Here is a 55,851-nt window from a genome sequence, read left to right as displayed (position 1 = left end):
GAAACGGTCGACGACGGTGCTCCCCGGGCGGACGGGCGCCCCGGCTCCGGTTTTGGCCTGCGGGGCATCCGGGAGCGGGCGGCGCTGCACGGCGGCACGGCGGAGATCGGGCCAAGAGCGGACGGCGGCTGGCGGGTGCGGGTCCGCTTCGCACAGCGCTGACCGGGCGGGATGGCAGGGTGTGCCCCGCTAAGCTTGACGCGGGGGCGGCATCAGGCTGCCGAGACACGCTGCGCCGGAACGGCGGAGCGGAGCTGAGCTGAAGGACATCATGGAACCGATTCGCGTACTGCTCGCAGATGACCAGGCCCTGGTCCGCGCAGGCTTTGCCATGATGCTCTCCGTCGAGGAGGAGCTCGAAGTGGTTGGCCAGGTGGCCAACGGAGCCGAAGCGGTGGAATTTGCCGCAAGCCAGCCGGTGGATGTCATCCTGATGGACGTGCAGATGCCGGTGCTGGACGGGATCCGGGCCACGGAGCAGGTGGTGCGCGCCGGAACCGCCAAGGTCATTATCCTGACCACCTTTGAGCGCGAAGATTATCTTTTTGACGCCATCCGGGCCGGCGCGAGCGGATTCCTTCTGAAGAATGCCGATCCCGATGACCTGGTGGCGGCCGTCCACGCCGTCGCCGGAGGTCATGCCCTGCTGGCCCCCGAGGTCACGCTGCGCGTCATTGAACGCTTCGCCCGCCAGCTCCACGCCGAGTCCGCTGAAACAGCAGCCGGCGGAATCCCGGCTCCGGCGTCCGCGGCTCAGCAGAAGCTCCTGGACTCCCTGACCTCCCGCGAGCGCGAGGTCCTGATCCAGGTTGCCGGCGGACGGAGCAACGCGGAGATAGCCGGCGAGATGTTCCTGGCGGAAGCAACGGTCAAGACTCACATCTCCAACCTGCTTGCCAAGATCCAGGTGCGGGACCGGGTGCAGGCCGTGGTCTTCGCCTATGAAAGCGGCCTCATCCTTCCGGGGGAGAACGCCGCGGACTCCCCGTCCCATACGTCCTCCTGACAGATCCTCCCGGCACCGCCGGTTCACCCGCACGGCCGATCCGCTTGTTCCCCGTCGCTTCTAAGGTTGAAGAAGACGATCCACTTCGCGACGCCCGGCCCTGCCGGGAAAGGAGCAGCCCCCATGCTGCAGGTTCTTAACCTCACCCGAAAGTTCGGGGATAAAAAGGCGGTGGACAACGTCAGCTTTGACGTCCCGGCCGGAGCGATGACCGGGTTTGTAGGCGGCAACGGCGCCGGCAAGACCACCACCATGCGCATGATCATGGGTGTCCTGACGGCCACCGAAGGAGAAGTTCTCCTCAACGGCTCGCCCGTGAGCGCCGCCGACCGGTCCCGCTTCGGCTACATGCCGGAAGAACGCGGTCTTTACCCCAAGCAGCCCATCCTGGATCAGCTGATCTATCTGGGCCAGCTACACCGCATGAGTCAGGGTGACGCCCGCCGCGAAGCCATGGACCTGCTGGAACGCTTCACCTTGGCGGACCGGTCCAAGGACAAACTGGAATCCCTCTCCCTGGGCAACCAGCAGCGCGTGCAGATTGCCGCTTCGCTGCTGCACCGGCCCAACGTACTGATCCTGGACGAACCGTTCTCCGGACTGGATCCGGCAGCCGTGGACTCCATGGTGGATCTCCTGCGCGAGCGCACCCGTGCCGGCGTACCGGTCCTGTTCTCCAGCCACCAGCTGGATCTGGTGGACCGCCTCTGCGACAACCTGGTGGTGTTGAAAACCGGTCGGCTCATGGCCGCCGGCTCCAGCGACCAGCTCCGCGCCAAGGCTCCCCGCCGGCACCGCATCACCGTTTCGCCGGACGCCGGCTGGCTTCGGGACGAAGCCGGGCTGAGGGTCATCGACGTTGCCGGCCCCACCGCGCTGCTGGAGTTCGACGGCGATGCCTCCGCCCAGCGCATCCTCACCGCGGCCCTGGCCCGCGGCACCGTGGAAGAGTTCACTCCGCTGCGGCCCACCTTGAGCGAAATTTACCGGGAGGTATCAGCATGAGCACCACCAACACCCGCCGCCCCGCCTCCGAAACGCCTCAACCTCCCGGCACCAAGGACAGCACCACCCCGGCCTGGGCCATCGTCACCCTTCGCGAAGTCATGGTGAAGGCCCGGGACCGCGGCTACCTCATCTCAACGGTGGTAACGCTTCTCCTCATCGTCGGAGCCGTGGTGTTCAACGCTTATATGAATAGCCGCACCACCGAGTACACGGTGTTGGTGACCAGCGACTCGGCCCAATCCGTCGTGGAACGGGCGGGGGACGTCGCCTCGGGTGATGACCCCGCCGCAGCCGATGAATCCACCACCTTCACGGCAGTCTCCACCGGTTCCGCCACAGCTGCCCGGGATCTGGTCCGCAGCGGAGACGCCGATGCGGCCCTGCTGCAGGCTGCAGACGGCAGCTGGTCCCTGGTGGGCGCAGAGGACATTGACGGCGACCTCCGCCAGCCGATCGCCGAAGCCCTGCGGCTCACCGTGATTGACGCGAATGCCGCCGCCGCAGGTACCACCGGAGAGCAGCTGCTGGCCGGAAGCGAGATGACCGAAGAGCTCCTTGAGGGCAACGCCGAAAACGCCCTGCTGGCCACCGTTGTCGGTTTTGTTTTCAGCTTCCTGTTCTACATGTCCTCCATTGTCTTCGGCATGGCAATCGCCAACTCCGTCCTGGAAGAGAAGCAGAACCGGGTGGTGGAGATCCTGGCCACGGCCATCCCCATCCGGCAGCTGCTCTATGGCAAGGTGGCGGGCAACACCCTGCTCGCCATGATCCAGCTGGCCCTGTACGGAGGGGCGGCACTGCTGGCCCTGAACATCACCGGCACCGCCGATCTGGTGGGGAGCATCATTCCCGCCTCCGGCTGGTTCCTGGTGTACTTCCTGGCCGGATTCCTGATTCTCGCTTCGGCCTGGGCCATGCTCGGATCCATGGCCAGCCGCAGCGAGGACCTGACCAACAGCTCCACCCCGGTGATGACGGTGATCATCGCCGCCCTGTTTGCCGGCATGTTCGCCAAGGGACAGCTCCTGGTCATTGCTTCCTACGTCCCCGTCATCTCTTCGGTGGCCATGCCCATCCGGATGCTCGGCTCCGAGGTCCCGCTGTGGGAGACGTTCCTGTCCCTGGCAATTGCTCTGGCCGCGGCCTACGCACTGCTGCGCTTCGGCGAGCGGATCTACCGCCGCGCCGTCATGCAGAGCGGGGGTGCCCTGACCCTGCGCAAGGCGATGAAGCTGGAGTCCTAGTCCGCAGAGGCAGGCAGCAGAAAGAAGCAGCAGGACTCAGATCGAGTCCTTCATCAGGTCAGCCAGCGCGTTGAAACGCTGGTTGGAGGGCAGGTCATCCAGCAGGATGGCCTGCCCGTCCGGGCCGCACAGCGGAATGCGCCAGTTTGGATACTCGTCTGCGGTGCCCGGCTGGTTCTGGGTGCGCCGCTCCCCCACTGCGTCAGCCAGCGCCACGCCCAGGAGCACTGACGGAGTCTGCAGGATGTAGGCGTGCAGTGCTTCCACCGTCCGCTGAACCTCTTCCGGACCTCCGCTTCCGGTGCCGGTGCCGGTTCCGGCGGAAGGCAGCAGGCCACGGCTGCGCACCAGTGCCAGGACAGCTTCCCGGGCGGCTTCGTCGATCGCACGTTCTTCCTCCACCGGGCGGTTCAGCAGGCCAAGTGAATCGCGCAGATCCACATGCTCACCGGCAAGGTAGCCGGCAGTAGGCGGCAGGTCATGCGTGTTGACGGTCGTCAAGGCTCCCTGCCGGTAGTCCTCCGGCGGACGGGGCCCCCCGTCCTCGGAATGCTCAAACCACAGGATGGAGGTGCCCAGCACACCGCGCTCGGCAAGGTATTCCTGCACCCAGGGCTCAAACACGCCCAGGTCTTCACCGATCACCACGGCGCCGGCCCGCTGGGCTTCAAGAACCAGGATCCCAATCAGCGCTTCGTGGTCATAGTAGACGTAGGCCCCATCGCCGGGCGCCGCGCCCTGCGGAATCCACCACAGCCGGAACAACCCCAGGATGTGATCCACCCGGATCCCTCCGGCGTGACGCAGGACTGTGCGCAGCATGTCCCGGTAGGGCAGGTAGCCGGCGTCGGCCAGCCGCTGGGGATGCCAGGGCGGCTGGCTCCAGTCCTGGCCCTGCTGGTTGAACATATCCGGAGGCGCACCCACTGACACTCCGGGCGCCAGCACCCCGCGCAACATCCAGGCATCGGCGCCGGCCGGATGGACGCCCACGGCCAGGTCGTGCACAACACCGATTTCCATGCCGGCGCTGCGGGCAGCCGCTTGCGCGGTTTCCAGCTGCTGGTCGCAAATCCACTGCAGCCACTGGAAGAACCGAACACGTTCGGTGAACTCCGAGCGGTGTTCACTGATCCAGGCGCTGTCCGGGCCGGTGATCTGCTGCCATTGGGGAGCATCCGCCGGCAGCTGCTCGGACAGGGCGCACCAGAGGGCAAAGTCTTCCAGGCCCTGGCCCTCCACCGCGCAGAATCGGTCAAACTGCTGCTGCCGCGCAATGCCCCGCGGCACGGAATAGATCGATTCCAGCGCAGCGAGCTTTGCAGCGTAGGCGGTGTCACGGTCCAGCTGTTCAGCGGAGGTGTTGGCCGCTGCCAGGGACCGTGCAGCGGCCTCAATCCGGGACCGGTCCTCTCCTGGGAGATAGCCGTACTCCGGAATATCCTCCACCCGAATGTAGAGCGGATGGAAGAACCGGCGGGTCGTGGGCAAATACGGGGACGGCTCAACGGGCGGCACAGGTTCGGCCGCGTGCAGCGGGTTGATCAGGAGAAATCCTGCACCGTGCTCTGCACCGGAGAGAGCCGCCAAATCCGCCAAATCTGCCAGGTCCCCAATTCCCCAGGAACGGGAGGAGCGCAAGGAGTAGAGCTGCGTCATCAGCCCCCAGGCTCGGCGGCGGGTCAGAGCTGCCGTCGTCGTCAGCCGTTCAGGGGTCACCACAAGGACGCTTGCTGCCTGCCGGTGGCCCGCGCGGACTTCAAGGCGGTGCCATCCCAGCGGCAGGTCTTCGGGGAGGACAACCAGGGTGGCACCGGTCCGAACCCCGTCAACCTCCCGTTCCTCGCCCGAGACCGACGGCCATTCCAGTTCCCGGTGGCTGCCGTCTTCCAGGACGATCCGCACATCTGCCTGCTCACCGGCGGGCAAGTGGACGGTGACCGTCCGGTTTTGCTGCTCACGCAAAACGACGGCGCCGGGCAGGATCCGCCGCCACGACGCCATTCGCGTTTCCGTCAGGGATCGTTCAATCTCTTCGTCGGTGGCCGTGGCGGCACCCAACGCTCCGAGGATTCTGCCCAGGGTTGCGTCGGAGACTTCGCGCCGAGTGCCGTCCCAGCCATCGAAGGTGGTGGCGACATGATGATGGTCGGCGAGCTCATGCAGGATTGCAGTGGTTTCAGCCGGGCCAGCGGCATGTGCTTCAGTCATGACAGCTAATCTAGCTGCGCTTTTCAGTCAGCCGCCACACGTCCTGATACTCCGGATGGTCCTGGTAGGCGGCGGCCATGGAGGCCAGCGCCAGCGTGGTCCATTCCAACTCATCAGCGAACTGTTTCCCCTGCCCCTCCGGATCCAGCAGCATCCGCGCCAAGGCGTTGCGCCGGGCTCCGCCGATGATCTCGATCAGCATCAGCTTGGTCTCACATTCGCGCAGCAGCCGTTCCTCATACCACCGGTCGGAAGGGGTAACACCCCGCGCCGTCAAGAGCTTTCGGGACTCCGCGGCGTCGTCCCGGAAGCGCGTCAGCAGGAAGTCCACGATATCCATGTCCATGATCGTACGCCGCACCACAGGGGGCGTCAGGGCCACAGCCGGAAACCCCCCATGCCGGGCAGGGAATATTCCGGGGAACCGCTTGGTTGACATAACTAGTCAAGAGAAAGAGAGCCCGTGCCAGCAGTCACCACGCCACAACGATCCTCAGCCACCCGCTCCAAGCGGGTCCGAAACATCCGCTCCATCCGCCGCGGCGACCACATTGAAGTCCGCAGCGGTGAACAGGTCTACTACCGCGGCGAAGTCCGTGACACCGCTCCCGGACTGGGCACCATCTGGATCCGCGGTGATGATGAAGGAACCCGCACCGCGGTCAGCGTTGAGGACTTCACCATCTGGAAAATCCCGGCATAACCGGGCACTTGTGCTTGCGCTGTCCCACAGAAGCTAGCGGTCCATCAGCGCGCCGGCACTGATATTCAAAGTAGCTGCCGTCATGCTGCCGGCTTTGTCCGAGGCGGCGAAAGCGGCTGCGTTTCCAACATCCTGCAGAGTTGCGGCACGTCGAAGCAGCGTCGCATCGACAATGCTGCTGGTGATCTCCGCCCGCCCGTCCATCTCCGGCGGCAGCGACTCGGGAATGCCGCCGCTGCGCAGCGTGACAACCCTGATGCCATGGGACCCCAGCTCCACCGCGAGTTGCCGCCGCATAGCTTCCATGGCTTCAAAAGCGGTGATGAGCCCGCCCAGATAGAGGCCGGGCGCAGGCTCACCGGAGCCTCCGAAGACCAGAATCACCCCGGACCGCTGCCGCATCATGTGACGGGCAGCCGCGCGGGAGGTCAGGAACATGGTCTGCACCGCGGTGGAAACCGGCCGCAGATAATCCTCCACGTACATATCCACCATGGGTGCACCCTGCACATCCCCGTGCTGAATCACGTTCATGGAGATATCCAGACTTCCCGCTGTGGACGCAACATGGTTGGCATGCTCATCCACGGCCTGCCCGTTGGTGGCATCCAGCAGGGCGGTTTCCACCAACCCACCGTTCGCGCGGATGTCCCGCGCAACACGCTCCAAGGAGTCAGAGTGCCGGCCGGCCAGAAAGACGCGCGCCCCTTCCCGGGCGAAGGCCCGGGCCGCCGCTCCCCCAATTGCGCCGCCTCCTCCGTAGATCACGGCGTTCTTCTCGTTAAGCAGCATAGGAACCTCTTGGGTTGGCATCGACGGGGCGTCTTGCTGGGACTGTGGACGTGGCTGTGGCTGTCCATCATGGCACTGCGCCGCGGACATGGACAGGGGGCCGGGTTGCTGCCCGGCCCCCTGTTGCTACCAGCGGACCTTTTTCTCCCTTCGGCCCTGCTTGCCGTTGATGTGAGTGGGCTTGTGGTCCTTGCCCAGGCTTTGCCACCCGGGAAGGCCGTTCTCAGCTGCCGCGCCGGTGGCGGACTTGTCCCCGGCTTCAGCGCCGAGCTTGGCTGCAGCGGCAGGAGCAATGTTCACCGTTGCAGCTACCGGCACGTCGGGTACGACGAACGAGCCGGGGATCACGAGCCCCGGCAGGGGCATGGAGCGGTTCTTTTTGGATGATGCCATGGTTGATCTCCGGACTTTTCAAGTACCGGCCGGGAACTGCACTGGACATGACAACCCGGGCGATACGGGCGAATGGTGTCAGCGATAGGAGTGGATGCGCGGGGCCGGTGGTCCGGCCCGGGAGGACCCTACTCGTAAATCAGTTCCATGCGGACACCTTAACAAAAAGAGGCGGCACCGGGATAGACCCGGTGCCGCCTTTTTGGTGTTGCAGGTTCTGCTAGATCAGTGCATCCGAGAGGTGATTCGGTGTTCCAAAACGGTGGGCGGTAATGCTGACGGCCTGCTCGTGCAGGAACGGCAGCAGTTCCACGCGTCCGGCCTCGGTGACCGGGTTGGCGTACACGGCTACATCGGGGCGGCCGCCAAGGGCGGTTGCCAGAGCCGCGGCACCCGAGCCGATCAGCCGGATCCGGGACCCGTGCACCGCGGGATCAAACGCTGCGGCGGAAGCCAGCCATTCGGCGTCGTTCTGCTCCGTCACGGTAATGCCCTGTTCGGTCAGCAGAGCGCGCACTGCCAGCGGAAGCTCGACGCCGGTGGAGACCCGGAGGGCCGATCCGGCCAGGAGGCCTGCTGCAGCGACGCGCACCAGAGCATCGAGCGGTTCGTTTTCGGACAGCCGGACGGTGACCGGCAGCGGACGGTAGCGGAACACGTTGCGTTCTGCGCTGAGTGCCGACACGTCCTTGGCGGTGCCGAATTCCTCGGCCCACGCGGCCGCGTCGCTGCTCAGTGCACGCTGCAGGAAGTCAGTGTCAGCAGTGAAACTTCCGGAGACGGCCGCAGCCAGCAGCTTCGCCGCTCCCTGATGCCGGACCGGAGCGCCGGTTCCGGTGGACACCGCAGGCTCCCACTGCCCCAGACCCATGAGGTAGTTGGGGCCGCCGGCCTTGGTTCCTGCGCCCACTGCCGATTTCTTCCAGCCGCCGAAGGGCTGTCGCTGCACAATGGCGCCGGTGATGCCGCGGTTGATGTAGAGGTTGCCTGCGGAAACGTTCTCCAGCCACACCTCCATTTCGGCCGGATCCAGCGAATGCAGACCCGATGTCAGGCCGTACTCGATCTGGTTCTGGAGTGCGATGGCCTCCTGAAGGGTGTCCGCGGTCATGACGCCGAGGATGGGACCGAAGTATTCGGTGAGGTGGTACTCGGAACCGGGACGGACCCCGGTGCGCACGCCCGGACTCCAGAGCCGGCCGGAGTCATCGAGCTGCTTCGGCTCGATGAGCCAGGACTCGCCTTCGCCGAGCACGGTCAGGCCGCGCAGCAGCTTGCCGGCGGCCGGTTCAATGATCGGGCCCATCTGCGTGACGGCGTCCACCGGGTACCCGACCTTCAGCGACTGGACAGCGTCCACCAGCTGGTTGCGGAAACGCGGGGACTTGGCCACCGAACCCACCAGAATCACCAGGGAGGCCGCCGAGCACTTCTGGCCGGCGTGGCCGAAGGCGGAGGCGACGACGTCGCGCGCGGCCAGGTCAAAGTCGGCGCTTGGCGTGACGATGATTGCGTTCTTGCCCGAGGTTTCGGCCAGCAGCGGCAAATCGGAGCGGAAGGAGCGGAACAGCTCGGCGGTTTCATATCCGCCGGTGAGGATGACCCGGTCAACGGACGGATGCGAGATGAGCTGGCGGCCTAGCTCCCGCTCGCCCAGCTGCACCAGCTGCAGGACGTCGCGCGGAACGCCGGCCTCCCAGAGTGCCTCCACCATGACGGCACCGCTGCGGGCGGACTGGCGGGCGGGCTTGATGATGACGGCCGAACCGGCAGCCAGCGCCGCCAGTGTGGAGCCGGCCGGGATCGCCACCGGGAAGTTCCACGGCGGGGTGACCACGGTCAGCCGCGCCGGAATAAAGCGGGCACCGTCGACATTTTCCAGGTCCTTGGCGCGCTCGGCGTAGTAGTGCGCAAAGTCGATGGCCTCGGAAACCTCGGGGTCGGACTGGTCCAGGGTCTTGCCGGTTTCAGTGGCCATGACCTCCATGAGGTCCGCCCGGTGATCTTCCAGGACCGCTCCCGCACGGTGCAGGATCTCGGCCCGCTCGGCGCCGCTGAGGGCGGCCCAGCCCTTGCTGGCCCCCACTGCGGTTGCTACTACGGCGGAGAGTGCCGTTTCATCGGCCACCTGCGCATCGGCAACGGCCGCCTTGCCCAGGGGCGAGTCCTTGACGCGGGTCAGGATGGAACGGCCCCAGGCCTGGTTGGCGGGCAGCGACGGATCGGTGTCCGGAGTATTGATGAAACCCTGGTTTGCCGCATCGGCGCCGGTGGATACTGCCGGCCGCGGCTGGCTGCGGTCCTGGGTGCGGTTGGGGGTGGGAACCGTATCATCCAGCTCTTCCAGGGAGGTGAGGAAGCGCAGCTTCTCCCGCTCGAAGAGGGCCTCGTTTTCGCTGAGTTCAAAAACGGCTGACATGAAGTTCTCGGAGCTGGCGCCCTCTTCGAGGCGTCGGATCAGGTAGGCGATGGCGACGTCGAACTCCGCCGGGTGCACCACCGGGGTGTAGAGCAGAAGCGAACCGACGTCGCGCTTGACCACTTCGGCCTGGCCGGTGGCCATGCCCAGCAGCATCTCGAACTCGATACCCCCGGTCACGCCGCGCTGCTGAGCCAACAGCCAGGCGAACGCGATGTCGAAGAGGTTGTGACCGGCCACGCCGATGCGCACGTTCTCGACGCGCTCAGGCTGCAGGGCGTAGTTGATGACGCGCTTGTAGTTGGTGTCCGTTTCCGCCTTGGTGCCGCAGGTGGCCAGCGGCCAGTCATGCAGGGACGACTCCACCTGTTCCATGGGCAGGTTGGCACCCTTGACCACGCGGACCTTGATGGCGGCACCGCCGTCGGCCCGGCGTGCAGCGGCGAATTCCTGCAGGCGCATCATTGCCGAGAGGGCATCGGGGAGGTAGGCCTGGAGGACAATGCCGGCTTCCAGGTCCTTGAACTCGGGCATGGAAAGGAGCTTGGTGAAGACCGCCATGGTCATCTCCAGGTCCTTGTATTCCTCCATGTCCAGGTTGATGAACTTCTTCTGCGCGGAGGATGCGGCCCGGCGGTAGAGCGGGGTGAGGCTTTCCACCACGTGCTCAACGGCTTCATCGAAGGCCCAGTGCGAGTGCGGCGAAACGGTGGAGGAGACCTTGATCGAGACGTAATCGACGTCGTCGCGGGCCAGGAGTTCATGGGTGCCCTGCAGACGACGGGCGGCTTCGCGTTCACCAAGCACTGCCTCGCCGAGGAGATTCATGTTCAGGCGGACGTCATCCTTGCGGATACCGGCAATGGCCTTGCCCAGGCGGGCGTCGGTGGCGTCCACGATCAGGTGGCCCACCATGCGGCGCAGCACCTTGCGGGCCACAGGGATGACAACCTGGGGCAGAACCGGAGCCATGACGCCGCCCAAGCGGACAGCGGAGCGCATGTACCAGGGCAGGAAGCCGGGAACCCGCGGCGCCAGGGCGGCGAGGTTCCGGCCGGCTACCCGAAGGTCCTCGGGGCGGATCACGCCGTCGACGAAGCCCACGGTGAAGTCCAGTCCGGAGGGATCTTTCAGCACTCCGGCCAGCTGGGCAGCCGAGGCGTCCACGGGGACGCTTGCGGCTTCGGCGAGCCAGCGGCGGACCAGCACCACGGCGTCGGCGGCTAGGTCCTGGGGGGTGTCCGATCCCGCGGTGGTTTCGGTGGCGGTGTTGCTCATGCGGGCAGCTCATTTCAAACGTGCAACTGATAGGTATTCATCTAAGTATCCGCACTATTTACCGTTAGGCAAAGGTACGTTTTCTTACCGGTATAGGTTAGATTTATTAATCAATTCAGATTAAGGAAGTTGCTGTGCTGGACGTGCGCCGAATGACCCTTCTCCGGGAGGTAAAAGTCCGCGGGACCCTGGCCGCCGTAGCCGAGGCGCAGGGGCTCAGCCCATCTGCGGTGTCGCAGCAGCTGGGCCTCCTGGAGAAGGCAGTGGGGGTGGAACTGCTGCGGAAGACAGGGCGCGGAGTGCAGCTGACGCCGCAGGCTGAAATCCTGGTAAGCCACACTTCCGACATTCTCGAGTCACTGGAACGGGCAGAGGCGGATCTGGCTTCGTCGCTGACCTCCGTCACCGGCGCTCTCCGGGTGGCAGTCTTCCAGTCGGCGGCCCTGGCACTGTTGCCCGGCGCCCTGCGGACACTGCGGAACGAGCACCCCGAACTGCGGGTGGAAATGGTGCAGCGCGAACCCGAGACGGCACTCTACGAAACGTGGGCACGGGACTTTGATCTGGTGATCGCTGAGCAGTATCCGGGCCATGCAGCGGTTCGGCATGCCGAGTTGGACCGCGTGCATCTGACCTCGGATGCGATCCGCCTGGCCGTTCCGCACGAAGGGCTTCCGCCGGTGCGGTCGCTGGCGGACACCGCACAACTGCCGTGGGTGATGGAGCCCCGGGGTGCCGCATCCCGACACTGGGCGGAGCAGGCCTGCCGGCGTGCGGGATTCGAACCCGACGTCCGGTTTGAAACGGCTGACCTGCAGGCCCAGATCCGGCTCATTGAGTCCGGAAACGCCGTTGCCCTCATGCCGGATCTGGTCTGGACCGGGCGGGTCCCAAGCGTGGCTCTGCTGGAACTGGACGGCAAGCCGCGGCGGAGCATTTTTACTTCGGTTCGACGTGCCGGGGCGCGGCGGCCGGCCATCCTGGCCTGCCGCGAGGTGCTCGAGCGGACTGCGCGGCTGGTGGCGGTCCCCTAGAACGCTGCCAAAAAAGCAGGGCCCCGGCCAAAGCCGGAACCCTGCACAGACGCCGTTTCAGCTATCTCTCTCAGCGGCCTGAGGAGTCTGAGCCGCCGTGAGTATCGGTTCCCGAGGACCTGCGGATGTTGTCATCCGTCTCGGTGTCGATTTTCTCCTTGCGGACTTCTTCGGACACGCTTTCGGTTCCGGTGACCGTTTCCGTTTCCATGCGGACCCGCTCCACCGGAACCGTCTTTTTAGTCACCACGGGCTCCTCGGCGTGCAGCGTCACCTCATGCTCTTCCTCGCTGATCTCCGGGCCGGACAGTGAAGAGTCAACGTTGGCGTCAGTGATCGGTTCGGTCTCAATGCGGATCTCTTCATGACTGACCGGAACCTGGGTAGTGACGGTCTCCGTGACCACGTACTTGCGCAGCCGCGCCTTGCCGGTTTCACGCGACCGGGTCCCCACATCCAGCTGCTCTTCCGAACGGGTCATCGCGTCATCGGTGGTGGGCCCGGAGGTGTCCCGGCCAACCGTTTCTTTGTCTGAAAACCCTGAGCCCCGACCCGATCGGGTGATGTCGCTGTCGTCAGTGCTGGCGTCAGTTTCCATCCTGGTGCCGGTTTCGGTCATGGTGCCGGCATCCATGGTGGTGGCGTCCGCGCTGCCGTCGTCGTAGGTGAATCCGTAGTAGCGGTACAGTGTCACTTCTTCTTCCGGCGTGATGGAACCGTCGGACTCAACCTGCGGGGAGTTCTTCACCTCATCCTTGGAATACGGGACCAGGACATCCACACCCTCCACGGTGGCTTCACTGAGCGGGATAAAGGATTCATTGGTGCCAAAAAGCCCGGTATTCACCGTGACCCATGCCGGTTCGTTGGTCTGGTCATCCAGATAGAACGTTCCGACGGCGCCGATTTTGTCACCGTTGGGCCCCAGGACGTTGCCGGACCCTGCCATAAGACCTTCAACTTGCTGATTGCTGATCATGCTGTTCTCCTTCAGCTGCGAACCGTCACCGTTGTTCGGTGCTTATTCACGTTTGGCCGGAGCGTGCCAGGTACGTCGGGGCGAAGGGCTGAAGAAACAGGAGCCGATCTACCTTCGGCGAATACGCGTGCCAAACTCCGGATGAGCCTTGTGAGGGCCCTCTTGGGCGGCTGGATATAGTAAGCAGGCCTGGAATCCCAAGCCTGCTTACTATTCCAACCCAACGGGGTTCGGAGCGTCAATAGGTAGTGGAAGCGGCAGCTTACTTTGAGTCGGCCAGCAGCTCCCGCACCCCGCGACGGAGGACCTTGCCCAGCAGGGATTTGGGCAGCTCGTCGATGGCCACAATGCGGCGCGGAACCTTGTACGGCGTCAACCGCTCGCGGCACCAGGCGCGCAGGCCCGCTTCGTCCAGTTCCGCTCCCTCTGTGAGGACGACGGCGGCTACCACCTGCTCGCCGCCGTCAGCCCGGGGCAGTCCCACCACGGCAACGTCGGCGATGTCCTGGTTGCTGCGCAGCACTTCCTCCACCTCGGTGGGAGAGACGTTGAAGCCGCCGGTGATGATCAGCTCCTTCCGCCGGTCCACCACCTTGACGAAACCGTCGTCGTCCACGGTGACAATGTCACCGGTGCGCAGCCAGCCGCCGTCGAGCAATACCTGCTCGGTGTCCTCGGTGTTGTTCCAGTAGCCGGCAAAAACCTGTGGCCCGCGGATCAGCAGCTCGCCCGGGGTGCCCGGCGGCACATCGTGGGCAGGATGATCGGGATCCACCACCCGCATTTCGGTGCTCGGAAAGGGAACGCCGATGGTGCCGTTGCGGCGGGACTCGTGGAAGGGGTTGCCCAGGGCCACGGGCGAGGATTCGGTAAGGCCGTAGCCTTCCACCAACAGCCCGCCGGAAACCTCTTCCCACAATTTTACGGTGGCAGCCGGCAGCGTCATCGCACCGGAGATGGCAAAGCGGATGGTCGAAATATCGATTCCGCGTTTCTTGGACTCCAGCGCCACCTTCTCGTAAATCGGCGGTACGGCACAGAAGACCGTGGGCCTGGACTTCTTGGCGGCTGCCAGCACCAGGTCCACGTCAAATTTGGGAAAGAGCACCAGCCGGGATCCGGTGAGCATGGCAAAGGTCAGGTACAGGGTCAGGCCAAAGGCGTGGAACATGGGCAGGACGCCGTAGATGACTTCCTTACCTTCTTCCGCGCCGTGCATCCAGGCCTGGCCCTGCAGGGCGTTGGAACGCAGGTTGTAGTGCGTCAGCATGACACCCTTGGGCACGCCGGTGGTGCCGGAGGTGTACTGCAGGGCAGCCAGATCCTGCACGGCCGGGCGGGGATGCGCACTGTCAATCGGGTCCGAGGAGAGCAGCTTTTCCCAGGACATGGTGTGTTCGGTCTTGGCCGTGAGCCCGGCCCGGGTGCGGCGGATCGACGGCAGCGGCAGCCGTAGCGCGAGGCGCTTGAGCCGCGGCATTGCCTTGGTGATGTCCACGGCAATGACCGTTTTCACGGCGATGTCGTCGGGGAAGTCCTGGATTTTCTCCACAGCCTTGTCCCAGATAATGGCCACCTGCGCGCCGTGGTTTTCAAACTGGTGGCGCAGCTCGCGCTCCGTGTACAGCGGGTTGTGGCCCACGACCACTGCGCCCAGCCGCAGCACGGCGTAGAACGCGATGAGGTACTGGGGGCAGTTCGGCAGCACGATCGCCACGCGGTGTCCGCGGCGCACCCCCAGTTTCCGCAGGCCTTCAGCTGCCCGGTTGATCTGGTCGCCGAGCTCGGTGTACGTCGTTTCGGCACCAAAGAATTCCAGCGCCACCTTGGGACCAAAGCGGACGACGGCGTCCTCCACCATGGCGGTCAGAGACTCGGTGGGCAGTTCAATGGTTGCCGGAACGCCGGGCTGATAGTTCTTGACCCACATCGGTTCCTGGGCAGCAGTCATTGAGGGAACTCCTTCAGTTTGAACATAATCCTGACTATAGCGACGCGCCGAGTCGAGGGGATAAGTTAATTATCCCAAACCTCCGGCCGCACCTCGACTCCCTGCCCCGCAGGCCGTGGTCAGGCCCCAAGCCCCTTAAGATACTGCGCCAGTGCCTGCGGGGCGGAGCGCGGAGCAGCCGCTTCGATCACCGCGTTGTAGTTGGTGTTGGTGTTTACGTCATAGGTGAGGATCCGGCCGTCAGCGGTTTCCATGAATTCGATCCCACAGACCTCCAGCCCGTTATGCTTTGCGAACTCGAGGTACTTACCGATGATTGGATGGTCGAAGTCCTCCCGCAGGCTGAAGAGCTGGGTGTCCTCGTCCGGGGCGATCGTGGCACCCGGGGGCATGATCGGCTTACCGGTGGACGGGTCAATGGCGCAGGCATCGGCCGGGCACAGCTGGAAGCCGCCGCGGGCGGTGTCCGCCTTAATGGCGTAGATGAATTCGCCGCCAACAATCTCCACGCGGGTGATGAAGGGCTCGGCGGCGGAGATGAACTCCTGGATGAGGGTGATGCCGTCTGCGGGCTCCTCAAATTCGGGGCCTGCAACATAGTCGGCAAGCTCTCCGTGGGATTCGAACTTGCGGACCCCCAGACCCTTGCCGCCCTGGTTGTGTTTGGTAATAAACGGGACCGGAAATTCCTTGGCTGCCGCCAGGATGTTCTCCCGGCCAATGGCGGCAACGGTGCGCGGCGTGTCAATCCCGGCCGCCCGCAAAGCCGTGAGCTGGTCCACCTTACTCATTTCCAGTTCAAGGATCCGCCGGCCGTTCACCGTCCGCCGGCCGTGGGCTTCCAGCCAGGAGAGCACCGCCCGGGCATAGTCCTTGGACAGCCCGTGGTCCCGGGTATGGGAGGAGGCGCTGATGCGGGACCAGAAAATCCCCTCCGGCGGCACTGCATCCAAGTCCAGAACGCCGTCGGTCAGCAGCCATTCCTCCACCTCCAGGCCTTCGGCTTCAAAAGCCCGGGCAAACGGTGGAAACCACTCGGGGTTCTCATGCAGGGCATAGATCCTGGGGCCGGTGGAACTCATCTCGTTGCCTTCCTTGGGAGTTATTGGAGTCCAGCGCTTAGCCGTCAATGTATATTCCATTGCCCGGCCCCATGGGCAGGCCAAGGACAAAGAACACGCTCAGCACTGCCACCCAGGCGAGCCAGAAGAGCACGGTGAAGGGCAGCATGCGGGCGATGACCGTGCCCAGGCCGGCCTGCGGCTCATACTTGCGGAGCATCGTGAGCAGCACAATCATGTACGGGTTCAGCGGGGTCAGGATCTGGGTTGCCGAGTCCCCTACCCGGAAGGCGCCCTGGATGAACGCCGGTTCAAAGCCCAGCAGAGCGAACATTGGCACAAACACCGAGGCCATCAGCGTCCACATGGCGGAGCCGGAAATGATGAACAGGTTCAGCACCGAGGCCAGCAGGATGAAGCCGATGATTGCCGGGTAACCGGTCAGGCCAATGGATTCCAGGCCGGAGGCCCCGGCTACGGCAATCCAGTTGCCGATTCCGGACCAGTTGAACAGTGCAATGAACTGGCCCAGGATGAACGCCAGCACCAGGAATCCGCTCATGTCCTTGATCGAGGCACCCATCACCCGCGGAACGTCCTTGCCGGAGGCGATAGTGCCGGTGATCTTGCCGTAGACCAGCCCGGGCACGGTGAACATGATGAACACAATGAAGACGATGGAGCTCAGCAGCGGCGACTTGGGCAGGTAGCCGCCGTCCTCGTTGCGCCAGGGCGACTCCGGCAGCAGTGCACCCACCAGGATCACCGCGGCGACGACGGCGCCGGCAGCCACCGCCCACAGCACTCCCCGGCGCTCCGTGGGGGTCAGGATGGAAGACAGTGCCGCCGGTGCAGACTGTGCAGCCTGTGCAGACAGTGCCGGCGGCGCACCAGCTTCGCCGTCGCCGTCGGTTGTTTCCTCGGTGGGCACCTCCTGCCGGCGGAGGCGGGGTTCCAGCACCCTGTCGATGATGAAGCCGGCCAGCAGGATCAGCACCAGCGAGGAGGTGAAGTTGAAGAAGTAGTTGGACAGCGGGTTCACCGGGGACCCGGGATTCGGCAGCGTCTCGGTGACCGCCGTCGTAATGCCGGAGAAGAGCGCGTCCAGGCTGGTGACCAGCATGGAGGTGGAGTATCCGGCTCCGGCTGCCGCAAAGCCGCCCAGCAGTCCGGCCACCGGATGGCGGCCCGCGGCCTTGAAGACCAGCGCCGCCAGCGGCGGAATAACCACAAACGCGGCGTCGGACATGATGGAGCCGGTCACACCCACAAAGCCGACGGCGTACGGCAGCGCCCAGCGCGGGGCCGATCCGAAAGCCCTACGGATCAGGGCCGAGAGCAGCCCGGATTTCTCCGCCACGCCCACGGCCAGCAGGATCGGCAGCACTGTGGCCAGCGGCGGGAAGCCCAGGTAGTTGGCGCCCAGCGTGGTGGTAAACCAGCTCATCCCTTCTGCGGTGAAGAAACCCTTGATGACCGTTTCCTCCGTGGCGCCGGGCACGGTGACCGCAACATTGGCCCAGGCCATGGCAGTGGACACCACAGCAACCACAAGGAAGAGGATCAGGAAGAGCATGAACGGGTCCGGCAGTTTGTTGCCCACGCGTTCCACACTGCTCAGGAGGCGATCGGGAAGGCTGCGGCGGGTGCTGACTGAAGCAGCGGGTGTGGTGGTCATGCCGGTCTCATTTCCTGTCAGTCGAAATAGCGGGCAACGTCAACGGGACCGCCGGCGGCAGCAAACTCCCGGGCGGCGGCAGCGCGCAGCTCGGGATCACACAGGTAGTCCAGGGCAGTGAGGGCCAGGCCTGCGGCGCCGTCGAGCGCCCCTGATTCCGCAGCGGGAGATCCGGCTGCCTCGGCGAAGGCCCGGGTATGCAGTGCCACGTCCGCCGGTGCAATGCCGATCAGCGGGTGGATGCCCGGGATCCGGTAGCTGACGTTGCCAAAGTCCGTGGAGGCGGCAATCGTTTCGGACACCACGCCGGCCGGCAGCGGACTGCGGCCGCGGCGCTTCTGGGCATGAACCCACCGTCCGGTCAGTGCCGTGTTGGTGCGTACGGGCAGCGAGGGCGGGTGTTCATCCCACTCGATGTTCACGCCGGTGCCGGTCATGAGGGCCGCGCCGCGGACAACGTCCTCCAGCCGGGCGCTGAGGTCTTTCAGGGTGTCCGGGTATTTGGACCGCGCATACAGTTTCATGACCGCTTTTTCCGGAATCACGCTGGGGCGCTGACCGCCCTCGGTGATGATGGCGTGGACCCTGTCCACGGGCGGCAGCTGCTGGCGGAGGAGGCCGATTCCGGTATAGGCCAGCGAAGCGGCGTCCAGGGCGTTGCGTCCCATGAACGGCTGGGCGGAGGCATGGGCGGCGACGCCGGTAAACGTGACGGTCAGCAGCCGCCGGCCCAGCCACACCTGCTCAGCCAGGTCCATGGCGTAGGGATGAACCATGATGGCCGCGTCCACGTCGTCAAAGGCTCCGTTGCGGGCCATCACTTCCTTGCCGGAGTGCCCCTCCTCCGCCGGTGTGCCCAGGAAGACCACGCGGCCGGGAAAGGCACCGGGGTTCTCTTCGAGGGTGCGTGCCAGGGCGATGAACGCTCCGACTCCGGTAGCTGCAATGACGTTGTGCCCGCAGGCATGGCCCACCTCCGGGAGAGCATCATATTCGCTGAGGATGGCGATGGCCGGAGGGCGTTCAGCCCCGGCCTCTTCCTCCGGGCCGGCCGCACCGATTTCGGCCCTGACGGCGGTGGGCAGGCCGTGGACACCCAGCTCGGCCTTGATGCCGCGGCGGCGCAGCAGGTCCACCAGAAACGCTGCGCTGCGGTGCTCCTCATAGGCCGTTTCGGGGTCCTGGTGCAGGGTGTGCACCACGTCGTTGAGGTCCGCCGCCAGCGCGTTCACCTGCGCTTCAACCGCGGCGGCAAGCTCCGCAGGAGCTCCGGCAAACGGAGAAACCGGAGTCTGCGCCGTTTGCATACGGCGCCCCGTTTCGGCGTCGAGCTGGTTGAGATAGGCGGAACTTGGAACTGTGAGGTGCGTCATGGGCCCCCACACTAGGGGCGCAATACCAGCGGAGCCAGTTCATGACGCGGTGTTCCGCTGCCCGCTACCGGCCGCGGCCCGCGATCCGCGCCACCAGGGCCTGCGGTCCGCGGGCTCCGATCCAGGCCAGGACCTTGTACCGCCTGCTGGGAATGGACACACCCTTGCCCGCAAAGGCATCAGCGAGGCCTTCGCGGACCACGCGTTCGGCATCCAGCCACATCCAGCCGGGATATACGGTCTTGTCCATGTCCATGCGCTGATGGAATTCGGTATGGACAAAACCGGGGCACAACGCCGTCACATGCACGCCGCGGCCGCTGTAGTGGATGTTCGCCCACCGGCTGAAGGTGATCACCCACGATTTGGCGGCGCTGTAGGTGCCGCGGGGAATGAACCCGGCCACCGAAGCAACGTTGATGATATGCCCGCCGGGCTCTTCCATCCGCGACAGCATCGTGTTCAGGGCGGTGTGGCTCAGCTGCAGCGGAGCCGCCACCAGGACGTTGAGGTGGTCCATTTCCACGGAGAGGTCATTGCGTTCAAAGCTGTTTTTCAGCCCGTAGCCGGCGTTGTTCACCAGCATGGTCACATCGGGTTTTTCCAGCCGGCGGCTCACCCGCTCCACGCCCTCGGGATCCGCCAAATCCGCTGCAATGTATTCAGTCTGGACCGCGTATTCACGGGCCAGGAGCGCAGCCGATTCCTTCAGCCGCTCCTCGTTTCGGGCTGTGAGGACCAGGTTGTAGCCCCGGTTGGCGAGCTGACGGGCAAATTCGGCGCCGATGCCTGACGTTGCACCGGTAATCAAAGCTGTGGGAGTCATGGGTCCACCATGCCACGCCCGCCCCGCTATGGCCCGGAGGCTTTCGCACTGCGGAGCGTGGGATCGCGGCCTGCACCTTGCCACCAATCCCCGGCGCACCTAACGTGGCAAGAAACCGGCCCCCGTCAAGGAGGAGCCATGGCACCAGCGGCGCGGTATCGGAACAGGATGGACGCCGGACGGAAACTCGGCGCCGAACTCACGCAGTATTTCGGCACACCGCAGCTGTTGGTGTTGGGGCTTCCGCGTGGCGGCGTCCCGGTGGCAGCCGTGGTGTGCCGGATTCTGCGCGCACCGCTGGATGTTGTGGCGGTGCGGAAAGTGGGCCTTCCCCGGGAGCCGGAATTGGCCGCCGGGGCACTGGCGTGGGTCGCCGGAACCGTCACCACTGTGCGCAACGATGCCGTGCTGGCGCAGTGGCAGCGCTCCCTTGGTTCCTCCCGCACGGCGCATCCCCGGGAAACGGACCCCCAGACCGCAGACCAGGCGTTCGCTGATGCCGCATCGGCCCAGCTGCTCGAACTAATCCGCCGCGACACGCTCTACCGGATGCGGCGCGATCCGCTCGATGTCGAAGGACGCACCGTGGTGGTGGTGGACGACGGGCTGGCGACCGGTTCGACCATGCGGGCAGCGCTGCTGGGGCTCCGCGAGCAGCACCCGGCCAGGCTGGTGGCAGCGGCTCCCGTGAGTTGTGGCCCGGGCGCGGAACTCGCGGCGGATCTGGCCGACGACGTCGTCATCCCCTGGCAGGGCATCGGCCTGTCCGCCGTGGGCCAGGCCTACGAGAACTTTGAGCAGACCACCGACGCCGAAATCCTGCAGCTCCTGAACATTCCCTGATTACGGCCGAACCGCTTCCAGCGGAACGGATCCCTCCATCAAAGGTAGGAACCCATGAGCACATCAACCGGTGAGAACAGCGGCATCCGCAACTGGTCCGGAGCGCGCTATGTGGCGCTGGGCAGTTCCTACGCGTCAGCTCCTGGACTGGGCACGCCGGTTCCAGGCAGTCCCCCTCAGGCCCGCCGGACGGAAGCCAACTATGCCCATCTATTGGCCGGGCAGCTGCACCTGACGCTCACTGATGCCACCAGCTCCGGAGCAACCACCGCGGACGTCCTGTGGCGTTCCCAGTATGGGCAGCCGCCCCAGGCTGACGCCCTCACCGCGGACACGGATCTGGTCACCGTCACCATTGGCGGCAACGACATCGGCTACGCAGCATCGCTGGAAATGGCCGGCCTGCCGCCCACGGCGTACCTCAAGCACCGGCCCTCGCTGGAGATGCTCAGGTCCCTTGCCCCGTCCGTCCTCAACCGCAGGCTTTCGCTCCTGCCGGCTGACATGGCGTCCGTGGGTCAACTCATCCGGCGTCGCTCCCCCGGCGCCGTGGTGCTGTTTGTTCAATACCTGACCGTGCTGCCGCCGGACCCGCACGTCCGGGTGGCCGGCATGAAACCTGCCCAGGCCGCCGCCGGCCGGGAACTGGCAGTGCATCTGGCGCTGGCTACCGAAGCGGGAGCCAGCGCCACCGGATGCTCGGTGGTCCGGGTGGCCAAAGCCAGCCTGGACCATTACGCGGGGTCGGAGGATCCGTGGACCGTAGGTGCCTTCATTCCCACCGAGGGCGGGCCGTTGCCTTTCCATCCCAACCAGGCCGGCCATGAAGCCGTCACGGACATGATCCGAAACCACCTGAATCGATTGGCCGGCCGGGACGCCGGATGAGCCGATGAATCGGGCCGCTGGATTAGATTAGGCGAATGGACATTGACACTAGGACCGAGCCACCCGAAGCGGCGGGCGAACGGGAAACGCTGACCGGATTCCTGGACTACTTCCGGGACACGGTGGTGATGAAGGCCGCCGGGCTCAGCGACGCCGACGGCGCCAAGCGGCTGCTGCCCTCGCTCACCACAGTGTCCGGACTCATCCGGCATCTGGCGGACGTTGAGCGGTTTTGGTTTCGGGACCGGCTGGACGGGCAGCAGGGGGTCCCCGCCCGGTGGACCGCAGAGGATCCCGACGCGGAGTTCCGGGTGGACGACGGCGAGAGCCTGGCGGAGATCATCGCGGATTACCAGGCCGCCTGCCGGGAGTCCTGCGAGGTGCTGGCCCGCTACGATCTGGAGGACCGCTGCCGCGCCGGGGACCGCGGACAGAACGTGCGGTGGATCCTGGTGCACATGATCGAAGAAACCGGCCGGCACTGCGGCCATCTGGATATCCTGCGCGAGCTGCTGGACGGGACCACCGGCGACTAGCGGGAGCCGCTGCTTCACCGGCTGTATTCACCCGCAGCGTCTACCGGCAGCGCAGGTACGTTTTGCCTCATCAGAGGGCGCCGCGGGGCGCATGCCCTAGAGTTCCAAACGCCTCCCGGCGGATAATTCAGGCAGTAAATGCGCTGTTTTTCGACTCTGCTGGAGGTTCCACATGTCCATGTCAGGAAGCATTTTTGGGCTGGGCGGATTAAATCTGGACATCAGCGAACTCACGCGGCAAACGGTGCGGAAAATCCGCGGCGGTATGGCACTCACCGGACTGCTCTCCATTGTTCTGGGGGCCCTGGTACTGTTCTGGCCCGAGGCCACCCTGGACGTGGTTGCTTTCCTGTTCGGCTTCTATTTCCTGGTCTCAGGCGCTGTGCGGGTGGTGATCGGACTCCTCACGCCGCTCTCCGGCGGCCTCCGGGTCCTCAACATCATCATGGGCGTGGTGCTCTTCATTGTGGGCGTGGCGGCAATCCGCAATCCGCTGGCATCGCTTGCCGTTCTGGGGCTGATGATCGGGATTGCCTGGATTGTGGAGGGCATCATGTCCCTGACCGAGCTGGAGAGCGGCGGCTCACGGTGGTACGCCATCATCTACGGGATCATCAGCATCATCGCCGGGGTAGTGGTGCTGTTCCTGCCGGTGGGTTCGCTGGCAGCCCTGGTGATTTTCGGCGGGATCTTCCTAGTGGTGCTGGGCATCGTGGGCCTGGTGCGGGCCTTCGCCTTTGGCCGGGGCATGCCGCTGGATGCCTAGGCGGGAGCTGCGCCTACGCATCCAGCAACTCCCCAGCAACCATCCAGCAGCTGTTAACACAGCGATAACCTGCCGGGAAACATAGATGCAATACGGGGCGCCCACGCTGGGAGGAGCACGGTTTCCACCCGCCGCTCCGGCCCCCGCGGGGCCGGCCACCCCCGAATGGAGTAGCTCCATGGACTCTGGAAACACCGCCTGGCTGCTGGCCAGTTCCGCATTGGTCTGTCTCATGATTCCCGGCATCGCCTTCTTTTACGGAGGAATGGTGGGCTCGCGCAGGATTCTGAACATGATGTTGATGTGCTTCGGCAGCGCAAGCCTCGTCGCAGTACTCTGGGTGCTTTACGGCTACTCAACCGCCTTCGGCAATTCCCTGACCGGCGCCGGGCTGCTGGGCAACCCGTTTGAATTCCTTGGTCTCTCCCAACTGCTCACCGAGGACCCGTCCAGTTCCATCCCGGTGGCGCTTTTCGCCGCCTTCCAACTGATGTTCGCCTGCGTCACCACCGCGCTGGTGGCCGGAGCAGCCGCCGGACGGATGAAATTCGGCGCCTGGATGCTGTTTGCCGGCCTCTGGGCCACCTTGGTCTACTTCCCCGTGGCCCATTGGGTCTTCGCCTTCACCAGCGAAGACGGCTCGGTCACCGGCGGCTGGATCGCCAATCAGCTCGGCGCGATCGACTTTGCCGGCGGCACCGCCGTCCACATGAACGCCGGCGTCGCGGCCCTGGCCCTGGCGCTGGTGCTGGGCCGCAGCAAGGGCTGGCCGCAGGCCCAGGGCAAACCGCACAGCCGTCCGCTGGTACTGCTCGGCGCCGGACTGCTCTGGGTAGGCTGGTACGGATTCAATGCCGGTTCAGCCCTGAGCGCCGGAAACTCCGCCGCCGTCGTCTTTCTGAACACCGCGGTGGCTGCCGCGGCAGGCCTGCTCGGCTGGATGCTCATGGACCGGCTGCGACTGGGAACCTCATCCTCCCTCGGTGCCGCGTCCGGGCTGATCTCCGCGCTCGTGGCCATCACCCCCGCGTGCGGCGCCGTCAGCCCGTTGGGGGCCATCGCCATTGGCCTGCTGGCAGGACTCGTCTGCTCCCTGGCCATCGAGTGGAAGTACCGGCTGGGCTACGACGATTCATTGGACGTTGTGGGTGTGCACGCCGTCGGCGGCCTGCTCGGCACCCTGCTGATCGGTCTGTTCGCCACCGATGCGGCACCCAACGGTGTCAGCGGACTGTTCTACGGCGGCGGTTTTGAGCTGCTGGGCATCCAGGCGGTGGCGTCCGTCGCGGTACTCATCTACTCCTTCGTGGTCACCTGGATTATTGCCAAGGTGCTGGCCCTGACCATCGGCCTGCGCATCCCCGAGGAGAGCGAGCTGCAGGGCATCGATCTGGCCGCCCACGCAGAATCCGCGTATCTGAATGATGAGGAGCCCGTGGATCTGGGGGCCCGGCCGTAGGACTGGTTGCGCCGGCCCTACGCCGGCCTCCGCCCGGATCAGCCCTCCGCTGCCAGGGCCTGCTCCTGGCGGAGGTAGATGGAAAGGAGGTCCCGGGCGTGCTGCGTCTGCGGCCCTTCCTTTTCCATCGCTTCCATCATGGACGCAGCCTGGGCCTTTCCACCGGGGAAGGGCGGCAGGAGCGGAATGTCAGGATCCGAGATCACCTCAATAATGCAGGGCCGGTCCGCGGCGAGCGCCTCCTCCCAGGCATCGCCCAGCAGCTCCGGATCCTCCACCCTGATGCCCTTGAAGCCCAGCAGCTCCGCGTAGCCCGCGTAGTTGAAGTCCGGCAGCGCCTGGCTGTCCGGGAAACGGGGTTCCGTCTCCATCTCCCGCTGCTCCCAGGTGACTTCCGCCAGTTCGCGGTTGTTCAGGACGCAAATGATGAAGCGCGGGTCCGCCCATTCCGTCCAAAGTCTGCTGACCGTGATGAGTTCGGTGATCCCGGCCATCTGCATGGCTCCGTCACCGGACAGGGCGATGAGCGGCCGGTCCGGATGGGCCAGCTTCGCCGCTATCCCGTAGGGAACGGCACAGCCCATACTCGCCAAGGTGCTGGAGAGATGAGCCGGCACCCCGGCGGGCAGCCGCAGCTGCCGCGCATACCAGTACACGCTGCTGCCCACGTCCACGGCCACCTGCGCGTCCGCCGGCAGCCGCCGGCTCAGCTCGTAAACCGCCCGCTCCGGATTTACCGGACGAGCCGGGGTGAAGGCCCGCTCACGGGCGAGCCCGTGCCAGGTACTGACTGCCTGTTCGACGTCGTTCCGCCAGGCTGATCCACCGCGTTCCGTCAGGAGCGGCAGCAGCGCATCCAGGCTGGCGGCCGCTTCTCCGGCTACAGCCACCTCCACCGGATAGCGGTTCCCGATCGCCGCCGAATCGATGTCAATCTGCACCGCCCTGGCCGCTCCGGGCGGCGGATAAAACTCGGTCCACGGGTCATTGGAGCCGATGATCAGCAGCGTGTCGCAGTTGGCCAGCACAAAACCGCTGGCCGAGGTGCCCAGATGACCCATGACGCCGGCAGCCAGGGGCAGTGATTCATCAACATACGGTTTGCCGAGCAGGCTTGTGGTGATGGCAGCGCCCAGCTTCTCAGCCAGTGCCACCACCTGTTTTTGCGCATCCTTAGCACCCTGGCCCACCAGCAGGGCTACCTTCTGCCCGCTGTTGAGCAGGTCAGCCGCCGCCTGGACATCCTCGTCGCGAGGCAGGATACGGGCCGGACGCCACACCGGGGCGGTACTGAGTACGCCGTGCTCCTGGTCCAGTTCCGGGGCCGGCGCCTGCTGGACGTCGTGCGGCAGAATCACCACGGACGGAGTTCGCGTGGCCAGAGCCTCCTTGAAGGCCCGGTCAATGACCAGGGGCGCCTGTTCAGGGCTGGACACCTGCTGCCGGAACCCGGAAGCGACATCGCGAAATAAATGCATCAGGTCCACTTCCTGCATGTACGCCGATCCCAGGACGCTCAGGGACTGCTGTCCGATGATGGCCACCACCGGCACCGAATCCATCCGGGCGTCGTACAACCCGTTGAGCAGGTGGATGGCGCCTGGGCCCTGGGTGGAGGTCACCACACCCACTTCCCCCGTGTACTTGGCATGCCCCACCGCCATGAACGCCGCGTTCTCCTCGTGCCGTGCCTGGATAAACTCCGGCCCGCCGGCCCGGCGCAGTGCCCCCATCACCGGGTTGATGCCGTCTCCGCTGTAGCCGAAAATTCGTCCCACACCCCAGGCCTGCAGCCGCCGGACCACCAGGTCCGCCACCAGTTCCGGGTTCTCCTGTGGTTCTCTGCCGCCCATTGCAATCCTCCGATTAATGATCAGCGTGCTTGGTTTCGCCTACTCTTCCATCCTGCGGGTGGGAAATACACGTCCGGCGCTGTGCGGTGTCCGGGACGCCGCTATGCTCGGGAGTATGGGTAAGGTCATCTATTACGTCGCATCGTCACTGGATGGCTACATAGCCACCGAAGACCACAATCTGGACTGGCTGATGGCTTTCGGATTCGAGCCCTTCCAGAGTCATTTCGACCAATTCATGGCCGGTGTCGGTTCGCTGGTGATGGGTTCAGCCACGTACGACTACATCCGCTCGCAGGACCCGGGTTCCTGGGACTACGGAACATTGCCCTGCCAAGTGCTGACCAGCAGAGACCTTCAGGCCCCGCCGGACAGCGGCGTGCGATTCTCCTCCGGCGACATCCGCCGCATCTGTGCGGACGCTGTGGCGGACGCCGGTGAGCGGAACGTCTGGGTAGTGGGCGGCGGCAAGGTGGCAGCGCAGTTTGCGGAGGCCGGAGTACTGGACGAGCTGTGGGTGACTTACATGCCGGTGGCGCTCGGAAGCGGGCGCAGGCTGCTTCCCGTGACGGCCCCCATTGGTCCCATGCGGCTGGCAGGCACGACGTCGTTCAACGGCGGCGCTGCCGAGCTCCGCTTTTCCCTTCGATAAGGGCTAAACCTCCCCTGCCTGATCCTGCCCGGACGACCACAGGGTTCACTGTAGAGTTTGTTCCGTGCACGCCCTTCGGTGGCCCTGCCCCGCCTGCCTGCACACCCTCCGCCAGTCTCAGGAAAGTTCAAGGTCATCTCATGGGGACAGATATCAGTGCACGCAACAACGTTCGAATCCTGGGTAATCCCCAGGGCCCGGTCATCATGTTTGCGCACGGCTTCGGCTGCGACCAGGGCATGTGGCAGCGCCTCCTCGCCCGCTTCACGCCGGACTACCGCGTGGTTCTGTTTGACCACGTAGGCGCGGGCAACTCTGATCCGGACGCCTATGTATCTGCCAAGTACGCCTCCCTGGACGGTTACACCGCCGATGTGCAGGACATCATGGCCGAACTCGACCTGCGCGACGTAACCTTCGTGGGCCACAGTGTTGGCGGCATGATGGGAGTGGCCGCCGCAGCAGCCGATCCTGCCCGGTTCAAAGCCCTGGTCTTCCTGGCGTCCTCCCCCAGCTACATGGACTACCCGGAAGACGGCTACGTTGGCGGTACCTCTCAGGAGGACATCCGCGAACTGCTTGCCTCGCTGGACAGCAACTACATGGTCTGGGCAGCAGCTATGGCTCCGGTCATCATGGGCAACCCGGAGTCCCCCCAGCTGCACACCGAGCTGGAGGGAAGTTTCTGCCGCATCAACCCTAGCGTGGCACGGGAATTTGCCAAGGTGGCCTTCCTCTCCGATGTGCGGCATCTGCTAAAGGACGTCAGCGTCCCCGCTCTGGTCATGCAGTGCACCGATGATCTGCTGGCCCCCGTGCACGTCGGCGAGTACACGCAGCGCCACCTTCCCAATGCGACTCTGGCCGTCCTTAAGGCTACCGGGCACCTGCCTCATGTGAGCGCCCCGGAGGAAACTGCGGACACCATCATCGGTTACCTCAACCGCGCCGCCTAACCCCCTGCTCCATGGATGCCGTCCCTCTTTCGCCCCCTTCCCTGGACTATGAGGCCCTCTTCCAGGACGCCCCAGCCGGCTATGTGGTCACCCAGGAGAACGGGATAATCCTGGAAGCCAACCGCACACTGCTGGGGTGGCTAGGGCGAACACGCGGTGATCTGGTGGGGACGAGTTTCCTGAAGCTGCTGCCCATCGGGGACCGTATCCTCTATGCCACACATGCCTCGCCGCAGATGGGGGTCTCCGGCGCCTTCGCTGAACTGGCAGTTGACCTGATCATGGAAGACGGCTCCCGGATGCCGTCCCTGCTTTCAGCCCGTCGCTTTGCCGCCGCGGAGGAGGGCCAGCCGTCGCTGGACCGGATCATTGTCTTCAACGCCCACGAGCGCCGCCTCTACGAGCAGGAGCTGGTCAGCACGCTGCGCAAGACGGATGAAGCTGAGGCGGCACGCGCCAGCGCGGAAGCGTCGGTGGCAGCCCAGCAGGAGGCCCTCCGGCAGAAAGACCAGATCCTGCAGGAAAGCCTGGCGGAAAGCCGGCGTAAGGAATCCCTGCTGGAGACCATCCTGAACACCGTGGAGGTGGGGGTGGTGGTGGTCGATGAAGCGGGCAACAACATCCTCACCAACAGCAGGCAGAAGCACAATTGGAGGCGCGCCGTTCCGCCCGGAGTCCGTGACGCGGACGAGTGTGAGCTGCTGATCTTTGGCCCGGACCGCGTCACGCCGCTTCCGCCGGACCTGCGGCCGATCCGGCGCGCGGTTCTGGGTGAGTCCTTTTCCGACCAACTGGTGTGGTTCGGTTCGGGGGACCAGCAGCAGGGCCTGAGTGTCTCCGCCCGCTCCGTCCGCGGCGAAGGGGCCTTCCGCGGTTCCGTCATTGCCTTCAGCGATGTCACCGGCCTCGTGGACGCGGTCCGGGCGAAGGAGGACTTCGTCGCCAATGTATCGCACGAACTGCGCACCCCGCTGACCTCGATCATGGGGTATCTGGACTTGGCGATGGAAGACGCGGATGACCTCCCGGCCCACGTCACCACCTCGCTCAAGGTTGCTCTGCGCAACTCCGAAAAACTGCTGGCCCTGGTCTCGGACCTACTCACTGCTGCCACCGGCGGCAGCACCGTGTCGCTGGCGCCGGCGGATCTGACGGAACTGATCCAGTCAGCGGTCATCTCGGCAGCTCTGAGGGCAGAAATCAACGGTGTCCACTTTGTCACCGACCTCCCCGCTTCCCTTCCGGACACGGTGGACGCCCAGCGGATTGGCCAGGTGCTGGACAATTTGCTCTCCAATGCCGTCAAATACTCGCCGGAAGGCGGCTGGGTCACGGTGCGTGCCTGGCGCAGTGAGACGCAGACATGCATTGAGGTCGCTGATTCCGGCATCGGTATGACAGCAGCTGAGCAGGCCGAGGTGTTCACCAAGTTTTTCCGCTCCGGCACCGCGCGCAAGGCGGCCATTCCCGGCGTCGGCCTGGGCCTGGTGATCAGCCGAAAAATCATCGAAGAGCACCGCGGCACCATCACCCTGCGCAGTGAAGCCGGAAGGGGAACTGTCTTCACCGTCACGCTGCCGCTTGCCCATGCCGATGCCGATGCCTGAGTCGATTTTGTGCCCCGCCCCCGGCTGTGAAAATATCTCTTCAGATCCCGGCACCCTACCGGGCAGATTCAGCAGGGGAACTCCGTAATGGCCAAGACTGGCACCGTCTCCGTCCGAAAAATACTCCGTCGGCTGGGATCCTTCTCCCTCGTCGGTACGGCGGCTTTCATTGTGGACGTCACAATCTTCAATGTGCTCGCGTCGACTGTCCTCGACACCCACCCGATTACCGCCAAGGTCATCTCGGTCACCATCGCCACCACGGTGTCCTGGCTCGGCAGCCGCTATCTTACGTTCCGCAGCACGCGGGGCCGCAGCGTCCGCAGCGAAACCCTGCTTTTTGCCCTGACCAATCTGGTGGGCCTGCTCATTGCCACCGGCTGCCTCTATGTCTCGCACTACCTGCTGGGCTTCACCAGCCAGTTCGCTGACAACATATCCGGCAACGTGGTGGGTGTGGCCGCCGGCAATATTTTCCGGTACTTCGCGTACCGGTACGTCGTTTTCACCACCGAAGAGGAACGGACTGCACGGACGGCGCTGAAACAGAACGTTTAGCCCTTCGCTCTCCGCGCGCAAGTACGACGACGGCGGCGCCCCCCCCCCTGCGGGAGGTGCGCCGCCGTCGTCGTACGGGTGAGAAGTTCCCGCAGCGCTAGTTCCGGACTATTTTCCCGAGCGCGGCGTGCGGATGAGCTTCTTGTTGACGAACTCATCCATGCCGAAGCGCCCCAGTTCGCGGCCCACACCGGAGCGCTTGACGCCGCCGAACGGCAGGTCTTCCTGGGTGCCGGAAACGCCGTTGATCCAGACCATGCCCGACTCCAGGCGGTCGGCAACGTCCAGAGCCTTGTCCACGTCGGCGCTGAAGACGGCGCCGCCCAGGCCGTAGGGCGAGCTGTTGGCCAGTTCCACGGCCTCATCGGCGCTGGAGACCTTGTAGATCACTGCCGCCGGACCAAAGAGCTCCTCCGAGAAGGCGCGCATATCCTCGGTAACTCCGGTGAGTACCGTGGGCTGGACGTACGCGCCGGGACCGTCCACCAGGGCGCCGCCGGTGTTCAGCGTGGCTCCCTTGTCCACAGCATCCTGGATCTGCTCGATCAGGCCGTCAGCAGCAGCCTGGGACGAGAGCGGCCCAAAGCGGGTGCCTTCGTCCAGGGGATCGCCGGGCTGGATCTTTTGCATCTTGGCGGTGAACTTTTCCACGAAGTCTGCATAGAGGTCCTCCATGACAATGAAGCGCTTGGCCGCGTTGCAGGCCTGGCCTCCGTTGCCCATCCGCCCTGCCACGGCCGCCTTGACCGTGGCGTCCAAGTCCTCAGAGTCCAGGACGATGAACGGATCGCTGCCGCCCAGTTCCAGCACGTACTTCTTCAGGTTCCGGCCGGCCACCTCGGCGACGGCGGAGCCGGCACGCTCGCTGCCCGTGAGGGAGACGCCCTGGATCCGGGCGTCGGCGATGATGTCCGCTGCTTGGTCGTTGGTGGCGAAGAGGTTGATGTACGCGTCCTGGGGCAGGCCGGCGTCGGCGAAGATCTGTTCCATGGCCAGCGCGGACTGCGGGCAGTTGTTGGCGTGCTTGAGCAGGATGGTGTTGCCCAGCATCAGGTTGGGGCCGGCGAAGCGGGCAACCTGGTAGTACGGGTAGTTCCACGGCATGATGCCCAGGATTGCGCCGATCGGCTCGGTCCGCACGGTGGCGCCGCCGCCGCCCTTGACGCTCAGCTCTTCATCGGCCATGAAGCCGGGGCCCTCGGTGGCGTAGTAGTCGTAGATATTTGCCGACAGGGCCACTTCGCCCTTGGCCTCGCGCAGGGGCTTGCCCATTTCGGTGGCGATGAGAGCGGCCAGCTCGTCGCTGCGTTCGCGGTACAGCTCGGCAACCCGGGAGATGATTTTGCTTCGGGCTTCAACCGGCTGGCTGCGCCAGGAGGCAAACGCGCCGTGGGCGGCACTGATTGCTTCGGTAATCTGGGCGTCGGTGGCTTCGGCAAATTCCTTCAGCGTTTCACCAGTGGCAGGGTTCACAGTTTTGTAAGCAGTCATTTCCCTCACGTTACCGGCGGCCTTGGCAGGTGCCACAGCGGTTCGCTCCCGGCTCAACCCACCGGCGGTTTTCCGCGGCGCGAACGGAGGCCTGGGATCCTGCCGAAGCGGGGGCGCGGCCAGCCCTGCTCCTTTTTACGGGTGCCGGTCCCCGATGACCCGCCACCGGCGGTTTTGCTGCGCGGCCGGCGCGGCAGCCGTACGCTCAGCTCCCCCGGGCCGGGCAGGCGCCATCCACGCCGGCGGGCTACCGTGCAGATGACGGCGGCGGAGACAATAGCCACGGCCATGCCCAGGTTCTGCAGCCCCAGGTGATACAAGATGGCCATTTCAATGGCGGCAACCAGTGCGCCGGTGGCATAGAGGGTGTTGCCGCCAAAGATCGCCGGCACCCGTCCCACCACAATGTCGCGGATCATGCCGCCGCCCACCGCGGTGGCCACGCCGATCAGGATGGCCGGCAGCCACTCCAGGCCTACGGTCAAAGCCTTAGACGTTCCGGTGGCGGCCCAGCATCCTAGGGCAAGGGCATCGATGATGATCAGGAACCGGTTGGCCCATTTGCCCTTGAGCTCAATCAGGTAGGCAATGAATGCGCCGGCGATGGCTGCCAACAGATACGCGGGGTCCGTCAGGGCCACCGGGGTTCCGGCCTGCAGCAGGGTGTCGCGCAGGACACCGCCGCCAAGGGCCGAGGTAAGTGCCAGCACCACAAAACCCACAGGGTCCATGCGCAGCTGCCGGGCAACCGCCCCGCCGAGCACTCCGTTCGCCAGCACTCCGGCCAGATCGACGACCCTGAACACGGCCTCCGGATCAAAGATGTCCACGCCGCTCCCGAGGTGTTAGTGGTGCCGTGTTTCCGGCGTCCATTCTAGCCCGCTTGGGTCTTGGCATGCGGTTCAGTACAGGGGCGGCACAGCGATCTGGTCGAAAAGCTGAGGCCTAGTTGACCGTAAAGTGGTCCGCCAGCTTCTCCAGCGTCTGTTCGAGGTTGGCCGGATGCCGGCGGGTGACACCCATAATCCGGTACATGACGCGATGGCGAACCTTCCGGGCGTCCCACTGCTCAGTCACCAGCGTCCCGCCGTCCCTCGGTTCAAGGATGTAGCGCCACACGTGCCCGCCGGCATGGCGCCAGGCAATCCGGTGTCCCTCGTCGAACTCGGTGACGGTGTTGAGGATCTTGTAGGGCACCCCCATCTTCATGTCCATGCCGAATCTGGCTCCGGGTGCCAGCCGGGCGGGACCGTTGGGCTGTGCATCGCGGACCGTTCCGGACCCGTCAATGACGCTGTGCATGGACGGACGGGCCAGCAGGTCAAAGACGGATTCCGGCGGAGCGGAGACGAGACGCTCGCGGCTGATCAGATAGGGGGTGTTCATGCGGCCAGTCTAACTGCACGTCTGTGTGCGGCTCGGAACTGTCAGCAGCTAGTTGGTCCGTTCATACGTCCACCCGTTTGCATCCATCAACAACCGGTGCCTGCGGGAGGAATCGGCTCCCACCTTCGCGTGCTCCGGCGTGTCCGGGCGGTCGGGGCTGGCCGGATATTCGGGGCTGTGAGGGTATTCGGCGTCGCCATGCCACATCATCGCCGGAGGCACCCGTCCGGGCAGCCGGCGGGTCGCATAGGTCTCCGGCTCGGCGGCGGCAGCTCCGGCGAGTGCCGCGGCGACCGTCTCCCACCCCAGAAGCCCGTACAGCGTCACCCACGTGGGCGGGAAGAGATCCATCGTCCCTCCGCGGTGCCGGCGAAAGGCCTCGGCCGGAGTGAGCCAGACGGCGTCAACATGCTCCTGCGGGCTAAGCAGGATCTCCCCCGCAGGCGCTGGGGCCAGGAAAAACCAGGTCTTGTACCGGCGCGGTGCTTCGGGCGGCGGGACCCAGCAGGACAGCTGCTCCAAGTGGTGGGGCTGCAGGTGCAGCCCGGTTTCCTCGGCTGTTTCCCGTACCCCCGCCAGCCGGGCAGCGGCGAGTTCGCCGTCGTCGTCCTCCCCTGGCTGACCGTAATCCTCGGGGTCCACCACTCCCCCCGGGAACACCCAGGCGCCGGCAAAGGAGCCCCTGTTGCGGGGCCGTTCCAGCAACAGGACCTGCAGCCCGTCGGGAGCGTCACGCAACAACACCACTGTGGCGGCCGTGCCGTGGAGCATAGGGGATTCCGTTCGTCAGGGGACGCAGGAGGCGTTGTAAGTCAAAGCTTGCATCCCCTATGGATGCTAGCGGTTTGGACTGACGGTAGCCGCGGGAACCCGGCCGGACCTACCCTGAAAACCGAGGGAAAGGCGGAGCCCGGTATGGAAAAGTTCGACATTAAGAAGTCCTATCCCCAGCTTTACGCTCCAAAGTCCGGGGACTTTACGTTGGTGGAAGTCCCCGTTCTGCAGTACCTCGCTTACAACGGCCATGGGGATCCCAACACGTCTGCGGAGTATACGGACGCTCTGGAATGCCTATATCCCGCCGCCTATGCTGTGAAGTTTGCGTCAAAAAAGGACATGGACAGGGATTTCACCGTGGGACCGTTGGAAGGCCAGTGGCGGGCCGCGGACATGGAAGCCTTCACCCGCGGAGACAAGGGCTCCTGGGACTGGACCATGCTGGTGGCCCAGCCGCCCTGGATTACGGAGGATCTTCTCCGGGCCGCGCTCGACTCCGTACGCCGGAAGAGGAACCCTCCGGGCCTGGACCGCGTGCACCTGCTGGCGCTTGAAGAAGGCACCTGCGCGCAGATCCTTTACATCGGCGCCTACAACGCCGAAGGTCCCGTCCTCGAACGCCTGCACCACCACTGGATGCCGGCCCACGGGCTTACCTTCAACGGCGACCACCATGAGATTTACCTCAGCGACCCGCGGCGGACGGCCGCGGAAAAGCTCCGCACTGTGCTTCGGCAGCCGGTCCGGCCGCTTCAGCCCTCGGACTGATGCCGCGGAGCCGCCGGCTGCTTTTCCAGCGTTCCGAGCATGGATTCCAGCTGGTCGTCGGTCACCCGGGTCAGGGCAGTGAGCAGGCTCGTAACCCGGGCACGTTCCCGGCTCTCAAAGCGCGTGGAATCCAGGATGTCGCTAACCCACAGCCCGTCCATGGCTAGGCGGATAATCACGCCGATAACCCCTGTAGGCTGCCGGGGATCCAGGTTGTCCTGGTCCAGCCGCCGGTTCAGGTAGATCAGGGACTCAGCGAGGTTGGGACGCCCGACGGCGGTGGCCAGCAGCGCTCCCTGATCGGTGTCGCTGTTGGACTCGGCGTCGGAAAATGCCTTGATGTAGGCGCGGTCCGAGGCCCCTAACGGCTCCGGATCCGCTTCGGCGAGCCGGCCCAGTTTATGGACCAGCTCGATGATCATGTCTTCAACGTCCTGTTCGACTTCATCTACAGGTGCGCCTGGCCTGAACATTCTTCCTCCAGCTCAACGGTCAACCGCCCTTCGGTTGACCGACTAGCTTAGCCCGCTTCCGGAGTATTTTCAGCTCCGCACCGCTTCTTCCCGTCACGCCCGACGCCGGCTTGAAGTCCGGCGGGCAACCGGCTTGTCTTAGTCCATGACTTGGATCACCCTGCGCCGTGCAGTCCAGCTGCTGTTCGGGCTTTTTTGCTACGGCTTTGCGATCGGCATGATGATCCGGGCAAACCTGGGCGTCTCCCCGTGGGATGTACTGGGACAGGGTGCAGCGCGTTCCTCGGGCATCACTTTTGGCGTGGTCACCACCCTGATTGGCGCACTGGTGCTGCTGCTGTGGATCCCGCTTCGGCAGAAACCGGGCATCGGCACCGTCCTGAATGTCCTACTCATTGGGCCCAGTGCCGAAGTCTGTCTGGCCCTGGTGCCCGCACCGGATCAGCTCTGGGCAAAGGTGCTGCTTTTCGCCGGCGGACTGGTGCTGCTGGCCGCGGCCACGGGGCTTTACCTTGGCGCCCGGCTGGGACCGGGGCCACGTGACGGTCTGATGACCGGAATGCATCGCCGCTTTGGCTGGCCTATCTGGGCGGTGCGCACAGGCATCGAGGTAGTGGTGCTCGCTCTTGGCTGGGCGCTGGGCGGGACCGTGGGCCTGGGAACGGTTGCCTTTGCCCTCCTCGTGGGGCCCCTGGTCAACCGGACGCTGCCGTTCTTTGATATCCGCGCACTTGGACCGGTTCCGGAAGCTTCAGGAACGCGGTCCGTAGGTCAGGATCGCGTTGCCTGAGGCAGTGATCTGCGAATCCATGAGCTTCAACCGGGTCAGCGGGTCCCCCGGTTGAAACAACCGCTGCCCGGAGCCGGCCACCACCGGATGCACCATGAGCGTCAGGGCATCCAACAGGCCGGCAAACAGGAGCTGGCGCACCAGTGAAATACTCCCGTTTACGGCAATGTCCCCGCCGTCGCGTTCCTTGAGCCGCCGGACAAAGCCCTCCAGCTCATCGTCCATCAGCGCAGAGTTGTTCCAGCTCAGATCCTCATCGCTAAGCGTCCGGGAGGCAACGTACTTTTGGACCGGGTTAATGAAGTCCCCGAACCCGTCCTCGGTGTTTTCCGGCCAGTAGTCCGCCCACTGCTGATAGGTCACCCGGCCCAGCAGCACGGTGTCCTGAGTGGACAGGGCCGTTTCCATCAGCGGGCCCATGTCCTTGTCAAAGTGGTCAAACTGCCACTCACCGGGATTCTCCACCACGCCGTCGATGGAGCTGAACAGTGCCGCCGTAACCTTGCGCATTGTGATTCTCCCGCCGGTATTCGCCCACCGCTGCAGGTCTTCTGTGCCTGCCGCCGGATTCACGCGTTCCCCGTGACGGTACCCCGGCCGTCGTGCGCAGAAAAGGGTACCGGTGAAGGCCAACGGAGAACCTTCCGGAGGACTATGGCCGGGAACTCTTCCGGGGGGCCGGCGGCGGACTTACGATGGCCGTGCCGGTTCACCCTTCCGCAGGAGGAAACACCATGGCTGACGGCTCATCTTCAACGCCCGGAACCCCGGGAGCACACGTTAATTACGGGAACGTGCCGGTGATCATTTCCGCCGTCCTGGCAGGTGTGGCCGGCGTGGCCGTGGCCGTATTTTCCACCGGCGGAACCGAGCGCCAATTCCGGTGGGAGCTGGGACTTGCCACCGCGTGTGCCACATTCATCGTATGTCTGCTGATCTTCCTGCTCCTGATCATCACGGCCCGCCCCAACCCTGAGGAACTGGGCAAGGGCACCGGAGTTCAGCGCAGTTTCGGCGCCCTTCCCAAAGCGACCGACGGCGATAACGGGTTCAGCGCGGACGGCCCCGACAAACGCTAGAAACCAGCGCTAGGAACCAGATGCAGAGTAGGAACCAGGTGCCCGCCCGGTTCCCGGACCACCGAAAATCCGGTCCAGGAGCACCCCGGCGCGTTCCATGATGCCGGTGTCCGGCCAGACGTCGTCGTGCTCTGCGTGGTTTTGCTGCAGCACCACCCGGACCACGCCCAGCGCCAGCCCCACCACCATGCGGGCCTCAGCGACAAGATCGGGTTCCGGTTCCCGGCGCCCCGCCGCTGTGTACCGTTCCATCACCAGGTCCGCGAACTGGATTTCATGGTCCGCCATCCATTCGTTCTGCCTGGAGAACAGTTCAGGCGAGGCCATGACAGCCTTCATCCTCCGGCCGGCCAGCTCCGGGTCGGGCTGGCCGGCAACCAGGGCCGAAACCACAGCGGCAGCAAGGCTCAGGACAGCGGGGGTGCCATGGTCGGGAAGGAACTCCCGGGCCACGGCCTCCCTCATCTCGGCGGGCGGCGGCCCCAGGAAGACGCCTTCCTTGGACCTGAAATAGTTGAAGAACGTCCGCTGCGACACCATGCATGCCGTGCAGATCATCTCCACTGTGACGTTGTCGTAGCCCCGTTCGAGCACCAGCGTTATGGCCGTTTTTTCGATCTCCGACCGGGCTGCTGCGCGCTTGCGGGCCCGCAGTCCACCGGTCGATTCAGCACCGGACTCCATCACGCCCCCCTTCCACCGCCGTCGTCCGTTTTCCTTTTGCTCCTGCGCGCCTACTCGTACCGCAGGGCGTCGATCGGGTTCTGCCGGGCCGCCCGACGGGCCGGCAGTGTGCCGGCCAGGAAGGCAATCAGCATGACGACGCCGATGATGGTGGTCACGGAGGCCGGTGTGAACAGCATAATGTGCAGGCCCGGAAGGGACGCCAGCACCGTGTTGGACAGGACGGAACTGATTGCTGTGCCCAGGCCGATGGCCACGCCGGCGCCCAGCGCGGATCCGAGGAAGCCAATGAAGATCGCTTCGAAGCTGAACAGGGCAAAGATCTTGCCGCCGCCCATGCCCATCGCCTTCATGAGGCCGATCTCGCGCGTGCGTTCCTGCACGCTCATCAGCAGCGTGTTGACGATACCGAAGCCGGCGGCAATCAGGGCGATGGCCGCAAACGCGTTCAGGACGCCGATGATGCCGTTGATGACGGTCTGGATGGCGCCAATCTGGTCCGCCACAGTCAGCGCGGTGAAGCTCTGACTGGCCAGATCGGATTTGATGTCGGCAAGCTGTTCCGCACCAATGTCCGTGGACAGATAGGCCACGGAGGTGATGTAGCCGCTGGGAACGCCGGCGGGCATGCCGGTTTTCTGCAGGGCATCCATCTGCGTCCGCAGTTCTTCGTTGAAGCCGGCGCCGTCACCGAAGAGGGAGTCATTCTGCACGCCGGCCACCACGGCATTCACCGTGTGCTGGGTTCCGGCGTAGTCGGTGACCGCAATCGAGACCGTCTGCTCCAGGGCTGCCTGTGCGTCGGCAAGGCCCATCGGCTCCAGATACGAGGACGGGAGGAGTAGTTCCGGTGATCCGCCATCTTCCAGCTGGCGCCCGGCAGCCAGGTCTGCGTCCGCCAGCCCGACCATCGGGTTGACGCTCAGCTCAAACCTGCCGCCGCCGTCGTACTGGATGAAATCCGGTGCCAGCATGGCGGCCGGCTCCACCTTGTCGATGCCATCCGTGGCGCGGATGGCCTCTACGTCCGCATCAGAGAGCAGCGTGAAGTTGCCCTGCATGGCGGCGCCGTCCGGATCGTATTCCTTGGGACCGTCATCGGCCGATCCGGACTCCGCGGCGGGAGAGACGGTGAGCAGGTCCTCGCCGCCGATGGCACCGATCTGCTTGTCGATGTAATCCGAGACGCCGGCGCCGATGGCACTGGTGAGGGTCAGGGTGAAGGCGCCGATTAAGATCGCGACGACGGTCAGTGCCGTGCGGACCTTGCTGCGGAACGTGTTGGATACTGCTGAGCGGAGAATATCGCCGGCGGTCATGCGGAAGCCCCTGTGGTGATGGTGGTCGAGGTGAGTTCAGCGGCGGACACTTCGCGTCCGTCCTTGATGTAGAACTGGCGGCTGCATCGGGCCGCCAGATCGGTGTCGTGCGTGACGGCAATCAGGGTGATGCCCTGTTCCTTGTTCAGCGCGAACAAGATGTCCTCCACGACAGCGCCGGTGGCAGTGTCCAGGTTGCCTGTGGGCTCGTCGGCGAAAATTACCGACGGATTATTGACCAGGGCACGGGCGATGACCACGCGCTGCTTCTGTCCGCCGGACAGGTCGGTGGCCTTGTTCTTGGCTTTGTCCGCCATCTCCAGCCGCTCCAGAGCCTCCATGCCGCGCTTGCGGCGTTCGGCCGGGCGCACGCCGGCAATCATCAGCGGCAGAACCACGTTGTCCAGCACGGAGGAGTTCGGAGTAAGGAAGAACTGCTGGAACACGAAGCCAAAGTCCCGGTTGCGCAGTTCGTTCAGCTCGTTCTTGCCCAGCGAGCGGGCATCCTGGCCCTTGAGGGAAATGATTCCCTCATCCGGGCTGTCCAGCAGGGCGAGCACGTGCATGAGGGTGGACTTACCCGAACCGCTCTTGCCGACAATCGCCAGGGATTCACCGCTTTCCACGGACAGGCTGACGCCTTTGAGGGCATCAAACCGGTTTTCTCCCTGCCCATACGATTTCGTCAGGTTATGCGCACTGAGTACGTGTGGTGTCATTTTCCGAACCCTATATGCAGTTCCTGCAAGTTTGCCGGGACTGCAAGTTTGGCTGGCTGCTCTTGCCGCGGGTTCTTTACACCCTGCGGATCCGGCGGTTAACTCGGGAGAAGCGGCGCATGCTCTTTGCGCTGCCAGGGAGCTGTGCCCGCAGGAGGAAACGTGACAGGGATGTCTCCGCGAAGATTGGTCTCGGCGCTGCTCCTGCTGGTTGCCGGAGCCTTCATCCCGGGATGTCGCCCGCTCCGCCCCACTGACGGCGGAACGCGTGCCGCCCTTCTCTCCGCCCGTCCGGATAGTTCCGCCCGTCCGGATATTTCCCTCCGCACCCGCACTTCCGCAAGGCCGGCGTCAACCCCGGCGCTCGATGGGGAGGCTCTGTTCCGCATCCCCGCATTTACTCAGGGGTCCCCGGAACCATCCGGGCGCCTACCGCTGCTGGTGGTCCTGCACGGCGACGGCTCGGACGCCGCCGGGGGAATGTCCCTGCTGGCGCCGCTTGCGGATGAATACGGCGTGGTGCTCCTGGCGCCGTCCTCCCGCTCAGGAACCTGGGATGCCATCCGCGGCGGGTACGAGGCGGATGTGCTCCACATCAATACCGCCCTTGAGGAGACCTTTGCCGCCGTGCGCATCGATCCCGGGCGGATCAGCGTCGCAGGGTTCTCCGACGGCGCGTCCTACGCCCTGGGTCTGGGCCTGGCCAACGGAGACCTATTCACCCGGATCATTGCCTTTTCCCCGGGGTTCATTCCGGGCGGGCCGCGGCGGGGTTCCCCGGCCTTCTTCATTTCCCACGGCACGTGCGACGATGTCCTGCCCCTCCACGTGACAGCACGGAAGATTGCTCCGGCACTGGAACGCGACGGGTACCCGGTGACCCATCGGGAGTTCGACGGCGGCCACACCGTTCCGCTGCACATTGCCCGGGAGGCACTGGCCTGGCTGGGCTGGTAGCTCAGATCGCGGGAACCCAGGCCGGGTCCCGGCCGGTCAGTCCCACCAACCGGTCCAGCGGGGAGGCCGAGTCATCCACCGGAACAACCGGGCCAAAGATTTCCGGACTCCGCGGCTGTTCGCCCAGGAATTCCACGCAGGCCTGCACGGCCCGCAGGTCAGGGTTGTACCGCTGTCCGGTGGAGCGCGCCAGATCCCAGCCGTGCACAATAATTTCGTCAAGGGCAAACATGCCGGCAGCCACCGCATCGAGCGGAACCCGGCCTGCCACAGTCTCCCCCTCCCACGCCGCTGGATCCGCCCAGGCACCGGCCAGCGCCGTGAGCTGATTGGGGATACGCTCCCGCCAGCCCTCAGCCAGGTTCCCGGCATCCGCCGGGGGCGCTTCCGCGGCTCCCGGCGGGAGCGCACTCTTGTGGGCGGACAGCTGGAATTCCAGGGACAAGCCATCAATATGCTCCAGGAGGTCACCCACGGTGTACTCGGGCGACGGCGTGGGCCAGCTCAGCTGATCGTCCCGGATGCCGGCGATCACCGCACTGGCGTCCCGGGCTGCATGGTGGAAATCGACTGGAGCACGCATAGTTCCTCCTCGCGGAAAACGCATCTGCCTGCGCTACCGGGTGTTTTTGCTGCCGGATTTCCCCCTTTCCAAAACGGTAGCAATGCGGGCTCCCGGCTGTAAGGGTGATTCCTTCGCCCGTTCTCCAGCCGGCTTCTTTCGGCGCGACGTCGGCCGGGGCTAGGATGGCGGCACCGATGTCCCGGGTACTGCGGAAGACGGTGGGCCATGCCCCAGAAGCCAGTGGAATCCGGGGCCGGAGCCGCGGGAATTTCCCGGCTGATCAGCTTCATTGACGCCGTGGTGGCCATTGCCATGACCCTGTTGATCCTGCCGCTGGTGAACGACGCCACGGGAATCGGCGATCAATCCCCCGGAGACCTACTGGCGGGCAACGCGTTTGACCTGTTCGCCTTTGTCCTGAGTTTTGTGGTGATTTTCCGGTTCTGGCTTGCCCACCACCGAATGTATCTGGGGGTTGCCGGCTACACGCCGGGGCTGGTGCTGGCCAACCTCGTGTGGCTGCTGTGCCTGGTCTTCCTCCCCTTTCCCACCCAGCTGCTGGATGCCGACACCCAGCATGACGCCGTGACCAACGGCCTGTACATCGCGACCATGGTGGCGGCCAGCACCTCCGCTATGGTCCAGCAACTGATCATTAACCGCACCCCAGCGATCCGGGCTCCGGGGTTTAGCCGGAAGCCCATCCTCGGCCCGGCAGCAGCCGCTTCACTGATGCTCGCGGCATGGGCGGTTGCCGTCCTGGCCCCGGACGTGGGCCTCTGGTCCCTCCTGCTGCTCTTCCTGCAGGCTCCGGTGCAGCGGCTGGCCCGGAGACTGACCCCGCGGGTGGCGGGCGCCGCGTAAATTGGACCACATGCCAGTTCAGTCTGAAGATCTCACCATCGCGGTTGGCTCGGGACAAGTCAGCGCCGTCTACGCACAGCCCGCCGATCCGTGGGCGTCCATGGTCGTGGCGCACGGCGCCGGGTCCGGAATGGAGCACCCCTTCCTCACTGGGTTCACCGATGCCCTGAATGCCGGCGGCGTGGCCACGCTGCGCTTCAATTTCCCCTACCGGGAGGCCGGCAAGAAATTCCCGGACCGGTCTCCCGCCGCCATCGAGACGTGGCGCGCGGTGATGTCCGCAGCGGAGGGGCGTGCCGGCGGCGGACCCGTATGGGCGTGCGGGAAGTCCTTTGGCGGCCGGATGGCATCCATGGCCGTGGCCGAGGGGATGCAAACGGCGGGACTGGTGTTTTTGGGCTACCCGCTGCATCCGCCGGGCAAACCCGAGAAGCTGCGCGACGAGCACCTCTACGGGCTGGCCCTGCCGATGCTGTTCCTGCAGGGCACCCGGGATCCCTTCGCACTGCCGGGCGAACTGGAACCGGTGGCGGAGCGGATCGGGCGGGGCGCCGTCGTCGAACGGGTTGAGGGCGCCAACCACATGTTCGAGGTGCGCGGCAACAAGCGCCCGCAGGAGCAGATCGGGGCCGGTCTGGCGGGATACGTCACGGATTTCCTACGCGGCTGAGCCCGTTGGCCCCGTGCGCGTCCGCAGCCCGCAGCCTGATGCCCCAGCCTCCAGCCCGCACGGATTCCCACTCTGTGAGCACGCCTGAGGCGGCTGTGACCACATGGATAACACCAGCCCCAAAGACTGGGAACGCGTGCCATGAGGGGCAGCGCAGCCGGGCCGGCGCCGTCGTGCGGTGAGGTCAGGTACGCCGGCGCTGAAGCCAGGGCTGGAGCAGGCCGGTGACCCAGGGCAGCACCCAGTACGCCATGATCGGCGTCAGGATTGCGGTGGTGATGAACACGCGCAGCGGCATCAGCAGCGAGTCCCACCACTGCGGCAGCAGCAGGCCCACGAGCGCGGTGAACACCAGGTTCACCGGGAAGAAGCCCAGCCAGATCGCCACGGCCTGTTTCCACCGCGGCGGTTTGACGGGCGTTTCGAGATCAGTGGTGGCCGACGGCGCGTCAAACCAACCTTCAATGCCGGTGCGGCGCAGGACGTGGCGGTCCTCCACCATGTCGCGGCCCCGTTCCAGCCAGGTCTGGCGGGGTTCGGAGTGCTCCCAGGCGTCCAGCGACGCCTCGTCGGCAAAGCGGTACAGCATGTGCCATTCATCGGAGTCGGCGGCGGCCCGGACCCATCCGGAGCCAAGGAAACCGGGCCAGCTATTGGCGAGATTTACCCCTTCCTGGACCCAGTGGGTGGCCTCGGACACGCGGAGGGGATCGACCCGCCGGGTGATGGAGACCGTCACCGCTCCCGGCCCGGTGGCCGGAAGGGTGTCAGTGTGCAGTGATGTCATGCCTTCAAGTATCCGGGGCGGATGTCGACGGTGGCGAATCGGGTGATGCTGGTGTTCGCCCGCTTGTTGCGGGCGAACACCAGCGTCTCAGCGCTTGCCGTCGACCATCCGGGCCACACTCAGCGGATTGGATTCTTGAAGTGCAACCGGCAGCAGATGGTCGGGGAAGCCCTGATAGGCCACAGGGCGCAGGAAACGGTTGATGGCGGCCGTGCCCACTGATGTGCTCCCGGATGCAGTGGTGGCCGGGTAAGGACCGCCATGCTGCTGGGCATAGGTGACGGAGACTCCGGTGGGCCACTCATTCCACAAGACACGGCCAGCCTTACGGGCCAAGATCCGAAGCAGACTAGCAACCTCGCACTCATCGGTTCCATGTATCGTTGCCGTCAACTGGCCTTCAAAGCTCTCGGCGAGTGCGTCCAGCTGAGATTCGTCATCATATTCAACAACCACGGCCGAGGGGCCGAAACACTCCGCCTGAAGCGCCCGCGGATCGCTCAGCATTGCTGCCGCTGTGGTCAGCAGTAGTGTCGGCGAGGGCGGGTCCGCCAGCGGGTCCGTGCCCTGTGCAAGGACTTGAATTCCAGGGTTGGCATTGAGCGTCTGCAGTACTTCTACATAACCGGCTTGAATCCGTGGATTCAGTAGCGGCGAAGGACCTGGCAGTGCCGTTCCGCGGAGGGCTTCCACAATGTCTGATCCCTTCGGCACTACCAGGGTTCCCGGCTTTGTGCAGAACTGACCGGAGCCCATAGTGAAGGAGGCAACAAAATCACTGGCGATGTCCGATCCGCGTTCGGCTGCAGCAGCTGAAGTGACAAAGACCGGGTTGTTGCTGCCCAACTCCCCGAAGAACGGGATCGGTTCTGGACGGGCGGAGGCTATGTCGAACAATGCACGTCCTCCGGGGATCGAGCCGGTAAAAGCGCCGGCCTTGATTCGTGGGTCACGCAGAGCGTCGGCGCCAGCCTGCGTTCCGTAAACGACCGCAAATGTCCCTTCCGGCGCTCCGGCATCCCGCAGGGCCGCGCTGAGAATCCGGGCCGTACGGGTGGAAAGCTCGGGGTGGCCCGAATGCACCTTTAGGACCACCGGGTTGCCCCCGGCAAGTGCCGAAGCAGTATCTCCACCGGCAACCGAAAATGCGAAAGGGAAGTTACTGGCGGCAAACACCACCACCGGCCCCAGCGGTTCCATCCAGCGCCGTAGGTCCGGGCGCGGGGCCCCCATGGGCCAGGCTTGGTCTGCATGATCGATGCGGACATCCAGATAGCCGCCGTCGCGCAAAACCTCAGCAAAGAGACGCAACTGGAATGTTGTCCGCTTCAGCTCACCGCTGAGCCGCCCCTCGGCCAAACGGGACTCCCGCTGGGCCACAGGAATAAGTTCTGACGCTGCATTGTCCAAAGCATTGGCGGCTGCTTCCAGTAGCAACGCACGTTCAGCGGGCAGGTAGGATCCCAGCGCTGCTGCTGCTGCAGCAGCAGAAGTAAGGATTTCTTCAAGTTCCAGGGCGGTTGTCCCGGAAATTTGAGTCTCCGTTGTCATGCCGGCTCCGTTCTGTTTGGGGGTGTGGTCTCTTCAAATTCCAACGCAGCTAGATCCCCGACGGTCACGGGGGCAGCGAACTGGCGTTTTGCGACGGACCTCAGCGAGGCCGCGCCCGGCTCATTGCCCTTCGCGCCGGTCAGGCAGGAGGCTGCAAATCCGCAGACCCGCCCCTGACACCAGCCCATGCCGGTGCGGGTCAGCATTTTGAGGCTGCGGGCGTCTTCGGCGCCAAGGGTGTCCCTGGCCTCCTTAACCGATGCAAAAGGCACTTCTTCACAGCGGCAGATGGTGGTGTCCGGCTTGAGCCACCCTTCCCAGGCTTCCGGAACCGGATGTGCCAGATGCATTGCTTCAGCGAACCGGCGGTAGTTTCGCCGCTTCCTCCGAGAGGATGCTGTAGGCACATATGCTTGGTCGGCAGCTGAGGTCCCCGCCACGGTTCCCTCAAGGACTGCCAGTGATGCACCTCCCACACCGGTGATTTCGCCGGCAAGGTAAAGACCCGGAACCGTTGACTCCTGCTTGTCATCCACGACGCAGATCAGTGAGCCGTCGATATCCACACGGGTCTTCGTCCCCAGGGCTAGGGGGAGCTCCAGCTGCGGTGTGAAACCCCAGCCGAAACCCACGCAGTCGACTTCCACGGTCCTTTCAGTGCCCGCCTGAACCCGCCCCTCTGTGTTGACCCGTGCCGTCCGGACAGCCTCGACGCGACCATCGCCCAGAACCTCCGTAATTACGGTCCGGATACGGTAGGGGACGCGGTACTTGGCAAAGGTGAACGCGTATTCGGCTCCCTCCGCCGCTTTCTCCGGTACCCGCGCAGCTGCAGCCAAATGTGGTGCCCATCCGCGAAGATTCGACGACTCATAAACGGCCGCGACGGTGCCACCGGCTTGGGCAACTCCCGCTGCCACGGACAACAGGAAAGGTCCTGTTCCAGCAATGGCAAACCGTTTGCCCGGAAGAATTCCATTGCCTTTGATAAACCCTTGTATGCCGCCGGCAGCCATAACGCCGGGAAGGTCCCAGCCGGGAACAGGCAGATGACGGTCATATGCACCTGTGCACAGGATGAGCCGTGAAGCCTTGATCCTGAGCCTCTGACCGCATCCGGCGGATGCCGAAGCATGCAGCCGGAAACCGCCATCGATCTTTTCTGCCGCCCAAACCTGTTGCCCGGGCAGATACCTGATCGCCCCGGAATCGATCAAGGCATCAAAGCGGCGACGGAGCCCGGTGTAGTGATTCCAGCCGTGATGACCGCGGCCATCAGGAACGGTACGGGCCGTCTCAGCACCATGGCGCCAATACTGGCCGCCGGGCTGCGCTGCGGTATCCACTACGGCGACGCTCGCTCCGAGTTCGGCCGCGGCGACGGCTGCAGCCAATCCGGCCGGTCCGGCACCCACAACGCAGATTTCTGCCTGAAAGCTACTCATGCCCGGTTCCGATTCCCTGTGGAGCTGCTGACCTGCATGCCGTCCGCCGCTTCTACTAGGCAAGCACGCTGGTTGGGCATTCCGTCCACGCTTACGAGACAGTCGAAACACACCCCAATGCCGCAGAACAGTCCGCGTGGGCGTCCCTCATGTCTGGTTTCGCGCCAGGATTGGATGCCGTTGGCGACCAACGCGGCGCCAACGGTTTGGCCTGGAGCAAAAGGAATCTGCCTGCCGTTGAAAACAGCAGCGGGATCCTGTTGGCCCGAGGTGTTGCCGGAACGCTGGGTATTCATGATCGGGCCTCCTGGGTCCCTGCAACGGATATGTTGGTATGGCCGGCTACGGTACCCGTCCTGGGGTAACCAAATCTTGCCGGGGCAAAAGGGCCCAGAGACATTCCGGTTGCTTCGCCTGCCAGAGCTTGTGCAAGCAGCTTCCCGCTGCCGGCCGAGAGGCCTATTCCCGCGCCTTCATGGCCCGCAGCGTGCCAGAGGCCAGGGGCGCGGTCGTCGTGCCCCAACACCGGCAGGTGATCAGGGCAGTAAGGGCGGAAACCATGGTAATGGCGAATCACTGAAACGTCGCTGAGGAAAGGGAACAGCGCAGCAGCATTCACAGCCATCTGCCGGAGCGCTGGCAGGCTGACCGAGCGGTCAAATCCGACCCGTTCACGGGAAGATCCGATAAGTACCGTTCCGCTTGGGGTTCCCTCCACCACCGGTGAGGATTGCAGCCCAGCATCGGAGCTGCCGACGTTGTCAATGTACTCAGCCGCATAAACCTTATGGTGGATCATGGGAGGTAGCGGCTCGGTGACCATGACGAAGCCGCGACGGGGCAGGACGGGGACGCTTACTCCGGCAAGGGCAGCCACTTCACCTGCCCAGATCCCGGTGCAGTTCACGACGTCCGGGGCGGAGAAATCTCCCCGGTTAGTGCGAACACCAATGACCGTCTGACCTCGGCGGAGAAAATCCGTCACTTTGGTGAACGGGATAACAGCAGCTCCCAGCGCGACTGCGAGGCGCAACAGGTGCGCCGTTGCCAACATGGGCTGGACCTGACAGTCCTCCGGATAGCTCGCTGCTCCCAACGCATCCGGGGAGATGTTCGGCTCGAGATGGCGGAGCTGATCGGCGTCCAGAGGATCCACAGCAACCCCGAAACCAGCTTGGGCGGCCATAACACGCTGCAAAGAAACCAAACTGCTCTCCCGGGAGGCGACAATAATGCCACCCTTGGCTTCGAACTCCCACAGATCCCTGAACTCCCCGAGGTCATTGTGCCAGGTTTCCAGCGAGTATCGCGTTAGTGCGAGCTCGGGGCCCAGCTCTTTGTCGGAGACGAGAATGTTGCCCTCGCAGGCAGACGAAGTCCCACTGCCGGGGATCCCCTGTTCAAGCACCGTGACCTTCAAACCCTTGGCCGCACAGAAGTACGCCGTCGCGGCGCCGACGATACCGGCGCCCATGACGATGACGTCCGCCGTTCGAGTCATTGTGAGCTTCCTTCCGAAGGTCTGACCGTGCTGAGCTGGTTGCCTTCTGCCCACAATCCCCGAGCATGTCCGATGTGCCGGCGCATCAGCTCGTAGCTGCCTCCTTCGTCACCGCGTTCCATGAGATCGAGGAGTTCGTGGTGTTCCATGGCGGATCCGGCCAACTGGTCGGTCTCGTTCAGGGATTTGAGCCCGTACATACGCGTGCGAGTCCGTAGGCTGGTGGCCAGCTCGACCAGCTGGCGGTTCCCTTGGAAGGACAACAGGCGTGCGTGGAAGTCCCGATCCGCTGCGAGGTATCCGGCCAAGTCCCGGTCGGCAGCTGCCTGCACAATCCTGTCCGCGTGGATCCGCAGTTCGGTAAACCCATTTTGGGGCAGGTGCCCAACCAGTTGGCAAATGACCGGTGGTTCTATCAGGAGTCTAATCTCCGTGATTTCGTCCAGCTCACGATCTGACATGCTGGTTATTCTGAAGCCTTTATTCTTCACGGCCTCCACAAGTCCTTCACGTGCCAGATCCATCATGGCTTCCCGCACAGGAGTGGCGGAAACGCCCAGCGCCGTTCCTAGGACCGGAGCTGAGTAGATCTCCCCTTCCACCAAGTCACCAGCCACGATTGCCGTGCGCAGCGATTCCGTTACGCCTTCACGGAGGCTAGGCTGCTGCCGGAGAGGGGAGATGGGGAGTTTTTCGGCGGGAGTCATCATGGAGTATCTCTCCTAGTTCTGGATAAGGTCATGCCTTAAGGCACCTTCCTCTTCATACACCACACCCGCCAGCACCAAGTCTTCCCAGGCCATGCCCACGCCGGTGTAGAGGCAGGGTCTGCCCGGCTGGCGCACGAGTGTTCCGAGGACAACTTCCTGTAGGTTGAGCGGCCTGATCAGCCCCCATTCTGCTTCACTGCGGGCGGAAAGCAGGTTGCCGTTTTCTCGCATGGCTGATGCGCGGCCTTCGACGACGACATCGCTTCTCAAGACAAGATCCGCGTCCACTTCCCGGGCATCAGCGCCGTGAGATCCAACTGCTGCGACTATGCAACCGGGCTTGACCGCTGCCCCCGAGAACAGAGGGACCGGGGACGTCGTAGTACACAGAATGATGTCAGCAGTGGTGACGTGGTCCGGAGATCCAGCCGCAGCCGTGATTCCGATGGCTTGACATTCCGTGACGAGAGATCGGGTCCGATCAGGATTTCGGCCCACAATGAAAACCGACGCTCCGGGAAACAAGGAAGCTGCAGCACTTATATGGTTTCGAGCCTGAATGCCAGCCCCGAAAACCACAATTGTGGGATTGACTGGAAGACGGTCCGATGCCGGCGCCGCAAGTGCCGCATGTTTGACAGCGAGGAGCGTGACGGCTGCTGTCCGAACGGAGGTCAGCTCAGTGCCGTCCAGTACTGCCAAAGGAGTTGACGTGACTGAGTCAAACACCAGATACAACCCCTGAATTTTCTCAAGCCCCCGCTCCGGGTTTCCAGGAGCCACCGTCAGCACCTTCACCCCGCTGTAGGCATTCCCAGTTGCGGGCATGATGAGAAATTCTCCGGCTGGGGCCGGGCTGAACAGGCGCGGTGAATCGTCCTCAGGATCAACTGTTGAGCTGAGCGCCTCTTCTAGGGAGGATATAGCCGTTGCCCAAGGCAGGGAACGACGGACCGTCTTGGCGTCGCAGCGCATCAGGCTCACAGCAAAAATCCTTCCGGAAAGGGGTCGGATGGGTCTAAGAAATACTGGGCAGTTCCGGTTATCCAGGCGCTTCCGGTAACTGTCGGAATAACTGCCAGCTGACCGCCGATGGTGGTCTCCTCCACCAAGCGGCCGGTGAACTGCGAACCAATGTACGACTCATTAATAAAGTCGGTGTTCAGCGCAAGCTGTCCCCGGGCATGAAGTTGGGCCATTCTGGCGCTCGTGCCCGTTCCGCACGGGGACCGGTCGAACCATCCCGGATGGATGGCCATCGCGTGTTGCGAGTGCAACGCAGTTGATCCGGGAGCCTTCAGATAAACGTGGTGGCATCCCCGGATGTCATCGCGTTCCCGGTGGACCGGTTCGCCGACCGCATTGATGGCCTCCATGATGTGAAGTCCCGCGTCAAGGAGATCGTCCTTCCGCGCCCGTTCAAATGGAAGGCCTAGCTGTTCAAGCTCGACGATCGCATAGAAGTTGCCACCAAATGCCAGGTCATAATCCACGCGCCCAAATCCGGGCACCTCAACAAATGCGTCTAGTTTGTCAACATATGAGGGGACATTTCTGATGGTCACCGCCTCCGCACGTCCGTCCTTGACCGCAACGTCTGCGATGACAAGACCGGCGGGGGTGTCCAAGCGGACCCGGGTCACAGGCTCAAGAACTTCGACCATTCCAGTTTCAACCAGGACCGTTGCGACGCCGATTGTGCCATGCCCACACATCGGCAGCAGACCGGACACCTCAATGAATAGAACTCCAAAGTCCGCATCCTGGCGCGTACTCGGCTGGAGGATAGCCCCGCTCATCGACGCATGGCCACGGGGTTCCGTCATCAGGAGTGTCCTGATCCAGTCGCTGTTTTCCATGAACCATAACCGCCGTTCGGCCATCGTGGCGCCGGGAATTGTTCCGACACCACCCGTAATCACCCGAGTAGGCATGCCCGCGGTGTGGGAATCGACGGAGTGAAAAATGCGACTGGTCCTCATGCTTTACTCTCCTACTGTTCGATACCTGCCGGAGCCGATAGCTCCGGCAGGCATTACCCCAAGGGTGGTTGGTTACTTGTAGCCCTTGGCGAGGGCTGCTTCCGTGTCCCGGACTACCGAAGCATGAACGGCACCTGTGAGAGCCCCGCGCGGCGGACGGCAGGCGCCACCGCGGCGCCCGGCAATATCCATGGAGAGCTTGATGGACTGGACAAATTCAGTCTTGGAATCCCAACGGAGTAGGGAATGCAAGTCACGGTAAATCTCGCGGGCGCGACCGAGATCGTCAAGGTTCCCGGAGGTTGAGAGACGGTAGAGCTCCACCGTCGACTGCGGGATGGCGTTGGGGTATCCCGCCACCCAGCCAACGGCGCCTGCCACTCCCATTTCCAGAACCGTGTCATCTGTGCCAATCAGCAGGTCCATCTCCGGGGCGAGCTCCTTGATCTCATAGGCTCGACGGACGTCACCCGTGAATTCCTTGACACCGACAATAAAGCCCTCCTGATGGAGCCGAGCTATCAGGGCGGGAGTGAGGTCCACTTTTGTGTCGATTGGGTTGTTGTAGGCCACGATCGGCAGTCCGGCCTTGGCGGCCAGCCGGTAGTGGTCAACAACTTCGTCGTCGGTGGCGCGGTAAGCGTTCGGGGGCAAGAGCATCAGAGCCGCCGCGCCCGCTTCAGAAGCCTGCTCGGCCCACCTCTGGGACTGCAGTCCGCCGTAAGCTCCCACGCCGGCCATCACCGTGAATCCCTCTGGGGATGCTTCGACGGCAGTTCGAATAACCCGGGCGCGTTCTTCTTCGCTCAAGGTCTGGTATTCACCAAGCGATCCGTTGGGCGCAACTCCGTCGCAGCCGTTGTCAGCGAGAAAGCGAACATGTTCGGCAAAAGCGTCATAATCGACGCTCAGATCTTCGTTGAAGGGCAGTGCTGTTGCAACCAGGACACCATGCCAGGGCTTGCGGATCTCGCTCACGATTTTCCTTTCGAAGGGGATTTCAGGGGGTGCATTTGGAAGTTGTCCTCCCGAGGCCCCCCGACAGTACCATGTAACATTGCACTGTTGGAAGACCCGTCAGACACTCAATCGAGATTGACGGTTTCCCGCTTGGCGGCCTTGCGCTCAACCCAGTAATCGGCGCCGCGAATGCCCAGCGCTTCGGGGTCAAAGTCGGGGTTCATGCCGGACTTGCGCTGCGAGTCATAGTCTTTGGTTACTTTCCGGACGACTCCGGCTAGGCACAAGAGGACGATCATATTGATCCACCCCAAGGAACCGTAACCGATGTCGCCGATCGTCCACATAACGTCCGCAGACTCCACAGCCCCATAGAAGGTAATGGCCAGCATCCCAGCCTTCAGCACCCTCTCCAGCACCACATTCTCATCCTTACCCGTGAGATAAACGAGGTTGGTCTTGGCAATGTAGAAAAAGGCAATCAGCGTGGTGAAGGCGAAGAAGAAAAGAGCTACGGCCACGAAGCCTGCACCTACGCCAGGCATGATGGTGTCGATGGCCGCCTGAGTGTAGGCGGGGCCAGCAGAGAGACTCGGGGCATTGTTTACCAGGACGGTGCCATCAGGGGCGGTCACATTGTAGGAGCCAGTCATGACGATCATGAGCCCGGTAGCCGAACAGACAACCACGGTGTCAATAAAGATGGAAAAAGCCTGAACGAGTCCCTGCTTTGTCGGATGAGAAACCGCTGCAGCGGCGGAAGCATAGGTACCTTCTCCAACGCCGGCAACATTGGAAAAGACTGCACGGCGAACACCCCAGGCGATCGCAGCTCCGGCAATGCCGCCGAAGATCTGATGTGTGCCGAATGCACTGGAGAGGATGAGCTCGAAGGTTGGAACGACCTTCTCCCAATTCAGGGCGATGATCACCATCGCTGCAACGACATACCCAACAGCCATAACAGGGACCAGCAGCTGTGCAGCACCCACGATGCGCTTCGTGCCGCCGACAATGACAAACCCCAGCACGATCGTCAGCAGGGTTGCTGTGATCCAGGAAGGAATACCAAAGGCACCCTCGGCACTGGAGGCAATATTGTTGGACTGGACGCCAGGGAAGAGCAGCCCATACCCAACCATGGTGATGACAGCCACGGCCGCCGCCAGCCACTTGATGCGGAGTCCGTATTGGATATAGAAAGGAATTCCACCACGGTGCTCGCCGTTGATCTTGCGCTTGAATACCTGCGCAAGAACGGTTTCTGCATAAGAGCTTGCAGCACCGAGCAGTGCGCAGAGGACCATCCAGAACAAGGCCCCCGGGCCGCCGGCGGCAATGGCAGTGCCGACACCGGCAATGTTTCCTACACCAACCCGGCTGGCGATAGTCAGCAAGAGCGCCTGGACGGGTGAAATCCCATCCTCGGAATCCTTCGGACGCGCGATTTCCCTGAACGTATCAGCCAACCGGCGGAACTGTATTGCGCCGGTTAGGATCGTAAAAAACAGGCCAACGGCAAGGGCGAAGTAGGCCATGGGATTCCAGATGTTGTCACTTATCGCCACGAGAGTATCCATAGGGATCCTTCATCATTGGGCGCACTGCATGGACAAATGGGAGGCAGCGCGCGCTCGGAGCCGGACCACGGAATGTGGTCTCAGTCACATCACATGTGAAATGTTACATAGCACCAAGGGCCTTGCATAGAGATTTCCGGAGCATTTCTGGGCGCTACAGTTGTGTACTCATGGATGCCGGAACTGAACACCGAGGCCCCTAGCCTGTCGGCAGCCGGTTCAGCACCGCTCAGTACGGTGTGTGCTGGTGCAGGGCGAGTTTCCACTCACCGTTTTCCTTGGCATAAACGCTGCTCAGCAATGCGGTGTACGGGGTGCCGGCCCGGTCGGCCCTCACCTTGTAGGTGAGGAGGCCGACGTCGGGCCCCGGATAGGACTCCTGCGGTTCAATGATTTCAAAGGCGGACCATGCCGGACCTCCCATGGAGTCTATGATCTGCTGACGGTCGGTGATCCGCAGGCCGCCGGTCAGCAGTATCACCGGCTCCTGCGCCAGTACCCGCGCGTAGAACGCGGTGGCTTCCGCCGGCCCGGTGGACAGGGCGTGCCAGCCCTCGGTTTCCAGTGCCACAAGTTCGTTTTCCATGATCCGGGAGCGTATAGACCCGTAGCACCGCGGGCAACAGAGCGGCCGTTTGCTGGCTTCCCTACCGCTCTGAAAGCCGAAAGTGTTTACTGGAGCTCCGCGACTCAGGATTTGGTTGCGCCCCGGAGCCACAAGGGAGTGGATATGACCGACAGTTCACAGGCACAGCTGGACCAATCAGTTCAGGGCTGGCTGACCAACCTCGAAACGGCGCTCGCCGGCCGCAATGCCGAAGCGGCGGCTGAACTGTTTGAGGAAGACGGGCTCTGGCGGGATTTTGTCTCCTTCACCTGGAACCTGAAGACCCTCGAGGGTCGGCAGCAGATCGTCGACATGCTGGACGCCGTCCTCGATAACGTGCAGCCCTCCGGCTGGACGCTGGCGGAGCCTGCCACCGGCGACGCCGAGGCAGCCGAAGCCTGGATCACGTTCGAAACCGCCGCCTCACGCGGCTGGGGCCACCTGCGGCTGCGCAACGGAAAGGCCTGGACCCTGCTGACCACCATGCAGGAACTCAAAGGGCATGAGGAGCAAAAGGGCGCCAACCGGCGCAAGGGAGTGGAGCACACCATTGAACGCGGCCGGAAATCCTGGCTCGAGGAAAAGCAGGCTCACCAGGACCGGCTCGGCTACGAAGAACAGCCCTATGCCGTGATCGTGGGCGGAGGCCAGGGCGGAATCGGGCTCGCCGCACGGCTGCGCCAACTGAACGTCCCCACCCTCGTGATTGAACGGAACGAGAAGGCCGGCGACACCTGGCGCAAGCGCTACAAGTCCCTCGCCCTGCATGACCCGGTCTGGTATGACCACCTCCCCTACCTTAAATTCCCCGACAGCTGGCCGGTCTTTGCGCCCAAAGACAAGATCGGCGACTGGCTGGAGCATTACACCGCCCTCATGGAGCTGGATTACTGGTCCGGCACGGAGTGCCTGGGGGCGCAGTACGACGACGACGCGGGGGCCTGGGAGCTGAAAGTCCGGCGCGGCGGTGAGGATCTCACTCTGCATCCGCAGCAGCTGGTGTTCGCGCTGGGAGTTTCCGGATATCCCAACATTCCGGAGTTCGACGGCGCCAAAGCGTTCCTGGGCGAGCAGTACCATTCCTCGCAGTACCCCGGCGGCGGTGATCAAACCGGGAAGAAGGCGCTCATCATCGGCTCCAACAACTCCGCGCATGACATCGCCGCTGACCTCTGGGAGCACGGTGCCGACGTCACTATGCTGCAGCGCTCCTCCACCCATATTGTCCGAAGTGACTCACTGATGGAGTTCGCCCTGGGCGACCTGTATTCGGAGCGCGCGCTGGCAGCGGGAACCACCACCGAAAAAGCGGACATGCTCTTCGCCTCCCTCCCCTACCGGATCCTGCCGGACGCGCAGATCCCGATCTACGAAAAAATCGCAGAGCACGACGCCGAATTTTATGACCAGCTGCGTGCGGCCGGATTTGATCTGGACTTCGGCGAGGACGGCTCGGGTCTGTTCCTGAAGTATCTGCGGCGCGGTTCCGGCTATTACATCGACGTAGGCGCTTCCCAGCTGATTATCGACGGCCGGGTGAAGCTGAAGCAGGGCCAGGTTGCCAAGCTCACCGGGAGCGGAGTGGTGCTCGACGACGGCACCGAACTCGACGCCGACGTCATCATCTACGCCACCGGGTACGGCTCCATGAACAATTGGCTGGCCGACCTGATCTCACCGGAAGTCGCAGATCAGGTGGGCAAATGCTGGGGCTTCGGTTCCGGGACCACCAAGGACCCTGGGCCCTGGGAAGGGGAACTGCGCAACATGTGGAAACCCACCAACGTGGATAACCTCTGGATCCACGGCGGGAACCTCCATCAAAGCCGGCACTACTCCCTCTTCCTGGCGCTGCAGCTCAAGGCCCGACTGGAAGGGCTGCCCACCCCCGTTTACGGCTTGCAGCCCTCCCACCATTCCCGCTAGCCGGTACGCAGCCGCCAGGGTGTGGACCGGGCGGCAAGCCCCCCCGTTACCTTTTTCGTAGCCCTTTCCTGTTGCAGGATATGGGTGTGTTGGCCGGTCGGTTCCGGCATGGTTTTTGCCCCCAGTCATCCATGATCCGGGGGGTGTTGCCACCGGAACCGACTTGGCGGCCGGTGGATCGCTAAT

Annotated in this window: 55 protein-coding genes (1 of these 55 only partly in view); 22 read left to right on the top strand and 33 right to left on the bottom strand. The window is 64.2% G+C overall.

The features are described 5' to 3' along the window. From ABIB35_RS16470 to ABIB35_RS16455, 4 genes are all read left to right on the top strand, one after another. On the top strand, positions 1–162 hold the end of the coding sequence (locus tag ABIB35_RS16470) for a sensor histidine kinase (protein WP_354182810.1). The gene continues 1,236 nt to the left of window position 1, outside the view; the window shows 162 of its 1,398 coding nt (coding positions 1,237–1,398); the start codon falls outside the window, past its left edge; it ends in the stop codon at positions 160–162. A 109-nt stretch (positions 163–271) separates the two neighbouring features. After that, positions 272–1,006, top strand: a complete 735-nt coding sequence (locus ABIB35_RS16465; RefSeq protein ID WP_354182809.1) for a response regulator — start codon at positions 272–274, stop codon at positions 1,004–1,006. A 123-nt stretch (positions 1,007–1,129) separates the two neighbouring features. After that, a complete protein-coding gene (locus ABIB35_RS16460; RefSeq protein ID WP_354182808.1) occupies positions 1,130–2,011 on the top strand; it encodes an ABC transporter ATP-binding protein in 882 nt (293 codons plus the stop codon). Beyond that, a complete protein-coding gene (locus ABIB35_RS16455) occupies positions 2,008–3,258 on the top strand; it encodes an ABC transporter permease (protein WP_354182807.1) in 1,251 nt (416 codons plus the stop codon). Before ABIB35_RS16460 ends, ABIB35_RS16455 begins: the two co-directional genes overlap by 4 nt. Positions 3,259–3,294: 36 nt before the next feature. Here the strand turns inward: ABIB35_RS16455 and malQ are convergent, their stop codons facing one another. Together malQ and ABIB35_RS16445 are read right to left on the bottom strand one after the other, a co-directional pair. Beyond that, positions 3,295–5,469 carry a 4-alpha-glucanotransferase gene (malQ, locus tag ABIB35_RS16450; RefSeq protein ID WP_354182806.1) on the bottom strand — a complete coding sequence of 725 codons (2,175 nt, stop codon included), beginning with the start codon at positions 5,467–5,469 and terminating at the stop codon, positions 3,295–3,297. 10 nt (positions 5,470–5,479) lie between these two features. After that, positions 5,480–5,809, bottom strand: a complete 330-nt coding sequence (locus ABIB35_RS16445; RefSeq protein ID WP_354182805.1) for a DUF6221 family protein — start codon at positions 5,807–5,809, stop codon at positions 5,480–5,482. A gap of 123 nt (positions 5,810–5,932) precedes the next feature. Between ABIB35_RS16445 and ABIB35_RS16440 the strand changes: the two genes are divergently transcribed. Then, positions 5,933–6,172 carry a hypothetical protein gene (locus ABIB35_RS16440; protein ID WP_354182804.1) on the top strand — a complete coding sequence of 80 codons (240 nt, stop codon included), beginning with the start codon at positions 5,933–5,935 and terminating at the stop codon, positions 6,170–6,172. A 33-nt stretch (positions 6,173–6,205) separates the two neighbouring features. Here ABIB35_RS16440 and ABIB35_RS16435 read toward each other — a convergent pair whose 3' ends face one another. The 3 genes from ABIB35_RS16435 to ABIB35_RS16425 all read right to left on the bottom strand — a co-directional run bounded on the left by ABIB35_RS16435 (position 6,206) and on the right by ABIB35_RS16425 (position 11,054). Then, positions 6,206–6,964, bottom strand: coding sequence for an SDR family NAD(P)-dependent oxidoreductase (locus ABIB35_RS16435; RefSeq protein WP_354182803.1), 759 nt, complete (start codon positions 6,962–6,964; stop codon positions 6,206–6,208). Between the two features lie 126 nt (positions 6,965–7,090). Further along, positions 7,091–7,357, bottom strand: coding sequence for a hypothetical protein (locus ABIB35_RS16430; protein ID WP_354182802.1), 267 nt, complete (start codon positions 7,355–7,357; stop codon positions 7,091–7,093). A gap of 220 nt (positions 7,358–7,577) precedes the next feature. After that, the gene (locus tag ABIB35_RS16425) at positions 7,578–11,054 is read right to left on the bottom strand and encodes a proline dehydrogenase family protein (protein ID WP_354182801.1); all 3,477 of its coding nucleotides are present in this window, start codon (positions 11,052–11,054) and stop codon (positions 7,578–7,580) included. Between the two features lie 134 nt (positions 11,055–11,188). Here ABIB35_RS16425 and ABIB35_RS16420 point away from each other — a divergent pair, with 134 nt between their 5' ends. Beyond that, complete coding sequence (locus ABIB35_RS16420; protein ID WP_354182800.1) at positions 11,189–12,088, top strand: LysR family transcriptional regulator; 900 nt, start codon at positions 11,189–11,191, stop codon at positions 12,086–12,088. Between the two features lie 70 nt (positions 12,089–12,158). Here ABIB35_RS16420 and ABIB35_RS16415 read toward each other — a convergent pair whose 3' ends face one another. From ABIB35_RS16415 to ABIB35_RS16390, 6 genes are all read right to left on the bottom strand, one after another. After that, complete coding sequence (locus ABIB35_RS16415; protein WP_354182799.1) at positions 12,159–13,067, bottom strand: YsnF/AvaK domain-containing protein; 909 nt, start codon at positions 13,065–13,067, stop codon at positions 12,159–12,161. A 262-nt stretch (positions 13,068–13,329) separates the two neighbouring features. Continuing rightward, positions 13,330–15,018, bottom strand: coding sequence for a long-chain-fatty-acid--CoA ligase (locus ABIB35_RS16410; RefSeq protein WP_354182798.1), 1,689 nt, complete (start codon positions 15,016–15,018; stop codon positions 13,330–13,332). A gap of 119 nt (positions 15,019–15,137) precedes the next feature. After that, complete coding sequence (locus tag ABIB35_RS16405) at positions 15,138–16,100, bottom strand: ATP-grasp domain-containing protein (protein ID WP_354182797.1); 963 nt, start codon at positions 16,098–16,100, stop codon at positions 15,138–15,140. Between the two features lie 37 nt (positions 16,101–16,137). Then, positions 16,138–17,757: an AbgT family transporter gene (locus tag ABIB35_RS16400; RefSeq protein ID WP_354182796.1), complete on the bottom strand. Its 1,620-nt coding sequence runs from the start codon at positions 17,755–17,757 to the stop codon at positions 16,138–16,140. A gap of 17 nt (positions 17,758–17,774) precedes the next feature. Then, a complete protein-coding gene (locus tag ABIB35_RS16395; protein ID WP_354182795.1) occupies positions 17,775–19,130 on the bottom strand; it encodes a M20 family metallopeptidase in 1,356 nt (451 codons plus the stop codon). Positions 19,131–19,194: 64 nt separating this feature from the next. Continuing rightward, the gene (locus ABIB35_RS16390) at positions 19,195–19,956 is read right to left on the bottom strand and encodes an SDR family NAD(P)-dependent oxidoreductase (RefSeq protein ID WP_354182794.1); all 762 of its coding nucleotides are present in this window, start codon (positions 19,954–19,956) and stop codon (positions 19,195–19,197) included. Positions 19,957–20,094: 138 nt separating this feature from the next. Between ABIB35_RS16390 and ABIB35_RS16385 the strand changes: the two genes are divergently transcribed. The 5 genes from ABIB35_RS16385 (at position 20,095) to ABIB35_RS16365 (ending at position 24,448) form a co-directional block, all read left to right on the top strand. Then, a complete protein-coding gene (locus tag ABIB35_RS16385; protein ID WP_354182793.1) occupies positions 20,095–20,799 on the top strand; it encodes a phosphoribosyltransferase in 705 nt (234 codons plus the stop codon). Positions 20,800–20,853: 54 nt separating this feature from the next. Beyond that, a complete protein-coding gene (locus ABIB35_RS16380; protein ID WP_354182792.1) occupies positions 20,854–21,687 on the top strand; it encodes an SGNH/GDSL hydrolase family protein in 834 nt (277 codons plus the stop codon). A gap of 35 nt (positions 21,688–21,722) precedes the next feature. After that, the gene (locus ABIB35_RS16375) at positions 21,723–22,223 is read left to right on the top strand and encodes a DinB family protein (RefSeq protein ID WP_354182791.1); all 501 of its coding nucleotides are present in this window, start codon (positions 21,723–21,725) and stop codon (positions 22,221–22,223) included. 178 nt (positions 22,224–22,401) lie between these two features. Continuing rightward, positions 22,402–22,989, top strand: a complete 588-nt coding sequence (locus tag ABIB35_RS16370) for an HdeD family acid-resistance protein (protein ID WP_354182790.1) — start codon at positions 22,402–22,404, stop codon at positions 22,987–22,989. A gap of 178 nt (positions 22,990–23,167) precedes the next feature. Beyond that, positions 23,168–24,448 carry an ammonium transporter gene (locus ABIB35_RS16365; RefSeq protein WP_354182789.1) on the top strand — a complete coding sequence of 427 codons (1,281 nt, stop codon included), beginning with the start codon at positions 23,168–23,170 and terminating at the stop codon, positions 24,446–24,448. Between the two features lie 38 nt (positions 24,449–24,486). Here the strand turns inward: ABIB35_RS16365 and ABIB35_RS16360 are convergent, their stop codons facing one another. Then, on the bottom strand, positions 24,487–26,301 hold the full coding sequence (locus ABIB35_RS16360; RefSeq protein WP_354182788.1) for a thiamine pyrophosphate-requiring protein: 1,815 nt from the start codon (positions 26,299–26,301) through the stop codon (positions 24,487–24,489). A 16-nt stretch (positions 26,302–26,317) separates the two neighbouring features. On the opposite strand from ABIB35_RS16360, the gene ABIB35_RS16355 reads away from it, so the two are divergent. From ABIB35_RS16355 to ABIB35_RS16340, 4 genes are all read left to right on the top strand, one after another. Then, positions 26,318–26,953 (top strand): dihydrofolate reductase family protein, encoded by a 636-nt coding sequence (locus ABIB35_RS16355; protein WP_354182787.1) that lies wholly within the window; start codon positions 26,318–26,320, stop codon positions 26,951–26,953. Between the two features lie 140 nt (positions 26,954–27,093). Then, positions 27,094–27,909 (top strand): alpha/beta fold hydrolase, encoded by an 816-nt coding sequence (locus ABIB35_RS16350; RefSeq protein WP_354182786.1) that lies wholly within the window; start codon positions 27,094–27,096, stop codon positions 27,907–27,909. Positions 27,910–27,920: 11 nt separating this feature from the next. Next, complete coding sequence (locus ABIB35_RS16345) at positions 27,921–29,516, top strand: ATP-binding protein (protein WP_354182785.1); 1,596 nt, start codon at positions 27,921–27,923, stop codon at positions 29,514–29,516. 87 nt (positions 29,517–29,603) lie between these two features. Continuing rightward, on the top strand, positions 29,604–30,074 hold the full coding sequence (locus ABIB35_RS16340; RefSeq protein WP_354182784.1) for a GtrA family protein: 471 nt from the start codon (positions 29,604–29,606) through the stop codon (positions 30,072–30,074). A 108-nt stretch (positions 30,075–30,182) separates the two neighbouring features. Here the strand turns inward: ABIB35_RS16340 and ABIB35_RS16335 are convergent, their stop codons facing one another. The 4 genes from ABIB35_RS16335 to ABIB35_RS16320 all read right to left on the bottom strand — a co-directional run bounded on the left by ABIB35_RS16335 (position 30,183) and on the right by ABIB35_RS16320 (position 33,722). Then, positions 30,183–31,565, bottom strand: coding sequence for an NAD-dependent succinate-semialdehyde dehydrogenase (locus ABIB35_RS16335; protein WP_354182783.1), 1,383 nt, complete (start codon positions 31,563–31,565; stop codon positions 30,183–30,185). 53 nt (positions 31,566–31,618) lie between these two features. Next, positions 31,619–32,395 (bottom strand): trimeric intracellular cation channel family protein, encoded by a 777-nt coding sequence (locus ABIB35_RS16330; protein WP_354182782.1) that lies wholly within the window; start codon positions 32,393–32,395, stop codon positions 31,619–31,621. 115 nt (positions 32,396–32,510) lie between these two features. Next, positions 32,511–32,951, bottom strand: a complete 441-nt coding sequence (locus ABIB35_RS16325) for an SRPBCC family protein (protein WP_354182781.1) — start codon at positions 32,949–32,951, stop codon at positions 32,511–32,513. Between the two features lie 48 nt (positions 32,952–32,999). After that, positions 33,000–33,722 (bottom strand): NUDIX hydrolase, encoded by a 723-nt coding sequence (locus ABIB35_RS16320; protein WP_354182780.1) that lies wholly within the window; start codon positions 33,720–33,722, stop codon positions 33,000–33,002. A 144-nt stretch (positions 33,723–33,866) separates the two neighbouring features. Here ABIB35_RS16320 and ABIB35_RS16315 point away from each other — a divergent pair, with 144 nt between their 5' ends. Then, positions 33,867–34,496: a GyrI-like domain-containing protein gene (locus ABIB35_RS16315; protein WP_354182779.1), complete on the top strand. Its 630-nt coding sequence runs from the start codon at positions 33,867–33,869 to the stop codon at positions 34,494–34,496. Here the strand turns inward: ABIB35_RS16315 and ABIB35_RS16310 are convergent. Continuing rightward, on the bottom strand, positions 34,481–34,969 hold the full coding sequence (locus tag ABIB35_RS16310) for a TetR family transcriptional regulator (protein WP_354182778.1): 489 nt from the start codon (positions 34,967–34,969) through the stop codon (positions 34,481–34,483). The genes ABIB35_RS16315 and ABIB35_RS16310 overlap by 16 nt on opposite strands. A gap of 145 nt (positions 34,970–35,114) precedes the next feature. On the opposite strand from ABIB35_RS16310, the gene yczE reads away from it, so the two are divergent. Continuing rightward, the gene (yczE, locus tag ABIB35_RS16305) at positions 35,115–35,759 is read left to right on the top strand and encodes a membrane protein YczE (RefSeq protein ID WP_354182777.1); all 645 of its coding nucleotides are present in this window, start codon (positions 35,115–35,117) and stop codon (positions 35,757–35,759) included. Here yczE and ABIB35_RS16300 read toward each other — a convergent pair. After that, a complete protein-coding gene (locus ABIB35_RS16300; RefSeq protein ID WP_354182776.1) occupies positions 35,721–36,269 on the bottom strand; it encodes a dihydrofolate reductase family protein in 549 nt (182 codons plus the stop codon). The two genes, yczE and ABIB35_RS16300, sit on opposite strands and share 39 nt — an antisense overlap. Positions 36,270–36,493: 224 nt before the next feature. Between ABIB35_RS16300 and ABIB35_RS16295 the strand changes: the two genes are divergently transcribed. Continuing rightward, positions 36,494–36,838 (top strand): hypothetical protein, encoded by a 345-nt coding sequence (locus ABIB35_RS16295; protein ID WP_354182775.1) that lies wholly within the window; start codon positions 36,494–36,496, stop codon positions 36,836–36,838. Between the two features lie 9 nt (positions 36,839–36,847). Here ABIB35_RS16295 and ABIB35_RS16290 read toward each other — a convergent pair whose 3' ends face one another. The 3 genes from ABIB35_RS16290 to ABIB35_RS16280 are packed head-to-tail and all read right to left on the bottom strand — an operon-like array spanning position 36,848 to position 39,560. Further along, positions 36,848–37,522, bottom strand: coding sequence for a TetR/AcrR family transcriptional regulator (locus ABIB35_RS16290; protein ID WP_354182774.1), 675 nt, complete (start codon positions 37,520–37,522; stop codon positions 36,848–36,850). Between the two features lie 50 nt (positions 37,523–37,572). Then, the gene (locus ABIB35_RS16285; RefSeq protein ID WP_354182773.1) at positions 37,573–38,841 is read right to left on the bottom strand and encodes an ABC transporter permease; all 1,269 of its coding nucleotides are present in this window, start codon (positions 38,839–38,841) and stop codon (positions 37,573–37,575) included. Beyond that, entirely contained in the window at positions 38,838–39,560 is a 723-nt protein-coding gene (locus ABIB35_RS16280; protein WP_354182772.1) for an ABC transporter ATP-binding protein, read from the bottom strand. Before ABIB35_RS16280 ends, ABIB35_RS16285 begins: the two co-directional genes overlap by 4 nt. Before the next feature lie 171 nt (positions 39,561–39,731). On the opposite strand from ABIB35_RS16280, the gene ABIB35_RS16275 reads away from it, so the two are divergent. Next, positions 39,732–40,517 (top strand): alpha/beta hydrolase, encoded by a 786-nt coding sequence (locus ABIB35_RS16275; protein ID WP_354182771.1) that lies wholly within the window; start codon positions 39,732–39,734, stop codon positions 40,515–40,517. A 1-nt stretch (position 40,518) separates the two neighbouring features. Here ABIB35_RS16275 and ABIB35_RS16270 read toward each other — a convergent pair whose 3' ends face one another. Then, the gene (locus tag ABIB35_RS16270) at positions 40,519–41,100 is read right to left on the bottom strand and encodes a TIGR03086 family metal-binding protein (protein WP_354182770.1); all 582 of its coding nucleotides are present in this window, start codon (positions 41,098–41,100) and stop codon (positions 40,519–40,521) included. Positions 41,101–41,307: 207 nt separating this feature from the next. Between ABIB35_RS16270 and ABIB35_RS16265 the strand changes: the two genes are divergently transcribed. Further along, positions 41,308–41,946, top strand: a complete 639-nt coding sequence (locus tag ABIB35_RS16265; protein WP_354182769.1) for a TMEM175 family protein — start codon at positions 41,308–41,310, stop codon at positions 41,944–41,946. Between the two features lie 10 nt (positions 41,947–41,956). Further along, on the top strand, positions 41,957–42,616 hold the full coding sequence (locus tag ABIB35_RS16260) for an alpha/beta hydrolase family protein (RefSeq protein WP_354182768.1): 660 nt from the start codon (positions 41,957–41,959) through the stop codon (positions 42,614–42,616). A 184-nt stretch (positions 42,617–42,800) separates the two neighbouring features. Here the strand turns inward: ABIB35_RS16260 and ABIB35_RS16255 are convergent, their stop codons facing one another. From ABIB35_RS16255 to ABIB35_RS16205, 11 genes are all read right to left on the bottom strand, one after another. After that, on the bottom strand, positions 42,801–43,403 hold the full coding sequence (locus ABIB35_RS16255) for an antibiotic biosynthesis monooxygenase (protein ID WP_354182767.1): 603 nt from the start codon (positions 43,401–43,403) through the stop codon (positions 42,801–42,803). Between the two features lie 87 nt (positions 43,404–43,490). Continuing rightward, a complete protein-coding gene (locus ABIB35_RS16250; protein WP_354182766.1) occupies positions 43,491–44,954 on the bottom strand; it encodes an aldehyde dehydrogenase (NADP(+)) in 1,464 nt (487 codons plus the stop codon). Further along, entirely contained in the window at positions 44,951–46,399 is a 1,449-nt protein-coding gene (locus ABIB35_RS16245; RefSeq protein ID WP_354182765.1) for an FAD-dependent oxidoreductase, read from the bottom strand. The genes ABIB35_RS16250 and ABIB35_RS16245 overlap by 4 nt, the downstream gene beginning before the upstream one ends. Then, positions 46,396–46,695 carry a (2Fe-2S)-binding protein gene (locus tag ABIB35_RS16240; RefSeq protein WP_354182764.1) on the bottom strand — a complete coding sequence of 100 codons (300 nt, stop codon included), beginning with the start codon at positions 46,693–46,695 and terminating at the stop codon, positions 46,396–46,398. The genes ABIB35_RS16245 and ABIB35_RS16240 overlap by 4 nt, the downstream gene beginning before the upstream one ends. Next, on the bottom strand, positions 46,692–47,900 hold the full coding sequence (locus ABIB35_RS16235) for an NAD(P)/FAD-dependent oxidoreductase (RefSeq protein ID WP_354182763.1): 1,209 nt from the start codon (positions 47,898–47,900) through the stop codon (positions 46,692–46,694). Before ABIB35_RS16235 ends, ABIB35_RS16240 begins: the two co-directional genes overlap by 4 nt. Continuing rightward, a complete protein-coding gene (locus ABIB35_RS16230) occupies positions 47,897–48,610 on the bottom strand; it encodes a GntR family transcriptional regulator (protein WP_354182762.1) in 714 nt (237 codons plus the stop codon). The genes ABIB35_RS16235 and ABIB35_RS16230 overlap by 4 nt, the downstream gene beginning before the upstream one ends. A gap of 12 nt (positions 48,611–48,622) precedes the next feature. Further along, positions 48,623–49,585, bottom strand: a complete 963-nt coding sequence (locus ABIB35_RS16225) for an ornithine cyclodeaminase family protein (RefSeq protein ID WP_354182823.1) — start codon at positions 49,583–49,585, stop codon at positions 48,623–48,625. 5 nt (positions 49,586–49,590) lie between these two features. Further along, on the bottom strand, positions 49,591–50,592 hold the full coding sequence (locus ABIB35_RS16220; RefSeq protein ID WP_354182761.1) for a proline racemase family protein: 1,002 nt from the start codon (positions 50,590–50,592) through the stop codon (positions 49,591–49,593). A gap of 72 nt (positions 50,593–50,664) precedes the next feature. Further along, positions 50,665–51,570 (bottom strand): dihydrodipicolinate synthase family protein, encoded by a 906-nt coding sequence (locus ABIB35_RS16215; RefSeq protein ID WP_354182760.1) that lies wholly within the window; start codon positions 51,568–51,570, stop codon positions 50,665–50,667. Between the two features lie 107 nt (positions 51,571–51,677). After that, entirely contained in the window at positions 51,678–53,132 is a 1,455-nt protein-coding gene (locus tag ABIB35_RS16210) for an alanine/glycine:cation symporter family protein (RefSeq protein ID WP_354182759.1), read from the bottom strand. Positions 53,133–53,361: 229 nt separating this feature from the next. Continuing rightward, a complete protein-coding gene (locus ABIB35_RS16205; RefSeq protein ID WP_354182758.1) occupies positions 53,362–53,718 on the bottom strand; it encodes a DUF4440 domain-containing protein in 357 nt (118 codons plus the stop codon). Between the two features lie 144 nt (positions 53,719–53,862). On the opposite strand from ABIB35_RS16205, the gene ABIB35_RS16200 reads away from it, so the two are divergent. After that, positions 53,863–55,665 (top strand): flavin-containing monooxygenase, encoded by a 1,803-nt coding sequence (locus tag ABIB35_RS16200; RefSeq protein ID WP_354182757.1) that lies wholly within the window; start codon positions 53,863–53,865, stop codon positions 55,663–55,665. The last annotated feature ends 186 nt before the right edge of the window (positions 55,666–55,851 follow it).

The sequence above is a fragment of the Arthrobacter sp. UYP6 genome (assembly GCF_040547315.1).
Classification (GTDB): Bacteria; Actinomycetota; Actinomycetes; order Actinomycetales; family Micrococcaceae; genus Arthrobacter_B.
The sequence above is the reverse complement of the archived record's forward strand: the minus strand, read 5'-3'. Positions and strand labels throughout refer to the sequence as shown.

Coding starts and splice junctions, on each gene's coding strand:
- ABIB35_RS16465 (WP_354182809.1), top strand. CDS start 272: ATGGAACCGATTCGCGTACTGCTCGCAGATGACCAGGCCCTGGTCCGC.
- ABIB35_RS16460 (WP_354182808.1), top strand. CDS start 1,130: ATGCTGCAGGTTCTTAACCTCACCCGAAAGTTCGGGGATAAAAAGGCG.
- ABIB35_RS16455 (WP_354182807.1), top strand. CDS start 2,008: ATGAGCACCACCAACACCCGCCGCCCCGCCTCCGAAACGCCTCAACCT.
- malQ (WP_354182806.1), bottom strand. CDS start 5,469: ATGACTGAAGCACATGCCGCTGGCCCGGCTGAAACCACTGCAATCCTG.
- ABIB35_RS16445 (WP_354182805.1), bottom strand. CDS start 5,809: ATGGATATCGTGGACTTCCTGCTGACGCGCTTCCGGGACGACGCCGCG.
- ABIB35_RS16435 (WP_354182803.1), bottom strand. CDS start 6,964: ATGCTGCTTAACGAGAAGAACGCCGTGATCTACGGAGGAGGCGGCGCA.
- ABIB35_RS16430 (WP_354182802.1), bottom strand. CDS start 7,357: ATGGCATCATCCAAAAAGAACCGCTCCATGCCCCTGCCGGGGCTCGTG.
- ABIB35_RS16425 (WP_354182801.1), bottom strand. CDS start 11,054: ATGAGCAACACCGCCACCGAAACCACCGCGGGATCGGACACCCCCCAG.
- ABIB35_RS16415 (WP_354182799.1), bottom strand. CDS start 13,067: ATGATCAGCAATCAGCAAGTTGAAGGTCTTATGGCAGGGTCCGGCAAC.
- ABIB35_RS16410 (WP_354182798.1), bottom strand. CDS start 15,018: ATGACTGCTGCCCAGGAACCGATGTGGGTCAAGAACTATCAGCCCGGC.
- ABIB35_RS16405 (WP_354182797.1), bottom strand. CDS start 16,100: ATGAGTTCCACCGGCCCCAGGATCTATGCCCTGCATGAGAACCCCGAG.
- ABIB35_RS16400 (WP_354182796.1), bottom strand. CDS start 17,757: ATGACCACCACACCCGCTGCTTCAGTCAGCACCCGCCGCAGCCTTCCC.
- ABIB35_RS16395 (WP_354182795.1), bottom strand. CDS start 19,130: ATGACGCACCTCACAGTTCCAAGTTCCGCCTATCTCAACCAGCTCGAC.
- ABIB35_RS16390 (WP_354182794.1), bottom strand. CDS start 19,956: ATGACTCCCACAGCTTTGATTACCGGTGCAACGTCAGGCATCGGCGCC.
- ABIB35_RS16385 (WP_354182793.1), top strand. CDS start 20,095: ATGGCACCAGCGGCGCGGTATCGGAACAGGATGGACGCCGGACGGAAA.
- ABIB35_RS16380 (WP_354182792.1), top strand. CDS start 20,854: ATGAGCACATCAACCGGTGAGAACAGCGGCATCCGCAACTGGTCCGGA.
- ABIB35_RS16375 (WP_354182791.1), top strand. CDS start 21,723: ATGGACATTGACACTAGGACCGAGCCACCCGAAGCGGCGGGCGAACGG.
- ABIB35_RS16370 (WP_354182790.1), top strand. CDS start 22,402: ATGTCAGGAAGCATTTTTGGGCTGGGCGGATTAAATCTGGACATCAGC.
- ABIB35_RS16365 (WP_354182789.1), top strand. CDS start 23,168: ATGGACTCTGGAAACACCGCCTGGCTGCTGGCCAGTTCCGCATTGGTC.
- ABIB35_RS16360 (WP_354182788.1), bottom strand. CDS start 26,301: ATGGGCGGCAGAGAACCACAGGAGAACCCGGAACTGGTGGCGGACCTG.
- ABIB35_RS16355 (WP_354182787.1), top strand. CDS start 26,318: ATGATCAGCGTGCTTGGTTTCGCCTACTCTTCCATCCTGCGGGTGGGA.
- ABIB35_RS16350 (WP_354182786.1), top strand. CDS start 27,094: ATGGGGACAGATATCAGTGCACGCAACAACGTTCGAATCCTGGGTAAT.
- ABIB35_RS16345 (WP_354182785.1), top strand. CDS start 27,921: ATGGATGCCGTCCCTCTTTCGCCCCCTTCCCTGGACTATGAGGCCCTC.
- ABIB35_RS16340 (WP_354182784.1), top strand. CDS start 29,604: ATGGCCAAGACTGGCACCGTCTCCGTCCGAAAAATACTCCGTCGGCTG.
- ABIB35_RS16335 (WP_354182783.1), bottom strand. CDS start 31,565: ATGACTGCTTACAAAACTGTGAACCCTGCCACTGGTGAAACGCTGAAG.
- ABIB35_RS16325 (WP_354182781.1), bottom strand. CDS start 32,951: ATGAACACCCCCTATCTGATCAGCCGCGAGCGTCTCGTCTCCGCTCCG.
- ABIB35_RS16320 (WP_354182780.1), bottom strand. CDS start 33,722: ATGCTCCACGGCACGGCCGCCACAGTGGTGTTGTTGCGTGACGCTCCC.
- ABIB35_RS16315 (WP_354182779.1), top strand. CDS start 33,867: ATGGAAAAGTTCGACATTAAGAAGTCCTATCCCCAGCTTTACGCTCCA.
- ABIB35_RS16310 (WP_354182778.1), bottom strand. CDS start 34,969: ATGTTCAGGCCAGGCGCACCTGTAGATGAAGTCGAACAGGACGTTGAA.
- yczE (WP_354182777.1), top strand. CDS start 35,115: ATGACTTGGATCACCCTGCGCCGTGCAGTCCAGCTGCTGTTCGGGCTT.
- ABIB35_RS16300 (WP_354182776.1), bottom strand. CDS start 36,269: ATGCGCAAGGTTACGGCGGCACTGTTCAGCTCCATCGACGGCGTGGTG.
- ABIB35_RS16295 (WP_354182775.1), top strand. CDS start 36,494: ATGGCTGACGGCTCATCTTCAACGCCCGGAACCCCGGGAGCACACGTT.
- ABIB35_RS16290 (WP_354182774.1), bottom strand. CDS start 37,522: ATGGAGTCCGGTGCTGAATCGACCGGTGGACTGCGGGCCCGCAAGCGC.
- ABIB35_RS16285 (WP_354182773.1), bottom strand. CDS start 38,841: ATGACCGCCGGCGATATTCTCCGCTCAGCAGTATCCAACACGTTCCGC.
- ABIB35_RS16280 (WP_354182772.1), bottom strand. CDS start 39,560: ATGACACCACACGTACTCAGTGCGCATAACCTGACGAAATCGTATGGG.
- ABIB35_RS16275 (WP_354182771.1), top strand. CDS start 39,732: ATGTCTCCGCGAAGATTGGTCTCGGCGCTGCTCCTGCTGGTTGCCGGA.
- ABIB35_RS16270 (WP_354182770.1), bottom strand. CDS start 41,100: ATGCGTGCTCCAGTCGATTTCCACCATGCAGCCCGGGACGCCAGTGCG.
- ABIB35_RS16265 (WP_354182769.1), top strand. CDS start 41,308: ATGCCCCAGAAGCCAGTGGAATCCGGGGCCGGAGCCGCGGGAATTTCC.
- ABIB35_RS16260 (WP_354182768.1), top strand. CDS start 41,957: ATGCCAGTTCAGTCTGAAGATCTCACCATCGCGGTTGGCTCGGGACAA.
- ABIB35_RS16255 (WP_354182767.1), bottom strand. CDS start 43,403: ATGACATCACTGCACACTGACACCCTTCCGGCCACCGGGCCGGGAGCG.
- ABIB35_RS16250 (WP_354182766.1), bottom strand. CDS start 44,954: ATGACAACGGAGACTCAAATTTCCGGGACAACCGCCCTGGAACTTGAA.
- ABIB35_RS16245 (WP_354182765.1), bottom strand. CDS start 46,399: ATGAGTAGCTTTCAGGCAGAAATCTGCGTTGTGGGTGCCGGACCGGCC.
- ABIB35_RS16240 (WP_354182764.1), bottom strand. CDS start 46,695: ATGAATACCCAGCGTTCCGGCAACACCTCGGGCCAACAGGATCCCGCT.
- ABIB35_RS16235 (WP_354182763.1), bottom strand. CDS start 47,900: ATGACTCGAACGGCGGACGTCATCGTCATGGGCGCCGGTATCGTCGGC.
- ABIB35_RS16230 (WP_354182762.1), bottom strand. CDS start 48,610: ATGATGACTCCCGCCGAAAAACTCCCCATCTCCCCTCTCCGGCAGCAG.
- ABIB35_RS16225 (WP_354182823.1), bottom strand. CDS start 49,585: ATGCGCTGCGACGCCAAGACGGTCCGTCGTTCCCTGCCTTGGGCAACG.
- ABIB35_RS16220 (WP_354182761.1), bottom strand. CDS start 50,592: ATGAGGACCAGTCGCATTTTTCACTCCGTCGATTCCCACACCGCGGGC.
- ABIB35_RS16210 (WP_354182759.1), bottom strand. CDS start 53,132: ATGGATACTCTCGTGGCGATAAGTGACAACATCTGGAATCCCATGGCC.
- ABIB35_RS16205 (WP_354182758.1), bottom strand. CDS start 53,718: ATGGAAAACGAACTTGTGGCACTGGAAACCGAGGGCTGGCACGCCCTG.
- ABIB35_RS16200 (WP_354182757.1), top strand. CDS start 53,863: ATGACCGACAGTTCACAGGCACAGCTGGACCAATCAGTTCAGGGCTGG.